Here is a 57,671-nt window from a genome sequence, read left to right as displayed (position 1 = left end):
GTGTACAGCCGTGAGCGCGGCTCGGCCGCCGCGCCGACCGCGGGATTGCATTTTACGCCCGAATTGCTCGAAAAGATAGAGGGTATGGGCGTGGAGATCGCCAAGGTGCTGTTGCACGTGGGCTTGGGTACGTTCCGTCCCGTCAAAGAGGACGATATACTCGAACACAAAATGCACAACGAATACTACAACGTGCCCCAAGTGGCGGCGGACGTCATCAATCGTGCCAAGGCCGAGGGGCGGCGCGTGATTTGCGTGGGTACTACGAGCGTGCGGACGTTGGAGAGCGCGGCGGACGAGACCGGCAACGTGAAGGCGGGCGCGGGCAATACCGAGATATTCATCTATCCCGGCTACCAATGGAAAGTGGTGGACGGGTTGATCACCAACTTCCACCTGCCCGAAAGCACCCTCATCATGCTGGTGAGCGCGTTGCTCGGCAGAGAGGAGACCTTGCGTGTGTACGACGTCGCGGTGAAAGAGAAATATCGGTTTTTCTCCTTCGGCGACGCGTGCTTGTTCCTGTAGGGAGCAAATAGGCGGCGGTGCCACCGTGAATTGCAACTTCGTTGCGTTGCGGTGGGAAACGGGCGAGAAAGAAAAAAGTTCGGATATGTTTAGGTTGGTTTAAGGAAATCAACGTATGATGAGATAGGATTAGGTTAGGACCGTATGGAAAGCAAGTTCAAGTATGAAATAATACACGTCGATAAGCAGACGGGGGCGAGAGTGGGCCGATTGACCACCCCGCACAGCGTGATAGATACGCCCGTCTTTATGCCCGTGGGTACGGCGGCGACCGTGAAGGCGCTAAGTCCCGAGGAATTGGAAGAGTTGGGCGCGCAGATCATTTTGTCCAATACGTACCACCTCTTTTTGCGCCCCGGCACCGAGATATTGCGCAAAGTGGGCGGCGTGCATAAGTTTATGAATTGGAAGCGAAGCCTGTTGACCGACAGCGGCGGCTTTCAGGTATTCAGCCTGTCCAAAACGCGCAAGATAAGAGAGGAGGGCGTGGAGTTCGCGTCCATCATCGACGGCAGCAAACAGTTCATCAGCCCCGAAGTGAGCATCGACATTCAAAACGCCATCGGATCGGATATTATGATGGCTTTCGACGAGTGTACGCCCCCGGGGGTGAAATACGAGTATGCGCGAGAGGCGATGGACAGGACCTTGCGTTGGCTGGAGCGGTGCTACAAAGTGAGCGAACATAACCCCGACCAAATGCTCTTCCCCATCATCCAAGGCAATATGTTCGCCGACCTACGGGTGGAGAGCGCCGTTCGTACGGCCGAATTCGCGCGGTGCGGTATCGCCATCGGCGGGTTGTCCGTGGGCGAGCCCAAGCCCGTGATGTACGAAATGTTGGAAATCATGCGCCCCTATTATCCCGACAATATGCCCCGCTATTTGATGGGCGTGGGGAGCGTGGACTGCATAGTGGAAGGCGTGGTGCGCGGTATCGATATGTTCGACTGCGTGTTGCCTACGCGTATCGCCCGAAACGGCACGGCGATGACCATGAAGGGCAATCTGACCATCCGCAACGCGCGCTACAAGGACGACCTGCGCCCCGTGGAAGAGGGGTGCGATTGCTACTGCTGCCGTAATTATACGAGGGCGTACGTGCGCCACCTCATCAATACGGACGAAATATTCGGCGGGCGGCTGCTGTCTATCCACAATATCCATTGCCTGATGCGGCTGACCGAAAAGATACGCGAGGCCATCATGCAAGACAGTTTGCTCGACTTCCGCAACGACTTCTTCGCCGTGTGGCGGGAGAAGGCCGAGGAAGATAGGTAAAGCAGGCGAGAAAGGCCGTTTTTCGCCCGAATCGGCGAAGAAAAGCGGGTATTGTGCGAAAAATATGTTGTATTTGCACCCGAAATGGTGTACAATAGAAACAATCAAGATAAGGAGATAGAAAATGAAATTGTTAAGTTTGGCATGGATGTTGGCCGACGGCGCCGCCGCCACGGGTACGGGTACCGGCACGGGCAACAATAAAATGAGCATCGTCTTCATCGTCGTATTGGGCGTGGCCATCGTGGCAATGGTCTTTCTGACCATCTTGCCCAACAAGAGAAGACAAAAAGATTATCAAAGAATGCAGGACGAATTGCGCGAGGGTACGCGCATCATGACCATCGGTCGTATGGTCGGCACCGTGAAAAAGGTCAACGCCGACGGCAAAACCCTCGAAGTGGACGTGGGTACGCCCGAGCAACCCGTCGTGATCACCATTAGCCGTGAGGCCGTGGGTATCAATCTGGACGCCCAAGAGGCCGCGCAACAGGCGAGAGAAGTGAAACACGTGGACGTTGACGCGCCGCAAACTCCCAAGAACGAAAAGGTGGAAGGCACCGAGTCCTTGGGCGAAGAGAAGAGCGAAATGCCCGAAGAAAAGCCCGCTGTGACGGACGACGACGCAATCTGAGAAACGAAAACAAATCGCCCCTTTCCCGATGGAGAGGGGCGTTTTTTTGCCTGCGGCGGAGAAATCCAAGGCTGTGCCTTGGGAGAAATCCGTGCGTTCGCACGGGTGAAATCCGCCTATGGCGGGATATGGGCGCGGCGTGGGTTCGTGCCTCGGCTTAGGGGATATTTCCGCTTCGCTATGCTTCGGCCGATACGACGTGCTAAATAAGTGCCCCTACCGAGAGGGAATTGTAGGGTGCGTTACAGCGAAGCCGCAAAAACTTTGCGATAGCGAGCGTGGGGCGAACGATAACGTGCTACGCGCGGGAGCGTTGCCTATGGCAACGAGTGGGGCGCTTGGCGTGGGAAAGCGTGCGAAGGTTGACGGCGAGAACGCCCGAGAAAACGCCCGAAGCGAGTCCCAAGAGAAAGTCGAAGACGGTGACGTCCGTAAAGAGCGGTCGTCCCGCCAAAAGAGAGAAGACCGAGAAGCCCAAAACAGTGAAGAGAAGTCCCGTGACGGCGCCCAAGACGAGACCGAAACGCCCCGAACGGAAGCCTACGACGGCGCCTACGGCGAGGGATAGCACTTTGACCACTTGGTTGAGGGCGGTGGCGACCGACTGGGTGACGCCCGTGTATTTGACGACGACGGCGATGAGCAGCACGGCGACCAGGTTGGTGAGAAGCGCGACGGCAAGCGCCCTGACGACGTCTAAGATAGCATTGGCGATAGTTTTCTTTTCCATAATAATATCCTCCGATTGGTCTAAAATATGTCGGTGCTCGGTCAAATATGAAAAAATGGGCGCATCGAAGGGAAAAGCGCAGAAAAAAGTGTGAGATATAAATTTTATTTATATCGTTTTGATTGACTTGGGGGGACTCTTTATATATAATTATTTAGTACACAATAAAATAGGAGGCTATTTTAGTGAATAAAACGAAAGCAATAGTGGTGTTATCCATCATTAGCGTGCTGATTGTACTTGGCATAGTGTTCGGTTTTATGTCCCTCGACAACGGTCAGTTGGGCATTTACGACTATGTGGCTTATCCCAAAAACATTTCGTTGGGCCTGGATCTGAAGGGCGGCGTCTACGCCGTGTTCGAGCCCCGTTCGACCGACGTTGAAAATTTGGAAGGCAGAATGCAAGGCACCGCCGACAGCTTGGAGGATATGCTCTTCGACAAGGGCTTCACCGAGGCAGTGGTAACATTAGAGAACAACAACACCCGTATCCGTGTGGAAGTGCCCGACGTGGACGATCCCGAGACCATTTTCACCTTGATAGGGCAACCCGCCTCTTTGGCGTTCAGCTCGGCAGGTAGCGGCGAGGAACTCACCGAAGAAAACACCTACGTGACCGGTGAATACGTGGAAAACGCATACGTCAGTTACGACAGCGACAGCGGCTACGTGGTCGCCCTCGAATTCAACAACGTGGGTGCAACCCTGTTTGCGAAAGCCACCGAGGAGCGTCTCAACAAGGCCTTGAACATCTGGATCAACGGCGAATGGAAATTGGGCCCCACCGTCAACTCGGTGATCGCCAACGGCAGAGCCATCATCACCGGTAACTACACCTACGAAGAGGCCAATAACCTGGCCATCAGCATCCAAGCGGGCGCCTTCGACGTGGAGTTGACCATGGTGGAGTCGAACACGATCTCTCCCTCGCTCGGTACCAACAGCGTGAAGACGAGCGTCATCGCCGGTCTCATCGGCTTGGCCTTGGTCATCGTGTTCATGGTGGTGTTCTACCGCTTGCTGGGCGTGGCGGCGAGCATTGCCTTGTTGTTCTACTCGACCTTCTATATCTTCTTTATGAGCATCTTCCCCTGGGTGCAACTCACCTTGGCCGGTATCGCGGGCGTTATCCTGTCTATCGGTATGGCCGTGGACGGCAACATCGTCGTCTTCTCGCGTATCCGCGATGAGTTCCGCCTAGGACAGGCCGTGAGTATGGGCGTGCATCCCGCCATCCAACAGGGCTTCAAGCGTGCGACGCCCGCCATTATCGACGGCAACGTGACCACCATTTTGGGTTGTATCGTCATGTTGTTCGTGGGCGGCAGTTCCATCAAGAGTTTCGCCATCACGTTGATGATCGGTATCATTATCTCCATGTTTACGGTGCTGTTGATATCGCGCGTGTTGGTGTATAGCATCTACGCCTTGGCGGGCAATAAGCCCAAGTGGTACAGCTTGCCCGTGGCCGATGGCGCAGGCGAAGCAACCGAAAGTGCCCAAGTCGCGGAGGAAACCGCAACCCAAGCGGAAACCAACGAAGGAGGTGCCGACGATGAGTAAGAAGAAATTTAATTTGATGAATATCGGTTCTAACCTCAAAGTCGCGGGTAAGTGGAATATTTACCTCTTGGTGCCCGCCGTCATCGTGTTGGCCGCTATCATTGCTTTCAGTATTTTTGCGGCGGTCAATCACACCGCGCAACAAGGTATGAACCTCGGTCTGGACTTCACCGGCGGTACGGCGTTGACCGTGAAAGTCGGGCGTGACCTCACCGACCAAGAGTTCCAAGACGTCAGCAAGGCTTTCGTGAAAATCATCGAGGACAAAGGCTTCTCGGCCTCCGAACCCCAAAAGACGGGCGTCAATGAGGAAACCGCCGTGTACATCAAGTACTTCAACGCCGCCGAGGACGACGACAAGTTGGGCGACCTCAATAACGAAATCGTCAACGAAGTGGCCGTCAAAGCAACCGAGATGGGCTACGACGTGAATAACAGCAGCGAGGATATCAGTTGGCAAGCCATTTCGGCCGGCAGCGCCAAGCGCTTGGTGCGTCAAGCCATCATCGCCATCGTGATCACATGGGCGTTGGTCCTTCTGTACGTCATCATCCGTTTCGAGTTGTGGAGCGGTATCGCGGCCCTCATCGCCTTGATGTTCGACGTCATCGTGATGACCAGCTTGACCATCCTCTTCCACGTGCCCGTGAACAGCACCTTCGTCGCCGCCTTGATCACCATCGTTGCGTATTCGATCAACAATACCATCATCGTGTTCGACCGCGTGCGTGACCACGTGAAGAATAAGGGTACCACCATCACCGCCGAGAATATCGGCTTCGAGGTGGATAGCGCCGTGCAAGAGACCACGGGTAGAAGTATCGCCACCACCATCACGACTATGTTGACCGTCATCGTGCTGTGCATCATCGGCGTGGACGCCGTGCGCGAGTTCTGCCTGCCCGTAATCTTCGGCTTGCTGTCGGGCGTCTTCACGAGCTTGTTCATCGCGCCGAGCTTGTACGTGGCAATGCGTATGTCTTGGTTCCGTCGCAAGGCCAAGAACGCCGGCTACGAGAACGTGGCGGCGGTGAAAACGAATGCGAGTGCGCCCGCTAAACCCGCCAAGAAGAAAAAGAAAGTGGCGGCGAACGTGACGCATAAGTACAAGAGAAAGTAAACACAAAGAAAGCGGCTGCGGCCGCTTTTTTTGTGGAGAGAGCAAGGTACGGACTTGGGGAAAATCCGCTCTGCCGAACGGGCGAAATCCGCTTGAACCGCGAGCGGGTGAAACGGGTGATAAAATGGACAAGTGGCGGTTGACAGAAAGCCGAGCGAGAATTATAATATACATATAATAGTTATTTGTAGTTCGCTATGCGTGCGCGATAATAATAGGTGCGTGCGCGTGTGCGTTGGAACGATAGGAGCAGTATGGAAATAAAAGAATTGTCGAAATTGTTGGGCGTGCATCCCGAAATCGTGAAGTTGCTGGAAGACCGCGGTGTGACGACGGTCGACGAGGCGAAAAAGTTTTTGTATCCCGCCTTGGAAGATATGCACCCCGCCGCGGGTATATTGCATATCGACGAAGCGGTTGCGCGCATCAACGAGGCTATCGAAGCGGGCGAACGAATATTGATATTCGGCGACTACGACTGCGACGGTATCTGCGCGACCACCATTTTGACCTTGTTTTTGCGGGGAAAAGGCGCGGACGTCGTGTACTATATTCCCAGACGGCAGGACGGCTACGGATTGTCCGAAACAGCCGTTGAAAAAGTGATAGAAACCTATAATCCCGACCTCATCGTGACCGTGGACTGCGGTATTACCTCGGTGGAGGAAGTGGCCTACGTCTTCGACCTCGGCGTAGATATCGTGGTGACCGACCACCATGAGCCGCTGGCGGAACTGCCCGATTGCGTGGCGGTCAATCCCAAGTTGGGAGAGGACGAGGCCTTGCGCAACCTGTGCGGCGCGGGCGTGGCGATGAAATTGGTGGAGGCGATGTCGGATAAGGCGACCGCCGACGAGTATCTGGATTTGGCGGCCTTGGCGACCGTGGCCGACGTGATGCCCCTCTTGGGTGAAAATCGCGTGATCGTGTACTACGGATTGAAAGCGTTGAACGCTTGCAAACGCAAGGGGTTGGCCGCTTTGATAAAGTCGTGCGAGTTGGACGGGGAAGTGACCGCGGGCGATATCGGCTACCGCATCGCGCCCCGTATCAACGCGTTGGGGCGGCTGAACGACGACGCCGACGTGGTGGAACTCTTTTTGACCGAGGACGACTTTGTGGTGCGCGAATTGGTGGAGAAAATCAACGCCGCCAATACCGCAAGACAGGCCCTGACCAAACAGATGGCCGCCGCCGCCAAGGAGAAATTGAAAGATTACGATTTGATGGAACGCCGCGTGATCGTGCTGTGGGACGACAAGTGGGAGTCGGGAGTGCTGGGCTTGGTGGCTGCAAGGTTGGTGCAGGAATTCGGCCGCCCCGTCGTGCTGTTGTCCAACGTGGGCGACGCCTTTAAGGGGAGCGCGCGGAGTATCGAAGGCGTGAATATCGTGCAGGCGCTCACCGCCGTGGAAAACAGAATGGTGCAATTCGGCGGACACGCGGGCGCGGCGGGTATGAGCGTGAAACGCGAAAACCTCAACGCCTTTGCGGACGACTTGAACGACTACTTGCGAAAGACCTACCCCGACGACGCGTTCGTACCCCAACGAAAGGCGGATATACGCTACGACAAACAAAGTATGCAGGCGGCCTTTTTTGCCGATTTGCAACGGTTGGAACCCTTTGGCGAGGGAAACCCGACGCCCAAGTTCGTGGTGCCGAGCGAGGGTTGCTCGTTGGCGCGGATAGGCGAGACCGAACACGTGAAGAGCAAACTATCCCCCGAGGTCGAGTTGATTGCCTTCGGCGGATTGCATTTGCTGACCGCTTTGCGCTCGGGCGCAAGTTTCGACTACTATTGCGATTGGGGGTACCGCACGTATCAAAATCGCCGCTATATTCAGTTGTCTGTGTCGGACGTCGTGACCGCGGGGTGCGAGAAACTGCGCGACAGCGCGCCCGCCTTCGGCAACTATTTGAAGACCATATTGTATCCGCCCCAAGAAGTGGGCGTGCGTATGTCCGACGTGAAGAAAGAAATCGCCGACCTCAAAGGGGCATTCGGCGTGCTGTTCGTGGCGTTCGGGGCAAAGAGCGCGCAAAACTTCATGAAAGAGTTGCTCTTGGCCGGCAAGCGCGACCTCTTGAAACGGCTGGCGGTGGGTAAGACCGAGGATAATCCCCTCAATACCTTGCTGGTCGCGCCGACGGACACGGCGGGGTGGCGGTACTACAGCAGTATCGTATTCCTCGACGCGCCCTTGTCCAAGGGGTATTTGGCTTACGTGGGTAGCAAAGCGCCCAACCCAGAGTTGGTGCTGTTGCGGCAATACGGCTTCCTCGACGAAATCGCGAAGTTGCACCTGACGGAGACGGACGTGCAAGCCACCCTTCGTGGAATGCGTAGATTGGACCTGTATAAGTGCAAAACCTTGGACGACTTGTGCTACGAGATGCAACTGAAGGGCTGCTACGTGGCCGACGTGTACGCGCATTTCTATATACTGTACGAGTTGGGCGTGATACAGGTGGGGCAGGGCTTCCGCCTGCAGATCCGCGAAACGGCATTCGACCTCGCGGCGTCACGCGTGTATAATACGCTGAACAAATTGAGAGGAACCCTATGAAAATAGTGATACAACGAGTAAAATACGCCACCTGCCGCGTGGACGGCGAAGTGGTGGGGAAGATAGAAAACGGCCTCTTGGTGTACGTGGGATTCGGCCCCGAAGACGGCACCAAAGAGGTGGATTGGTCGGTTGACCGCGCGTATAAAATGCGTATCTTCGAGGACGACGCGGGCAAGATGAATAAGTCCGTATTGGACGTGGCGGGAGACGTATTGTGGGTGCCCAATTTCACCTTGTATTGCGACGCGAGTTCGCGCCGCCCCTCTTTCTCGGGCGCGATGGCGTTCGGCGACGCCAAAAGCCTGTTTGATTACCTCAAACAAAGCGTGTTGAAATATACGGGAAAACCCGTGCAATGTGGGGTTTTTGGCGCGGATATGCAGATAGAGAGCATCGCGGACGGGCCGATCAACGTCGTTGTCGAAACGACAAAGTGAGTGAAGTTTTCGCCGATGCGAAAGTGAAGTTTGCGTTGCAAGTGAAGTTCAAGGCGTAGCCTTGAGTGAAGTTTGCGCTTGGCGCAAGTTGTGGTGAATAGCCTGTTGGTGAAAGTGAAAGGTGGGTGCCTCTCACAATGGGATTCCTCGATAAACTCGGAATGACGTTTATTTAATTGCGATGGGATTCTTTGGCCGAGGCTACGTTATGCGTACTGTTTGGAATAGGCAATTGGTGCAAGTGAAAGAAAAAATCACGCTATTGATAGCGTGCAATGACGATAGAAGACGACGATGAGTGAAGTGAAAGTATATGCGATATCGGGGATAGATTATACGGCGGGAGAGCAGACGGGCTACGTGTTGGCAAAGGACGGGGACGCGCTTCTGGTGGACGCGTCGGCCGACGTGAAAGACTTGACCGAAGTGTTGAAAACGGCGGGGGCAACCTTGCGGGCGATATTGGTGACGCATAGCCATTTCGACCATACCGCCAACGCCGCGCGACTGAAAGCCGCTTTTCCCCATGCCAAAGTGTACGCTTCGCCCTACACCGAAGGGATGTTGGCGGACGGAAGTTGGTGCGCGGGATTTGTGGACTATCCCACGCCCGCCTGGACGGTGGACGTGAAGGTGGAGGAAAAGACCTACGAAATAGGCGCGTTCCGCGTGCGGGCAATCTACACGCCGGGGCATACCCGTGACGGTGTGTGCTACCTCGTGGACGACGCGTATCTGGCGGCGGGCGATACCGTGATGAATGATTTGATCTGCGGCAACAGCAACCTGCCGACGGGAAATGAGAAAGAATTGTACCAAAGCGGGCAAAAATTGTGGCGGGAATCACCGCCCGAGGCCTTTATTTTGGGCGGACACGTCGCAAGATTCGACGGAGAAGATTGGACGGAATATACCCCCAAGAGTACGGTGGGCAGAGCCTCCCATCGCAATATGATCAATCGCGTATGAAATGTCGCTTGGCGTGTGAAGACGAAAAACTGTATAACGACCTGATGGACCTCGTGCGGGCCTATTATCCCTACGTCGAATGGGACGAAGCGGGCGAGGTGTTGGCGGTGTCGGCCGAGGAGACCGACCGCTATGCGGTCGAAGTGCGCTTCGGCGGGCGCGTGTGGAAGGACGAGCAATCCTGTTGGGAAGACGGCAACCCCCTGTTGCGCCTGCGGCACTATAAGTGGTTCGTCAAGAAAACCGTGTATAACGCGCTGCGGGAAACAACGGGAGTGGCCCTGCCGTACGGCAGTTTGACGGGGATCCGCCCTACCAAGTTGTATTATGAGATGCGGGACGAGGGGTTGGACTCGCACGCTATGCTTCTTGACTACTTCGGCGTGAGCGAGCGGAAAGTACGGCTCATCGAGGATATCGTAGAGGCGCAAAAGGGTATCTATAACGTGGATACCGACGCTTTCGACCACTTCGCCAATATCCCCGTGTGTCCTACGCGGTGCGCCTATTGCAGCTTTATCGCCGAGACCTACCAAAAGGTGAAAAAGCAAATGGACGACTACGCGCGTAATTTGGCGCGGGGCGTGCGCTCCTTTTTTGACCTCGGTGTGCGGCGGCGCGCTATCTACGTGGGCGGCGGTACGCCGACCTCGATACCCGACTATCAGCTGGAAGAGATACTGACTGCCTTCGACGCCAAAGGCGAGGAGTTTACGGTGGAGGCGGGTCGTCCCGAAACCATCCGCAAAGAAAACGTGGCCGTGATGAAGGCGGCGGGCGTGACGAGAGCGTCCGTCAATCCGCAGACGTTCAAAGAGGAAACCCTGCGGAAAATAGGGCGCGCTCATACGGTTCGGGATATCTACCGTGCGTATGATCTTGTCAAAGACAAGTTCGATGTCAATATGGACCTCATCGCCATGTTGCCCGACGAAACGCTGGACGACTTCGCGGCGACGTTGGAAAAGACAATTGAACTCGAGCCTGAAAATATCACCGTGCATAGTTTGTCCGTGAAACGCGGCAGCAATTTGATGCTCGCGGGTTACGACAGCGCGCAGAATAACGCCCTCGCTATGGAGATGAGCGACTATGCCTACACGCGGTTGAAAGAGGCGGGCTACGCGCCCTATTATATGTATCGGCAAAAGAACACGCAGGGCCGATTGGAAAACGTGGGCTATACGAAACGAGGAAAAGCCTGCGTGTATAACGTGGATATTATGGAAGAAACGCATTCGGTGCACGCGTCGGGCGCGGGCGCCATCAGCAAGCGCGTGTTCGCCGAGATGGGGCGGATAGAGCGGCTGTCCGAGATAAAGGAGATAAAGGGCTTCAACGAGCGGATAGAGGAAGTGTTGGAGAAAAAGAAAAGTTTTTTTGCATAAGAAAAAAGGCAAAACGCTTGACACATAAGAAAAAGTGATATAATATATCTAAGGTATAAATACCTTGCGCCGAGTTTGCCGATTCGCTTACGGCTTACATAGCGCATGGCGAATCAATAGGAGGATATAAAAATGGCAGAAGAAGTCATCAATGCAAGCGAAGAAATCAAAGAAGAAGTCGAAGTCAAAGAAGAAACGGCGGCCGAACCCGTCGTGTCCGAAAAGACCAAGATCATCCAACAATTTGCCTTGAAAGAAGGCGATACGGGAAGCCCCGAAGTGCAAGTAGCTTTGCTGACCGACCGTATCAATAAGTTGAGCGCCCACCTTGCCACGCATAAGAAAGACAACCACAGCCGTCGCGGCTTGTTGCAAATGATCGGCAAGAGAAAGAAATTGTTGGCGTATTTGAAGGCAAAAGATATCGAGAGATACAAGGCGTTGATCGCGGCCTTGGGCTTGAGAAAGTAAGGAAACGTGGGGTGCATTTTTGCACCCCCTTTTCCAAAGTGAAGAAAAACGAAGAAAACAAAAAAGAAAATATATATGCGCACAACGGATTGTGCAAACGGAGGTATTATGGAAAAGAATATCATCAAATCGTACCCCATAACGGGCGGCGAGTGCCGTATCGAGCAGATCGGCAACGCCGAAAGACGGATTTACAGCACCACGATCGGCGGTCGCCAAGTGGACGTGGAAATCGGCGCGTATTGCGGACAAGCCAACGGCAGTTGTTTGGTGCGTTGCGGCGATACGGCGGTGAACGTCAACGCCACGATGTCGGAAGCCCCGAGAGCGGGTATGGACTTCTTCCCTTTGGGTGTGGATTTCGAAGAGAAAATGTACGCCGTGGGTAAAATTCCCGGCGGGTATAAAAAGAGAGAAGGTCGCCCCAGCGACAAGGCCATCTTGGTGAGCCGCTTGATCGACCGTCCCATCAGACCCTTGTTCCCCAAAGGTCTCTTTAACGACGTGGCCGTGGTGGCTACCGCGATGTCGGTCGACCCCGATATTCCGCCCGAGGCGTACGCCATGTTGGGCTCGAGTATCGCGTTGTCCATAAGCGATATTCCATGGGCAGGTCCCACCGGTTCGGTCGTGGTGGGCATGGTGGACGGCAAGTACGTCATCAACCCCAACGCCGAAGAGCGTGAAAAATCGAGATTGCACCTCTCCTTGGCGGGCACCAAAGACGCCATCATGATGGTGGAAGCCGGCTCGAAAGAGATCACCGAGGAAGAAATGCTGGGCGCTATCCTCTTCGGTCACGAAGAGATCAAAAAGATCGTCGCCTGGATTTCGGCCATCCAAGCCGACTGCGGCAAAGAGAAGAACACCGAAATCGAAATTTACCACGTGGGCGAGGACGTGACCGAGGCCGTAAGAGCCTACGCGTCCGAAAAGATGGACTACGCCTTGGAAGCCTTCGATCGCAACGAGCGTCAAGAGCGCGAAAAAGCCCTCGATAAGGACGTCTTCGAGCACTTCGCGGAGATATTCCCCGACAGAGCCCGCGAAATCGGCGACGCGATGTACGCGATGAAGAAAGAGAAAGTGCGTCGTAAGATCTTGGATAAGGGCGTCCGTCCCGACGGTCGTGCCCTCACCGAGATCCGTCCCATCTGGTGCGAAGTGGGCGTTATGCCCAGAGTGCACGGCACGGGCGTCTTTACGCGCGGTCAAACGCAGGCCTTGACGACCTGTACCTTGGGTACCATCAGCGACGTGCAAAAGCTCGAAGGGTTGGACGACGACGTCTTCAAACGCTATATGCACCACTACAATATGCCCCCCTACAGCACGGGCGAAGCCAAACCTTTGCGCAGCCCCGGCCGTCGTGAGATCGGTCACGGCGCCTTGGCCGAGCGCGCGTTGGAACCCGTGTTGCCCAGCGAAGTGGATTTCCCCTACGCCATCCGCACGGTGAGCGAGATCTTGTCCTCTAACGGCAGTACCTCGCAAGCGTCGGTGTGCGGCTCCACTTTGGCCTTGATGGACGCGGGCGTGCCCATCAAAGCACCCGTGGCCGGTATCGCTATGGGTCTTATCAAGGACACCGAGTCGGATAAAGTGGTCGTGTTGACCGATATCCAAGGTCTCGAGGACTTCCTCGGCGATATGGACTTCAAGGTGGCGGGTACCTCGGAAGGTATCACGGCTATCCAAATGGATATCAAAATCAAGGGTATCGACGAGCAGATTCTGCGCACGGCCCTGAAACAAGCCCGCGACGGCAGATTGTTCATCTTGAAGAAGATGACCGACGTGTTGCCCGCGCCGAGACCCGAATTGAGCAAGTATGCGCCTAAGATCATCAGTTTCAGCATCGCGACCGATAAGATCAAGGACGTCATCGGTTCGGGCGGCAAGACCATCAACAAGATCATCGAGGAGACGGGCGTCAAGATCGACATCGCCGAGGACGGCACCGTGTTCATCGCCGGTATGGACAGCGAGAGTTCGGAGAAGGCCAAGAAGATCATTATGACCATCGTCAAAGACCCCGAGGTCGGCGAAGAGTACGAGACCACCGTTGCGCGTATCATCCCCATCGGCGCGTTCTGCGAATTGTGCCCCGGCAAGGACGGCATGATCCATATCAGCAAGCTCTCCAAAGAGCGCGTGGAGAAAGTGGAAGACGTGGTGAATATCGGCGACCGCGTGTTGGTGAAGGTCATCAAGATCAGCCAAAAGGGCATCGACTTGAGACTCGTCAAGAAACTGTAAGAAAACAAGATAAAAAATGCGGGCTGTCCAAAAGACAGTCCGCGTTTTTTTTTTTTTTTTATGAAATCCAAGGCGTTGCCTTGGGCGAAATCTTGCCTATGGCAAGGAGAAATCCGCTCGAACCGCGAGCGGGTGAAATCCGACGTTCGTCGGGGATGTAGTGAAAATAGTTGCCTTTGGCAACGGAGATATATCGCTATGCGGCGGGATAGGTCGGTAGAGCCGATGCGCTCGCGGGAAGCCGCCGATGAAAACGTATGCTGTTATTTCGTTTGGGAGGCGCCGCTCGTGAGGTCGGGAACGGAGAGAAAGCGATAGCCGTGCGAAAGGTAGGTTTCGATGACACGGGGGAGTGCGGCGACCGTGGCGGCGGTGGGGTGCATGAGAATGACGTCGCCCGCGGTCATGTCGCGGGTGGCGCGCATATAGATGAGTTCGGGATCTTGGTCGCGCCAATCTATGGTGTCCTTGGACCACATGACGACCGTGTAACCGAGGTCGGCGGCGGCCTTGAGCGTGGCTTCGTTGTAGGCGCCCGAAGGGGGCGCGAAAAGGATGGTGCGAACGCCCGCAGCCGCGAAGATGGCCTCTTCGGCGCGGTTGATCTCTTTGACGTTGGCGGCGTAATCGAGCGTGCCGTGGTCGAGGTGAGAATAGCCGTGCGAGCCGATAGAAAGCCCGTTTTGCACGAGAAAACGACAAGTTTCTGGGTGTTTCTTCGCCCAGCAGCCGCCTATGAAAAACGTGGCGGGAATAGCATACTGCCGAAGGATATCCGCGATGGCGAGAACGTACTCTTCGCCGAGATAAACGTTGAAGGTCAAAGCGACCGTGTCGGGCTCGCTCCCACGGCGAACGGGGGCAAACGCAGGCTCGGTATTGCCCGCGAACGTGACGGTGAGCGCCAAAGCGACGAGTACTATGAGAATGACGAGGTTGGATAGGGTGAAAAGGGTGCGGTGTTTCATTGTATAGTATAGTGGGAATGAAAGGGGAATATGCGTGGGGCACGGCGAAGCGTGAGTGAAGTTTTCGCTATGCGAAAGTGAAGTTGCTTCGCAGTGAAGTTCAAGGCGTTGCCTTGAGTGAAGTTCGCCTATGGCGAGTTGCGGAAAGAAAGAGGCCTGAAGCGAGGGGGTCGGGTATATTTGTGGGAAGAGTTGGAAATAACTCCTTTACAATTTATATAAATTGTAGTATAATTTATAATGGTAGAATAGTGACTATGAATAAGATATTGGTTGTAAACGACGGATTGAGAATAGCGTATGCGTATAACCCCAACGTGAGAAGCGTGTGTTGGGGCGTTTTCGTGGGCGTGGGCAGTATGGACGAGAGCGAAAAAAACTCGGGCATTAGCCACCTCATCGAGCATATGTGCTTCAAGGGGACAAAAACGCGTTCGGCCTACGATATCGTACGCGAAAGCGAGAATTTGGGCGCGAATATCAACGCCTTTACTTCCAAGGAGCAGACCGCTTTTTACGTGCAATGCGTGGACGATTCGGTGGAAAAATGCGTGGAAATATTGGCCGATATCGTGCAGAATATGACCTTTGACCAAGAGGAACTCGAGAAGGAAAAACAAGTCGTCATAGAGGAGATCGCCATGAGCGAGGACGCGCCCGACGATTTGGCGGGAGACCTCGCCGCCGAGGCGTTTTGGGGTGAGAACAGCCTGTCGAGACCCATCCTCGGCACGAAAGAGAACGTGGAAGGCTTTACGCAAGAAGACCTTTTCGCGCACGTCAGACGCTACTATACCAAGGAAAATATCGTCCTGTCGGTCGTGGGCAACGTGGAAGAGCGCGAGGTCGTACGCTTGGCCGAGACCTATTTCCACTTCGCCGCGGGCGCGGTGGAAAAAACCGACGCCGTCTATCCGCGCAAGGCCGTGCAACGCTTCCGCAAAAAGGACGTGGAACAATGCAACGTGGTGCTGGTGTACGACGGGCTGAAACGCTACGACGAAGACACCTATGCTTTGAACGTCTTTGACGCCGTGTTGGGCGGGGGTATGAGCAGTATCTTGTTCCAAAAGGTGCGCGAGGAACTCGGTTTGGCGTACTCGGTGTACAGTTATCCTGCCTCTTATCGCACGATGGGCGCGTATTGCATCTATATCGGCACGACGCCCGCCAAGGCCGATATCGCCTTGCGGACCATTGCGAAAATCGTGGAGGACCTGAAGGCGAAGGGCATCGACCGCGAACAGATGGAACGCGGCAGAACGCAGACGTTGAGCAATTACGTCTTCGGTATGGAAAACGGTATGTCCGTGATGCGCGTGCAGGCCCGCCGATTGATGTATAAAGGCGAGGCGTTCGATGTGGACGAGGAGATAAACAAGATAAAAGAAGTCGACTTGGACAAAATAAACGCGTTGATAAAGCGCGTATTCGCGGCCGCGCCCGCCGTGGGTGTGGTGGCGCCCGAATACGTGGATTGTAAGGGGGTATTCGATGGCAACCAATAACTACGACCGTATGCTGCTGGGTGAAAAACGACAGTCGTCGGGTATAAAGGACAAGGCCAAACAGCAACGAAAAGCCAAGAAAGAAAAGCGAATCAATATCGTGCGTATCGTGGCGCTGGTGCTGGCGGTGCTGTGGGGGTTGATGACCTTAGGCGCCGTGGGCACGAAGGCGCAGGCGTTCTTTTTGGGCACGTTCGGCTGGCTGGGCGTGGCGTACGCGCTGACCGTCGTGGTGCTGATGGCCGTGGGCCTGGCGGGCGGCAAGAAAAAGCGCAAGTTGAGCAAAAATAAAAAATGGATAATAGCGGGTGCGTGCGTGATGGCGTTCGTCGTGGCGCTGTTTTCGCACCTGTGGTCTTCGTACGCCGTCTTTGACGCGGTTTCGGTCGAGAAAGGAACGGTGAGTTACGGCGACTATCTCGGCGCGGTGTACAAAAACGGGAGTTCGACCTCGGGCGGCGCGCTGTTGTCTTTGCTGGCCTATCCCTTCCTGAACGCGGTGGGGTTGCGCCTGAGCGGCATTATATTGGCCGTGATATTCTTCGGCGTGCTGTTTTCGATGATATATCCGTTTTGGCTGACGACCAAAGAGCAACGCGTCATTACGGACGCGGCGGGCGCCGAGGACGAGCAGGCGGAAACCGAGCCTAAACTCTTTGTGGAAACCGTGGACGGCACCGATAAAGGAAACAAGGCGCGCGGGAAGAAGAGAAGACAAACCTTTGACTACTCCTATCCCAACGGCAACGACAATATGGAAAATACCGAGCCCGAAGAGTTGGATTTGATAGACGAGCGCGAGGCCGCCGAAATGGGCGCGCCCGAAAGTATGGACGAAAGACGGAAAAATGCGTTCGACCTCTTGCTGGGAATGAAAAACGAGAGCAGTCGGGTGCGCAAGGAAGAAGAAGGATACGATCCGACGAAAGACGTCGAGCACCCCCTGCAATTCGGCGAAAGACAAAATACGCACGTCGATTGGGGCAAGCCCGTGAACAGTGTGCCCAGAGAGAGAATGAGCGAAGAGGAGCGCAAACAGAACTCGTACGACATTTTGTTCGGCGAGGCGCCCGCGCCCCAATCCTTCGCCGCCTATACGCCCACCGCGCAAACGCAACCCAAGCCGCAACCCAAACCGCAACCCAAGCCGCAACCCAAGCCGCAAGGCATAGCGGCGGGCGAGACCATCGAAACGGTGGTGCCCTCGGCGTGGGAGAAGTATCAAGCCGCGCAAGCTCAAAGAAAAGAAGAGGAAGAAGCGCCGCGCGAGGAAAATTTCTTCGTGCCGCGTGAAGAAAGCGCGCCGCAACGCGAGGAGAACCCCTATCAACCGAGAGAACCGCAATGGGGGGAGAATCGTCGGCCGCAAAGCGAAGGATCGTATCAACCGAGAGAAGAGATGAGACACCCCCAAGCGGACACGCCGCGCCCCGTGCGCGAGGAGAAACGCCGCGCGCCCCGCGAGGAAACGCCCAACGGGCAAGCCGTGTACAAGATACCCGACAACGGCGCGTACGTCAATCGGCATAACCCCGTGACGAGAGAAGAGCAGCCCGCGCCCTACGAGCGCAACGAAGCGCCCCAAGCGCCCGTCCAACCGCAAAGAAGAGAATACGGAGAGGATCGTGCCCCGTGGCGGGAAGAGCCTACGCCCGCGCCCACGTATCGCGAGGAGTCTAAGCCCACGCCGACGTACGGGGAAGAGGAGAGGCAAACGCCCACATACGTCGCGCCCAAGCAAGCGCCCGTCTACCGCGAAGAACCCAAACAAGCACCCGCGTATAGGACGGACGCGGACAGTATGGGTATGCTGTACGGCAATGCGCCCCTGCGCCCCGAAGACGCGGACCGCGTGAAACCGAAAGAATACCCGACCTTTGAAGAGGAGCCCGAGAGCGATCTGGACGCCGCGCTGCACTACGTCGCGGACGACTATGAGGAAGAGGATTATGAAGAGGACGCCGTCCAAGCGGCGCCCGTGGACAAGATCGGCTACGTGGAACGCGAGGAGACCGAGGCACCCAAGTCCGAATTCAGCGGTTTCGTGGAGCGCAAGATCGTGGAAACGCCCGAACCCGTCGAGGAGACGGTCGAGCCCACGCCCGCCCCCGTGCAATATAAGTCGCGTGAGCCGAGAGAACCGCGCCAACGTCCCACGCCCGACGAGAGAACGCAACGGGAAGCGCACGCCTTGGCACCCGATACGAAAGAGGTGAAAAAGGTGCGGCCGTATTCGGCACCGCCTCTGTACCTACTGAAGGATTACCCGCCCCCCGAGGATACCGAAGACTACGAGGAGATGAGCAAAAGCCTCGAAGAAGCCTTTGCCTCGTACGGCATGGAGGTGCACGTCATCGGGCATACCCGCGGGCCTACGTATACCCAATTCGCCGTACGTTTGGGCGAGGGTATCCAATTTAAGCGCGTGAGCAACCTCGGGCAGGATATCGTGCGTAAAATGTGCCTGTCCGAAGAGATAAACATCGTGCCCAAAGTGCCCAATATGGACGCTATCGGCGTGGAAATCATCAACAAGACGCGGTCGCGCGTGGGGTTGAAACCCCTGTTGACTTCGAGTAAGTTCCGTCAAGATAAGAAGCTCTATTTCGTGCTGGGCGTGGACGTGATGGGCAAGCCCTATTACTGCGACATATTGTCCGGTCCGCATATGCTCATCGCGGGTAGTTCGGGCAGCGGTAAGAGCGTGTGCTTGAATACCTTGATCTGCTCGATATTGTTCAACTACAAGCCCGATTACGTCAAGTTTATCCTCATCGATCCCAAGGGCGGCGTGGAAATGGGCGTGTATAACGACCTGCCGCACAATCTGTTGGGCAAGGCGGCCGTGACGCCCGCCAATACCATCAAGGCGTTGGACTGGGGTATCGAGGAAATGGAACGCCGCTACGCCCTTATGCGCGATCTCAACGTGCGCAGTTGGGGCGACTACAACGACAAGTTGCTGGCGGGCAACCTGCCCAGACAGCCCTATATCCTCATCATCATCGACGAGTTGGCCGACTTGATGGCATCCAGCAAGAAGAACGCCGCCGACCTCGAAGTGCGCATCGCCCGATTGACCGCCAAGGCGCGTGCCGCGGGTATTCACGTAATCGTGGCTACGCAACGGCCTTCGGTGGACGTCATTACGGGTACCATCAAGAACAATATCCCCACGCGTGTGGCCTTTAAGACCGCGAGCCAAATCGACAGCAAGACCATATTGGAAAAGGGCTGCGCCGAGAAGTTGTATGGCAAGGGCGATATGTACTTTATGAGCAACGAGTTCAACGAGTTGAAGCGTTTGCAAGGTCCATTCCTGACCGACGACGAAGTGAATATTATCTGTGATAATATCCGCGAAAACAACGACTGCTTGGTGGACGAAACCGTGGCAAACAGCATCTTCAAAGAGGACGCGCTCCAAGAGGAAACGGGGAAGATCGGCGGGAGCGACGACTACGGAGAGGACAACGGCGCCGAGGGCGAAATGAGCGAAGAGGATTTGTTCGAGAAAGCAACCCGCGCCGCCGCCGAGCAGGGTATATTGAGTATAAGCCGCCTGCAACGTATGTTCCGCCTGGGATTCAACCGTGCGGCCTTGCTGGTGGACGAAATGGAAGCGCGCGGCTTCGTGGAGAAGGCCATACCCGGCTCATCCAAACCGCGTAAAGTATTGATAACGCCCGAAGACTGCGACGAGATATTCGGGTATAGGGACGACGATGAGTGATAGAGTGAAAGTGGGCGTAGTGAGCCTGGGATGCGATAAGAACCGCGTGGACAGCGAGAATATGCTGGGATTCCTCTCGGAGGAGTTCGAGATAGTTTCGTCCTACGAAGAGGCCGATGTGGTGATCGTCAATACCTGCTCCTTTCTGCAAAGCGCGGTGAAGGAGAGTATCGACGTGATTATGGAGGCCGCGACGCACCCCGTGAAGATCATCGTGACGGGATGTTTGCCTATGCGCTATCCCGAAATCGCCGAGAATGATATGATGCCCGAGGTGTCCGCTTTTTTGGACAATCAGCACTATACAACCATCGTGCAAACCGTCTATAATGTTCTCGAAGGCAAGAAAGAGGTGCGCAAAAATACCGAGGTAAAACCCGTGGCCGCCTCGCCCGACCGTATCTTGACAACACCGAGGCATTACGCCTACCTAAAAGTGGCCGAAGGGTGCAATAACCGCTGCGCGTTCTGCGCGATACCCAAAATACGCGGGCCGTACGTATCGACGCCCGCCGAAGAATTGGTCGAAGAGGCCAAGCGCCTGGTGGACGACGGCGTGCGCGAACTCATCCTCGTGGCGCAGGACGTGACGAGGTATCGCGACGGGGACGTGGATCTAATCGGACTGATAGACAGGTTGGAAAAGACGGGCGTGGAGACCATTCGCCTGACCTACTGCTACCCCGAACAGGTGACGGAAGCGTTGCTTGACCGCATAGAGCGGGACGAACACTTGGCCAAGTACATAGACGTGCCTATGCAACACGCGTCGGATGACGTGCTGCACGCGATGCGGAGAAGAAGCAAAGCGGAAGACTTGCGTAAGATGATGGACTATATCCGCCGAAATACGCATATCCGCGTGCGTTCGACCTTTATGGTCGGCTTCCCGGGGGAGACCGAGGAAGACGTGGACGAACTGGTCGACTTCCTCGTGACCTACCGCATAGAATACGCGGGGTTCTTCTCCTTCTCGCGGGAAGAGGGCACGCCCGCCTACGCCATGCCGCAGATACCCGCCAAAGTGAAAAAGGCGCGGCTCAAACGGGTGGAGAGCGTGCAGTCCGCCATCATGCGCGAGATAGCGGAAGGCTACGTGGGCAAAGAGGTAACGGTGACGATGGACGCCGTGGACTACGACCGCAACCGCTTCGTGGGACACCCCAAGTGGGCGCACCCCGAGATGGACAATAAAGTGTATTTCGGCGCGGACTTCCCCGTGGAAATGGGGTGTGACTACGTCGTGAGGATAGAAAAAGCGTCCAGATTGGACCTGGTGGGGACGGCGAAAGCGCCCATCGAATAAGGAGGCAATATGCATTGGACGGGAAAAGTGGATCCCATCGCCTTTTACATAGGCAATAAAGGCGTGGCCTGGTACGGTATTTTCATTACCTTCGGTATGCTGTTGGCACTGTGGGTGTCTATACGGCGAATGAGACGGTTGAAGGCTACGACAGACCAGATGATGACCTTGTTTTTGATCGTGATACCCGTGGCGGTGATCGTGGCGAGACTGGGGTACGTGGTGGCGAATTACAGCCATTACTTCGTGAAACCCTACGACTGGGACGCGTTCGTCAATACCATAGCGATATGGGAGGGCGGATTGACCATTCTGTGGGGCGTGCCGGGCGGCGCGTTGGCGGGCCTCATCTGGTGCAAGATATACAAGAAGGACTTTATCCGTTCGACGGATATCATCCTGCCCGTGGCCCTGTTGGCGCAAGCCATCGGGCGTTGGGGCAACTTCATGAACCAGGAGTTGTACGGTCAGCTGGTGACGAATACGGCGCATCAATGGTTCCCCTTGTCCGTCTTCATCGCGGCGGATATGAGTTGGCACCAAGCCACCTTCTTCTACGAGTTTGTACTGAATCTCGTGGGCTTCGGGGTGCTGTCCCTCTTGTACAAGCGCGTGGACGTCAAAGGCTTCGGCACGCTGGGGTACGCCGCTTGGTACACGCTTACCCGCGCCGTGATGGAGTTCTTCCGCGTGGAGAGCAATACGTTTGAGGACAAATTGGGCTTCAACCTCGTGCAGGTGATATGCTTCGTGTTGGCGGCGGCGTGCGTGGCGGCCATCGTGGTGATGTGCTTGGTGAAGAGGTTGAAATGCGGGGAGCGCGTGTGGTATAAGGACGGCTACCCCGTGGAAAAAGCGCAAGAACCCGACGACTTGCCCCAAGAGGCGTAGGCGGGTGAAAATAGGAAATAACCGACGTATAATCGGTGGAATAAGGAGGAAACCATGAATTGTGTAAGAATATTGGTGCAAGATCTCGACGAGTGGGAAGTGAAATTGGCGCACTTGAAAGACGCCTTTCCGACCTTGGTGACCAACGTGGGCGGGCGCTACGACAAAACCCTTTGGTGGGAAATGGAGTCGCTGTCCGAGGATAGCGAAGCGGCCGCGAAGGTGAAGATCGAGGAATTGTGGGGGGACGGTATATACGCCCACGAGGACAAGCCCTTGGGCGTGCTGGTGGCCGAGAAATTGCGCGAAAAAGGCAAGCATATCTCGGTGGCCGAGAGTCTGACGGGCGGCGCGTTGTCCGCCGAATTGGTGCGCTATCCCGGCGCGACCGACGTCTTCTACGAGGGCGTGGTGGCCTACTCGAACGGCGCGAAAGCGGGACGCTTGGGCGTGGATACGGCGCTTATCGTGGAGAAGGGCGCGGTGTCGAGCGAAGTGGCCGCCGCTATGGCCAAGGGGCTATTGGAAAACGATACGTGCGATATCGCCGTGAGCACGACGGGTATCGCGGGGCCAAAGGGTGACGGCGTGTGCACGACCGTGGGCCTGACCTACATAGGCGTGGCGACCAAGGAAAAAGTGCAGACCTATATGCATATCTTCTCGGGCGACCGTGAGGGCGTGAGAAGACAGGCGGCCGCGTGGGCATTATTGCACGCGTTGCGTAACATTTGAAAATAAGCGAGGAGATATACGAAAATGACCGAAAAAGAAAAAGCATTGGAACAGGCTATACAACAAATCGAAAAGACCTTCGGCAAAGGCGCCATCATGAAATTGGGCGACGACTACGTGGGCGAAGTGGAAGTGATCTCGACGGGCAGCATCGCCCTCAACAACGCATTGGGTATAGGCGGCTTCCCCCGCGGACGTATCAGCGAGGTGTACGGCCCCGAGTCGAGCGGTAAGACTACCATTTGTCTGCACGCCATCGCCGAGGCGCAAAAAGCGGGCGGCATTGCGGCGTTCGTGGACGCGGAACACGCCATCGACCCCAACTACGCGGCGGCGTTGGGCGTGAAATTGCAAGACCTCTATATCGTGCAACCCGACGACGGCGAGCAGGCCATCGACATCGTGGAGGCCTTGGTGAGAAGCGGCAGCATCGATATCATCGTGGTGGACAGCGTGGCCGCGTTGACGCCGAGAGCCGAGATCGAAGGGGATATGGCCACCAACCCCGTGGGTATGCAGGCGCGTATGATGAGTAGGGCCCTGCGTAAGCTGACCGCCATCATCGACAAGACCAAGACCTGCCTTATCTTCATCAACCAATTGCGCGAGAAAGTGGGCGTAATGTTCGGTAACCCCGAGACCACCCCCGGCGGCAAGGCGTTGAAGTTCTACTGCTCGGTGCGCTTGGACATTCGCAAGAAGGATCCCATCAAGGACGGCGCGAACGTCATCGGCAACCGCACGACCGTGAAAGTGGTCAAGAATAAGTTTGCGCCCCCGCTCAAAGTGGCCGAATTCGACCTCATCTACGGCAAGGGCGTGTCGAACGAGGGCAGCATCGTCGACCTCGCCATCGAGCACGGCATCCTGAAGAAGAGCGGCAGCTGGATCAGCTACAACGACGAGAAACTCGGCCAAGGCCGCGACCGCGTGGTCAACCTCTTACGCGAGGACGCCGAACTGCGCGAAGAACTGACCGACAAGGTGCTGCAAGCCATGAAAGGCGTGGTCGGAGAAGGCACGGAAGAATAGCCGCCAAAGGCAGCGTGAAATCCGTATGCACCGCATACGGGAGAAATCTTGCCTACCGTAAGGAGAAATCCAAGACAATGCCTTGGGAGAAATCCGACGTCCGTTGGGATTCGGACACGCTGAAGCGTGCGTGGAGTTTCGCCTATGGCGAAGCGAATGTATGAAAAAGCCCCCTACGTTGGGGGCTTTTTGTGTGTATGAAGTGTGTGCCCCTATTGGGGGGATCCCTCGATAAAATCGGAATGACGTTCTTGCTCGAAACGGCTATTGCCTTTTTGCGTACCGTCTCTACGATACGAGATTAGACGGTGCGGTTATTGTTCTTCCTTGCAAAGAAGCGTCATCTTGAGGTCGTAGAGGCGTTGGGACAAATCGACCTTGTAGATATGGGGTTTGGTGATGCGTTTGTATTGCTCCCACATATTGTCCATACAGGTCTTGTGGTAGGCGGTGATCTCTTTGAGGATGGGCAGATCGTAGACCAACTCGCCGTCTTTGAAAACGTCTACCATCAACTCCTTGACGTGGTAGTTGACCACGGTCTTTTGCTTCCAGGTTTCGGTGGGGTCGAAAATGGTGTAGGGCGCGCCGTCGGGATTGGGCTCGTCCTTGAGCATGATGAGGTCGGCGATGGCCTTGCCCGTGTCGTTGTCGTAGAAGCGCACGACCTTTTTGAGCCCGGGGTTGGTGATCTTCTCCAACGTATTGCTGATCTTGATTTTGGGCGCTAACACGCCGTCCGCACCCTCAATGGCCGCCATCTTGTACACGCCGCCCAAAGCGGGCATGGTGAAACTGGTGATGAGCTTGGTGCCGATGCCGTAGCTGTCGATGCGCGCGCCCTGTGCGTTGAGGGAGAGAAGGACGTATTCGTCAATGTCGCCCGAGGCGCAGATCTTGGCCTTGGGAAAGCCCGCTTCGTCCAGCATACGACGCGCCTCTTTGGAGAGGTAGGCAATATCGCCCGAGTCGATGCGAATGCCCAAAGGCTCGTGCCCCGCGGCGCGCAGTTCCTTGAATACGGTGATGGCGTGGGGAATGCCCGAGGAAAGGACGTCGTAGGTGTCCACCAAAAGAAGACAGGCGTCGGGGAAAAGGCGGGCGTAGGCGCGGAAGGCCTCGAGTTCGGAGTCGAAACTCATCACCCAACTGTGCGCGTGCGTGCCCGAGACGGGAACGTCGAACATTTGCCCCGCCAAGACGTTGCTGGTGCCGACGCAACCCGCGATCATAGCGGCGCGTGCGCCGTAGATACCCGCGTCGGGACCTTGGGCGCGACGGAGACCGAACTCCATCACGGCACCTTGGGCGGCGCCCACTATCTTGCTGGCCTTAGTGGCGATGAGCGTCTGGTGGTTGATGATGGTGAGCAAGGTGGTCTCCATCAGTTGCGCCTCGAATACGGGCGCTTTGACCGTGAGAATGGGCTCGTAGGGGTAGACGATGGTGCCCTCGGGCATGGCGTACACGTCGCCCGAGAAGCGGAAGCGGCGAAGCTCCTCCAAGAAGCCCTCGTCAAAGAGGTTGAGCGAGCGAAGGTAGGCTATGTCCGCCTCGTCGAAGTGAATGTTGCGGACGTACTCCACGGCTTGCTCCAACCCGCACACGACCGCGTAGGACAACTCGGTGGTGCCGCGGAAAAAGAGGTCGAACACGGCTTCCCTACGGTGCATACCGCACTTGTAGTAGCCGTAGATCATCGTGAGCTCGTATAGATCGGTGAGTAAACTGAGATTGCGCATAAGTTTCTCCTTGTTATAATAAAGGGCGTATATACGCCCTTGGGTCAGCATCGTATGCCCGTGAAGGTGGCGCCGTCGGGGCGAATGTCGATGGCGAACACGTTGTCCTCGCCGTAGAGGGACACCAACGCTGCGTAGGCCGCGTCGAAGTCCTCTTTGGCGAAAATGCCAAGTACCGTGCCCGCGAAACCGCCCCCGTGTACGCGGCAGGCCTCGGCGCCCAACGCGCGAAGGTACTCGACCGCGAAGTTGATGGGCTGGCGATCGTCGCCCGGTACGCAGGTGTTTTGAAGATAGCAGGCGGAACTTAGGCCCGAACTGCCCACGGCGTCGTAGAAGTCGGGCTCGGACAGCGAGTCGATGGCGTCCACGGCCGCTTCCACGCGGAGTTCCTCCTCAAAGAAGTGAATGGCGCGAAGTACGGCGCGACCCGATAGCCCCGCCTCGCGGGCGCGGGCGAACAGGTCGGCGGTGTAGGGTACGTCGCGGAGATATTGTGCGCCGTACAAAGCGGCGACAGACTGCATCTCGTCCTTGATGGCGGTGTAGCAATCGGTGAGGCGGGTGTGATCGCCGCCCGAATTGACCAACACGATGCGCGAGGAGAAGGGGTAGTCCACCTTGCGTACCTCGGGGCGCTCGGGATCGGCGAAGTCGATATAACTGACGCCGCCCAAGGCGATGGCGCATTGGTCCAGAAGGCCGCAGGGCTTGCCGAAGAATTCACTCTCCGCCCATTGGGAAGCCTTGGCCTTTTCGACGGCGTCGATTTTGCCCTCGTTGAACAGCACGTTGATGACCTCTGCGACCAGACACTCGAACGAGGCGGACGAGGAGACGCCCGAACCGCGGGCCACGTTGCTGGTCATGGTGGCGGAAAAACCGTCCACCGAGTAGCCCTTGCGGCGGAAATAGGTGATCACGCCCTTGACCAACGCCAAAGAGGTGCCTTGCTCGGCGGGATTGTAGTCTACGTTGTCGAGCCTGACATCGATGAGGGGATAGTTGCCCGATTTGATGAGGATGCGGCCGTCTTTGCGCGGGGTGACCGCGGCCAACGTGTCCAGATTGATGGAAGCACACAAGACCTTGCCGTGCTGGTGGTCGGTGTGGTTGCCCAATAGCTCGATGCGGCCGGGGGAAGAGAAAAAGGCGTAATTACGGCAGTCGAAGGTGGCTTCGTGCAATTTGCCCAAGCCGACGAAGCGGTCGGCAACTTTGGATAAGTCCACAGAAGGGCCGTAGAGCCTGCGCGCTATTTCGCAAAAATCCGCCGATTTTGTCATCATTAAATCTAAATTTGTACTTGCCATAAGCATACCTTCTATTGTATAATGTAATTGCGCAAGGTTGCGCACCAAATTATTATACATTATTTTGTAACAAATATCAAGATTATTTTGAAAGTCCTTGCGCCTTTGTGTTTTTATTTGGGGCGAAGGAGTGAAGAATAATTGGGTGGAGTTCGCTTTTTTGCGTAATTTCGCACCGAACGCGGCGAAATGCGTGATATAAAGAATAATTGTAAAGGAGTGGACGGGTGAATAAACAAACGAATACGACTATGGCAATGGTGTACGTGGAGCATTTGATTGCGTATGGACGCAAGTATTTGTCTTTGCCGGCACCGAACGAGTTTTGGGCGCGGAATAATTTGATGTACGAATTGCACCTCACCGAGCGGACGGACGCGTTGGAGAATTGCGAGAAGGAATTGGCGGATATTTTGAATCCGTTGGTGCAATACGCCGTGGAATACGGTATTATCGACGAGGCGGACAGGGAACGCTTCGGCGTGCGCCTGACGTCCTTGGTGATGCCGACCCCCGCGGAAGTGATGGAGCGCTTCGACGCCATCAGTTACAGCGAGAGCACGCGCTATGCCTGCGATTGGTTCTACGACCTGTGCCAAAAGAGCGGCTATATCCCCATGAAAGCCATCGCCGCCAACCCCAAATGGCGCTTCACGGCGAGTATGGGCGATATACAGGTGACCATCAATACCGCCAAGCCCGAAAAGGATCCCAAAGAGGTGGCCGCCGCTAAGGCCGCCCCCCAAACGGGATATCCCAAGTGTATGCTTTGCGCCGAGAATATCGGCTTTTACGGCAAGCCCGGCTGGGCGGCGAGAAGTACCTTGCGCGCCGTGCCCATCGTCTTTGACGATGGGGAACAATGGTATATGCAGTATTCGCCGTACAGCTACTTTACGCACCATTGCATTTTCTTCAACAGCAAGCACGTGCCGATGGGGCTAAGCGAAAAGACCTTTTTGCACCTGACCGAGATAATCCGCATCTTTCCCTCGTTTTTCGTGGGAGCGAACGCGCCTCTGCCCATCGTGGGCGGCTCGATATTGGCGCACGACCACTTCCAGGGCGGTGCGAAAGTGCATCCCATGTTCAGCCGTTATTTGCGGGCGAGATATACCAATATGGCCTATCCCAACGTCAAATTCGGCATCGTGGATTGGTACAACTCGGTGGTGCGTATGCGCTGCCGCGACCGCGTTCAACTCGTAAAAGCCGCCAACTATTTGTACACGATGTGGCTCGGATATACCGACGAGTCGGTGGGGATCTACGCCGGTACGAACGGCGTGCAGCACAACAGCGTGACTCCCGTCTTCCGCATGGAGAGGGGCGAATACTATTGTGAAATGATATTGCGCAACAACCGCACGGACGAGGCGCATCCCTTTGGTATCTTCCACCCCACGGAAGATATGCACCATATCAAGAAAGAGGCCATCGGCATCATCGAGGCGTTGGGTACGTTCATCCTGCCCGGCAGGTTGGAAAAAGAGATGGATCAAGTGGCGGATATCCTCTGTGGTTCGACAACTTTTGACGAGAAAGCGCTGTCGGATGGCGAAAATCCCATGAGCAAACACAAGAATATGATCGTGGGACTGCTGAAAGCCAACGGATTCGTGGCCGACAAAGAAAAGGCAAGCGAAATCGTGCGCGGATATATCAACGCTACGTGCGAGCGCATACTGAATTGCACGGCCGTCTTCAAAAACGACGAAGAGGGGCAGGCGCATTTCGACAAGTTTATGAAGAGCCTCGGCTTTGCCGAGTTCGTATTCAAAGAGGCGGAGCAGAGCGCGCAAGGCGGCGGTGAAGCGAAAGAGGAGACCGCCGAGGCGGTGCAACCCGCTATTGAGAATGCAGCAGAAGGCGATTCGTCGGCGGAAGCCGCCATAGAGGACGCGCCGCAAGTACCCGTCAAACGCGGACGCGGAAGACCGAGAAAGAACCCCGATGGGGAAGAACCGACCGTCAAGCGCGGGCCGGGACGTCCGAGGAAAAAGGAATAAAAAAGAAAGGGTTGTTGATGACAACCCTTTTTTGTAGCGAATTTATCGTCGAATGACGGTAGCCGCTTTTACTATTGCGACGTTTCGAAAGATGCGAAATGACCGAAGAGCGTTGAATTTTACGGACTATTCTTTCTTTTGTAATCTGGCGAGAAGATCCTCGACGTGGACGGGGGCGCCGGGAGAGGACGCGGTGCGTTTGGTCTCGGCCTGATAGTCCGCCCAAAGGGGATCCGAGAGAAGAAAGAGATTTTGGGATAGGTTTTCTTTGAGTCGGTGCGCGTAGTCGTAGGAGTAGGCGTCCAATTTGTCCGCAAAGTCGGGCAGGGTGCGGTGGAGATACTCGGTGGCGTAATCCACCCATTTTTCTTTGAATTGTGAAAGGCGTTCGGCTTCGAGCCGCGCGTATTCGTCCGCCGTGTGCTCGGCACGTTCGGCAATCGTTTGCACATCGATGAGCAGGCGCGTAACCTTGGCTTCGTTGCGGCGTAAACCCTCTACCTCGCGGCGAAGGGCGTCGTTTTCTTCGACGAGAAGGGCGGCGCGTTGCTTGGCCGTGTCGAGTTGGTCGCGGTGCTCCTCGCTTTTGACGGAAATATATTGATCGACTGCTTTGGGATCGTAGCCTTTTTTGACGGTCTGGAATTTCATATAGGTATTGTAGCACGGCGCGAAATGGGGAAAAATGGGAAAGATGGAGAGAAAAAGGGGAAATGGGGCGAGCGGCACGTCAAAGCGTGCTTGAAGTTTCGCCTGCGGCGAAGTGAAGTTTGCTATGCAAGCGAAGTTCAAGACAAAACCTTGCGTGAAGTTTGCGCTTTGGCGCAAGGTGCGGAAAGATTGAGAATCGCAGGGGAACGTGATATTGGGCCGTGCCCACGCGAGATTATTCCACGGGGATTTGCGTGGTATCGCTATGCGGTGCGAGGCGGTTGTGCGTAGGCGGAGTAAGGCAACATGATGTACGGATAATGGGACGAAAGCGGCGAAAATAATTGAATTTTTTAATAAAAAAATCGCTAAAAAGGCTTGACAAATTTTTGAAAATGGTGTACAATAAAAAGGACAACTAAATATGGACGAATAGCGGTATTCGGGCTATAATGATCTCATCAAACGAGCCGAGAGCGCGGAGAAAAACAAATCCGCCGAAGGCGAAGGAGAAGGATATGTTTGGTCTGAATATTGCTTGTATCATAGTGGGCGTCGCAGGCGTGTTGTCTATCGTCGCAAGTGCGGCGAGGGAGCTCGTAAGGGCATCTCGTGCGAAACGGGAAGCGAGAAGGCGGTACATTAAGGACTGATGAAAAACAAAAATCAAAAAATCAAATTGCTGCGCACTTGGGAAATTCTGCGGCAGGAGACGGACGAAGAGAACACGATGAGCACCGTGGAGTTGATGGAACGACTGGCGGACGAGGATATCGTGTGCGAAAGAAAGTCGGTATACGACGATATCCGCATCCTGCAAGAACTCGATTATCCCGTGAAGGTGAAGAGAACCAAAGTCAACGAATACTACGTGGACGACAATAGTTTTTCTATGGCCGAGTTGCGGTTGTTGATGGATACGGTGCAGGCCGCTAAGTTTTTGAGCACGGCGAAGAGCAAGGAGTTGACGATGAAAATCGCCGCGCTGGGCGGAAACGCCAAGGGCGAAAGACTCCGCGGCAGTACGCAATTTGTGCAAGGAAAACGAAAGGACGACTTTGTGACGGACAATATCGAAGCCTTGCAAAAGTGCTTGGAGAGAAGGCGCAAAGTGCGCTTCCGCTACTTTGACCTCGACGTAAACAAAGAACGCGCGTATCGCAAGCGTTCGGACGGCTCGGAGTGGTACGTCGTGACGCCCAAGGCATTGGTGTGCCAAGACGATAATTACTATATGCTGGCCGTGATGGCGGACCGCGATCATTACGTGACCTACCGCGTGGACAGAATGTGCGATATCGCGCTCGAAAAAGAAAAGGCGGACATCCCGCTGTGGGCGAAAGAATTGCCCGTGGCGAAGTACCTTAAAAGTACTTTCGGTATGTACGCGGGCGAGACCAAGCGCGTGACTTTTTTGTGCAAGAACGAGCCCAAGGTCATCAATATGGTGCTGGATAAGTTCGGGTACGATCTGCGCCTGGTGGATAGGCGGGACGGCACGTTCTATTTTGCGTGCGACGTGCAAGTGTCGCCCGTGTTTTTCTCGTGGCTACTGACGACGGGGGATAATGTGCGCCTGTACGCGCCGCAAAGCGTATGCGACGAATATATAGCCGTCCTCGAAAAGGAATTGACCGCGCAAAAGGCCACGGAGGATAAACGATAGAGAAAAGGAAGGAAGGTGTACTATGGCTCAAGAATATAATCAGAACTCAATCGAATTGCTAAAAGGTTTGGACGCCGTACGTAAACGCCCCGGTATGTATATCGGCGGCACGGGCGAGCCCGGTTTGCACCAGGTGTTGTGGGAGATATTCGACAACTCGGTGGACGAAATTACCAACGGCTACGGCGACCAAGTGACGATGATACTGTACGCCGACGGCTCGGTGTCCGTGGAGGACAACGGCAGAGGTATCCCCGTGGGTATGCACCCCGAATTGGGCGTGTCCACCGTGGAAGTGGTCTTCTGCGAATTGCACGCGGGCGGCAAGTTCAACAACAAGAACTACAAGTTCTCGGGCGGCTTGCACGGCGTGGGTGCTTCGGCGGTCAACGCGCTGTCAAGATGGCTGGAAGTGCAGGTCTACCGCGACGGCTACGTCTACGAGCAGCGCTTCCACTCAGTGGAGGACGAGCACGGCGAAATACAGTCGGGCGTGCCCGTTGGCCCTCTCAAAAAAGGGGAGAAGACCAAGAAACAAGGTACCTTCGTGCGGTTTATGCCCGACGACAGGGTCTTCGAGACCATCAAGTTCAATACCGATATCATCGTGAAACACTTGCAGGACACCGCCTTTATGAACAGGGGGGCGCGGTTCACCTTGATCGACAAGCGCAAGTTGGACGACAATATGCAGCCCTACACCGTGTCGCTGTGCTACGAGGGCGGTATTATCGACCTCGTGAAATATATCAACAACAGCAAGAGCAAGATATTCGACGACGTGATTTATCTGTCGGACGACAGCCTGGACGACCGCAAGCTCGAAGTGGCCATCCAATATACGGACAGCTATAACGAGACCATCGCGTCGTACGTCAACAATATTCCCACCACGGACGGCGGTACGCACGAGACCGGTCTCAAGTCGGCCTTGACGCGCGTCCTGAACGACTACGCGAGAAGCCGCAACTTTCTGAAAGACAAGGACGCCAACTTCTTGGGCGAGGATTTCCGCGAAGGCTTGACCTGCGTGCTCTTGCTCAAAATGGCCAACGTGCAATTCGAGAGTCAGACCAAGAGCAAGTTGGGTAGTACGGACGCCAAGTTGTACGTGGAAAGCGTGGTGGTGGAAAAATTGAGCGCCTACTTGGCGGATAAGAAAAATTGGTCGGTGGGCGACGCCATCATCGACAAGGCTATGTCGGCGCAACGGGCGCGTGTGGCCAGCAAAAAAGCCAAGGATATAGCGCGGCAGAAAAGCAACGCGTCGGCCAGCAACCTCATCGGTAAATTGGCGCCCTGCACGGGACGGAAACCCGAATTGAACGAAGTGTTCATAGTAGAAGGCGACTCGGCAGGCGGCACGGCGAAACAATGCCGCAACCGTCAGACACAAGCCATACTGCCCCTGCGCGGCAAGATCATCAACGCGGAAAAACAGCGCATAGAGAAACTCTTGGAAAACGAGGAGATCTGCACGATGATCTCGGCGTTCGGCGCGGGCTTCGGCGACGAATTCAACGTGGAAAATTTGAAATACCATAAGGTCATCATCCTGGCGGACGCCGACCAAGACGGCGGGCATATCCGCTGCCTGTTGATTACCTTCTTCTACCGCTATATGCGGGAATTGATCACGCAAGGGCACGTCTACTGCGGTATGCCGCCCCTCTATCGTTTGAGCAAGAAAGGCGTGGTGAAATACGTGTACAGCGACCGCGAATTGGACGCCGCCGTGAAGGAAATGGGCGGTAAACCCGAAATGCAACGCTACAAAGGCTTGGGCGAAATGAGCAAGGAGCAACTGTGGGAGACCACAATGGACCCCGACAGGCGCAGTTTGATGCGCGTGACTTTGGAGGACGGCGCGGAGGCGGAACGCATGGTGTCTACCTTGATGGGGGATAATATCGACGCGCGTAAAGCGTATATCAGCGAACACGCCGACTTCAACAAAGTGGACGACTTCATCAGAAAGGACTAAGGAGGGACGGTTATGAATGAAGAACAAATGGAAATGAGCGAAGTGACTAAAATATTCGATAAACCCCTCGAAGAAGTCATGCACGAGAGCATGATGCCCTTTGCCGAATACGTCATATTGGATAGGGCCTTGCCGCGCGTAGAGGACGGCTTGAAACCCGTGCAACGGCGTATCTTGTACAGCATGAACGAATTGGGCCTGACGCCCGATAAACCCTATAAGAAATGCGCGCGTATCGTCGGTGAATGCTTGGGTAAGTATCACCCCCACGGCGATACGTCCGTGTACGACGCCTTGGTGCGTTTGGCGCAGGACTTCAATATGAGCGGTATCCTGGTAGAAGGACAGGGCAACTTCGGCTCGGTGGACGGGGACGGCGCGGCCGCCATGCGTTATACCGAAGCGAGATTGTCGCCACTGTCTCTCGAACTTCTGCGCGACCTCGACAAGATGCCTGCGGAAATGTTCTCGCCCAACTTCGACGACACTTTGAAGGAGCCGCAGATGCTGCCCGGCCGCTTCCCCAACCTCCTTGTGAACGGCGCGAACGGCATCGCCGTGGGCTTGGCGACGAATATTCCCACGCATAACCTCGGGGAAGTCATCGACGGCACGGTGTATTATATCGGCTGTCTGACCGCAAGGAAGAAGCCCGACCTCGCGGAAATGCTGAAGTATATCAAAGCGCCCGATTTTCCCACCGGCGGCGAACTCATCGCGGAAAATTTGGAGGAGATCTACAAGACGGGCAGAGGTAAACTGTTGATCCGCGCGGTGTTCCACGTGGAGAAAGAGGGCGATAAGAAAAATATCGTCTTCACCGAATTCCCGTACCAAGTCAACAAACAGAGTTTGTTGCGCAAGATTTCGGAGAACCGCGACGCCAAGAAACCCGGCTATGAATGGATAGCCGATATATTGGACGAGAGCGACCGCGAAGGTACGAGAGCCGTGATAAAGTTGAAACGCGACGCGGACGTGAAGCAGATGGTGGCGATGCTCTTCAAGCAGACCGACCTGTGCAAGTCCTTCGGCGTGAATATGGTGGCCATCGCGGGCGGTAAACCCAAGCAGTTGGGATTGATGGAGATCATATCCTATTACGTGGACTATCAAAAGACCGTGATCAAACGCCGTACCGCCTACGATTTGGCGGCGGCCAAGGAGCGCGAGGAGATCGTGCGCGGCCTATTGGTGGCCATCAATAATATCGACGAAGTGGTGCGTATCATCAAGAAAGCCGCGTCGTCGACCGAAGCCAAGAAGACCTTACAGGTGCGGTTTAGTTTGACCGAAAAACAGGCGACCGCCATTCTCGATATGAAATTGCGCAGATTGTGCGCCCTCGAAGTGAAGGACTTGCAGGACGAATTGGCCGAATTGGTGAAGCAGATCGCGTATCTCAGCGAAATACTGAAATCGGACAAGCGGCAACTCGAAGTGGTGGCCGACGAATTGACCGCCATCAAGCGCAAGTACAAGACGCCCAGAAGAACGCGTATCGTCAACTCGGCGGATATCGTCATCCAAGAGAACGTCGACCCCGAGAAAATCGTGTTGAACGGCCAAGTGATATTGCACGAGAACGGCACGATGAAATTCGTGACCGCGCGGAGTTTCTCTACGTGCAGCAAGGAGTTGACGGCGGTGGACGGCGTGGTGCGGCAGTTGGTGCCCTGTACCAACGATATGACGCTGTTTGCCTTTACGGATAAGGGCAACTTCGCAAGACTTACAGTGCGCGACCTCAAAGAACGCAAACTCAAAGAAAAGGGATTCGCCTTGCAAAAACTGTTCGCAAAAGCGCAGGCGGACGAGACCGTGGTGAGCGTGGTGGTGGTCAAAGAAGAGGACGTGGAGAATACCAATATCATCGCGTATACCTCGGACGGTATGGTGCGCGTGACCGCCCTCGGCGAGTATATGACGAGGGACGACTACGGCGCGGCCATCAAGTTGAAGGACGACACCGTGAAAGTGCTGGCGACCGAGATCTACGACGAGGGTAAAGACGTGGTGTTGGCCACCGAAAAAGGCTTCGTCATACGCACGGCGGCGACGGGCTTTATGGTGAAGGGCAGATTGACCTTGGGCGCGGGCGCCATTCGGTTGGACGATAGCGACAAGGTGATCGCGGCCGGCTTGATGAGCGACGGCGATACCGTGCTGTGCGTGTCCAAGAACGGCAAGGCGAAGGTCGTCTTCCTGTCCGAAGTGCCCAAGACGGACAAGATGCGCAAGGGTACCTCGGTCATGTGCGATCTGCTGACCTTCGGGCGCATAGAAAAGAGCGACAGCGTGTGCGCCTTCTTCGGCGAGGACGACTTCGATTCGGTGCGTATGACCGACATTATGATGGCGGATATCTACGATAGAGGTTGCAATTTGATAAGCCGCTTGGGCGTGAAGATAACGGGCGCAGCCGTGCACCATATCGCCGTAGAATAGACGGCAATCCATTAGAAATATAATTCCCATATTATATGTACCTTCCTTAAAATCCCCGCGCTTCGGCGTGGGGGTTTTGGGTATTCGCGGGTATTGATAAGGCAAAATAGTTTGCGGAGAAGGTGCGCAACGCGGGCGACGAGCGGACAGGGCGCGCTATATCGGCAGAGCCGACGCGGTATAAAGCACAAAGAAAATCGTGAGATATTGCTATGCAACGCGGTTTGCACGCCGATAGCGTGCGTTACTTAGTAGGGTAAGAATATTATTATTTTCCTTTTTATATATAAATATGCCAATACGCCGAATGGTTGTATTAAGATTTTTTATTAAGCCGAAAAGTTGTAAATGCGTGAAAACGTATTGACAAAATACAACTTGCGGTTGTATAATGCAACTATGGGGGAGAGATAGTGCGTAAATGCGCTACGAGCATTCGGGAAACGCGTAGCGGAGAAACGAGTGCCCGCCGAAGAAAGGGTATGCCTATTCGATATGGCACGGCGAAACGCCGCGTCGGTCGGGAAACGAGCGGAACCGAGGCGGCGAAGGCGAAGACGAAACGGCGCGGAAAACGCGTCGGGAATATCCGAAAAAAACGAAATAGGGGAAATCAATATTAAGGGCGGCGGGGCCTATGGTCTTTGGCCGTAAATCGGAGGTATATATGGATTATTTGACGATGGACGAAAACGTATGTCCCGTGTGCGGAAAGGTGTTTTTGACCGTGATCGGCCGCGATTGGGGGTGGACGTATAAGGGTAGTAAATACTGCACCTACCATTGTATGCGCCACGTGGAAGTGCGCTACCGCGTGCGGAAGGGGTGGGAAGATACCCCTTACGGACGGCGCACGGAAGAATTGGGGAAGCAAGCCAAAAGGGCGTATAAGTCGCTGATGCGTATGCGCGCTTTGCGCAAAGCCTATCTCGAAATGGGTCAGACGACGGACGGCGAGGACAAGGCGTTGAAAACCTTGGTGAAGCGAATAGGCGAATTGGGCGACGCGGCCCTAAGCGAGTGGGCCCCGCGTATGGACAAACTCGACGAGGGCAAGCGAAAATTGGCCGTGGCCTTGTTCGTAGACGGCAAGAGCGTGGAGGAAGTCGCGCGTGACCTCGATATAGACACCGATTTGATGTGGGTCAAAATCAACCTCGTGTGCGAGGCGTTGGCGGGGGAGAAAGATGTCGAGTAGTGAGTTGTTGGAAGAAGTGCTGACCGCAAAACTGAAACATCTGCTGGTGATGGAAAACAATATGCTGTCCCTTTTGCCCAAAATCAAAAAGGGCGATACCGCCGCAAAAGCGCAGTACGAGTGGTATTTGGCCGCCGCCAAGCAGACGGGGATCAAAGAATTGGCCGCCTTGGGCAAGACATTGATGGCGCAAGAGGAGGTGAGCGAGAGTTTTGACGGATTCGACGACGGTTGAGGAATTGATCGCCCTGAGGAAAAGCCGATGGCGCGGGGATATACGCGAGGACAACAGGCTGGTGGCCTACGTGGCGAAACGCATTACCGATAGTAAGGAAATGCGGGCGCGTGTACGCGATAAGCCTTATTTGCTGATAGAAGCCGTGATGCAAGTGGTGGACAAGAAGCAAAAGGTGGTGCCCTTCTTTCTGAACGCCGTGCAAAAGGATTTTGTCGCCGCGTTCGAGCGGTACGGCACCGAAAAGCCCTACTTCGTGCTGAAAGGGCGGCAGCAGGGCTTCACGACCTTGATAACCGCGATGCAGTTGACGTATTGTCTGGCGAGAAAACATTTCGCGGGGTTTACCTTGGCGGATACGTTGGACAATATGAACGCCATTTTCGCGGACAAAGCGAAGGCTATGTACGATAGATTGCCAAAGCTTATCAAGCCCAAAACCAAGTATAACAGCAGGCGGGAATTGGTGTTCGAACGGCTGGGTTCGTCGTGGCGCGTTGGCGCGGCGGGGGATAACCTCGGTAGATCCAGAACCCTCAACTTTGTGCATTACAGCGAGGCGGCCTTTTATCGGTGCCGCTTAGACAGTTTGCAGAGAAGTATCGGCGAGGCGTTGACGGCGGACAGCGTGCAGATATACGAGACCACCGCCAACGGGTGGAACGCCGCCAAGGAATTGTGGGACAAAGGGGCGTGCGTCAATCTGTTCTATCCTTGGTGGGAGACGCCCGAATACACCCTCGACCGCGTAGGGGCAAGTCCGACGGACGGGTGGCTCGAAAAGCGGTTGCAATGGCTCGAAGAGAAGGGCGTGACGGAAAAGGCGCGGAATTGGTACCGTGAAAAGTACCGCGCGTATCTCGACAAAAGCGGCATAATGCAGGAGTATCCCTGTACCCCCGAGGAGGCCTTTATCTCCTCGGCCGAATGCTATTTCGACCGCGAATCCGTGCTGGCGGCGTTGAACGCCCACGCAGAAAAGGAGGTGAGGCGCGGCTACTTCGATTGTCGCCTATTCCATAACGACGTGGGGGAGGAATTCGTGACCAACGTCAAATGGATAGACGACGAAAACGGGTGCGTAAGATTGCACGAAACGCCCCAAACGCGCGAGGTGAACGGCGTGCGGGAACGTGCGCCCTACGCCTTGGGCGGCGACACGGCGGGCGAAGGCTCGGACTACTACGCCGCCAAGGTGGTGAACGCCTTGACTGGCGAAACGGCGGCAACTTTGCACGTGCAGCATACGGACGACGACCTCTACGCAAGGCAGGTGTACTGCCTCGGGTCGTACTATCATACGGCGATGATCGGCATAGAGGTCAACTTCAGCCTGGCTCCCACGCGGCTACTGCAAAAATGGGGGTATCCCAACCTGTACCTGCGGGAGAGACCGGACGCGTTGACGGGCGCTCGTACCTTGCGGGCGGGGTGGGTGACCAACGCGCAAACGCGCCCCGTGATGCTGTCCGCCCTCAAAGCGTTGTGGCGGGATAACCCGACCATAGAAAAGGATAGGGAAACGCTATTGGAAATGCTGTTCTTCGTGCGGAACGCCCAAGGCCGCCCCGAGGCGTCGCCCTCTAAGCACGACGACCTCGTGATAAGCCTGGCCATCGCCCATCAAGTGGCCGAAAGAACGGGGCGCGAGTGGACGGAAGACGCAGGCGAGGGAGAGGATTGGATAAGTCTGCATTTTCATTGCGACTGATTCTTGCAAACGCACGCGATACGTGGTATAATGACGTCGTGGGAAATCCGTGACGATGCGTAGGCAAACGCGGCGCCATAGCGGAATCCGCAAGAGGTGTGTTATGCTGCAAATCGAAAAGGGAATCAAGCTGTTGGCGCAACAAAAATTCGCCGAAGCGTATCAATGTTTTCACGAAGGTGCGCCGGAAGACGCGGACTGTCAATGCCAAGAGGCGTTGCTGGTGCTGAACGGGCGCGGCGTGATGCGGAACGTGGCGGAAGGCGTGCGCTTGTTGCGGGAAAGCGCCGAACGAGGCGCGGTGGACGCGTATTTCCACCTGTCCAACCTGCACTATTTGGGCGTGGGCGTGGCGAAAGACGAGCAAGAAGGTATGCGCCTTTTGCGCCTGGCGGTAGATAGGGGCAGCGTGCCCGCGATGATGCGCCTCGGCAATATGATGATGGAGGGAAAAGTGGACGGCGCGACGCCGATGGAAGGCCTTTCTGTCATCGAGCAAGCCGCGGCAACGGGCTTCCCGGACGCATTGAATCAGTTGGGCGTGATGTACGTGACGGGCCGATTGGTCGAACGAAACGGATCGAAAGCGCGGCAACTCTTCGAAGAGGCCGCGGAGAAGGGATTGCCCGAGGCGTATTTTAACCTCAGTATGACCTATATGGACGGTTCGGCGGGCGAGAAAAATCCCGCCAAGAGTACGGAGTATCTGCAAAAATCCGCCGAAAAAGGTTACGTCAAAGCCTTCCAACCCTTGGGCGTGCGATACCTAAAAGGTATCGGCGTGCGCCCCGACACCAAGGCGGCGAGGGAATGGATATATAAGAGCGCGGCTTCGGGCGACAGCGAAGGCGAGAATACCTACGGCAATCTGCTGTTGCAGGGCGTGGGCGGACAGCCCGACCCCGCTTCGGCAAGGCTGTGGTTTGAGCGTGCGGCAAAAAGCGGACACGTCGGCGCAATGAATAATCTGGGCGTGTGTATGCTGGACGGTCGTGGCGGCCCGAAAAACGTCGCGCGTTCGGTCGAATTGTTCCAAGCGGCGAGAGATAAAGGCAACCCGGACGGAAGCTTTAATCTGGGGCTTTGCAAGGCAACGGGCAACGGCACCGAAAAGGACGAGGCGGAAGCGTTCAAATTGTTTGAAGAGGCTATGCAACGCGGGCACTTTTCGGCACCTGCGTACGTCGGCTTTGCGTTGGTGCGCGGCGCAGGCGTGGTGCAAAATCCGCAAGAGGGATTGCGTATCCTGCGCGAAGCGGCCGCAAAAGGCGAGCGCACCGCCGTGTATCACTTGGCGGTGTGTTTGTTGAACGGCTGGGGTACCGTGCAAAACGAAAAAGAAGGCACGGTGCTATTGGCGCGCGCCGCAGCGTTGGGGTACGAACCCGCCAAGGCGGAGTTGAACAAGCGCAACGCGGGAGGCACTATCCCCAACGCGAATACCGCCGAGGGGGAGAGTTTGCAGGCCGAGGGCGACGACGCGGGCGCGGTGAACGCCTACAAAAAAGCGGCGGCCGAAGGGGATTCGCAAGCGATGGTCAATCTGGGGCTGTGCTACCTCGAAGGAAAAGGTACGGCGAAAGACGTGAAAATGGCGGCGTTGTGGTTCGAGCGAGCGCAATCGAAAGGAAATTTGGTCGCGGACTACAACCTCGCTTGCCTTTTGTGGAGAGGCGAAGGCACCGAGAAAAATCAAAAACGCGCGTTGAGCCTGTGGCAACAATGCGCTCTTTTGGGGCACGCCCCGTCGCAATATCGGTTGGCATTGGCCATGAAAGAGGGCGGCGACGAAGAAAAGGAAGACCCCAAAGCGTGTATTCAATGGGCGACCAAGGCCGCCCAAACGGGGTATAAAGAGGCCTGTCTTTTCTTGGCGCAATGTTACCGTGAGGGGTACGGCGTGGACGCAAACGAGGTCAAAGCCTCGTATTGGGAAAACTTCGCGGACGAAGAGTAGGCGCACGGCAGAGCCGTGGGTGAAACAAGGCGTTGCTCGGGTAAAATACGACGTCCGTCGGGTTGCGGAGAATAGAACGAACGAATGGCTCTTTCGGGAAGGAAGAGCCATTTCTGTTTGGGTAGAACGAATCGCGGTGAAAGCGAGGATCGTAAGAGGGTGCCGAGGCGCCCTTTTTTGAATAGGAGGAACAGGTATGGAAGAGAGTGAAAAGAGCGCCGTTTGCGCGGAAAACGGGGGTACGGGTGCGGATAATTGCAGCCAAGAGCGGCAGCAAGGCGCACCCGAATGCGGAGAGGAAATCAATGGTAAAGAGGACGAGAGGGCGAGCGTCGAATGCGCGAAAGAGGAAGACGCGAAAGGCTCGGTAGCCGAAGAGGAAGAAGCCGCCCCGACGGGCGACGCCGACGCTTCGCAGGGAAAAATGCCCGAAGCGGGTACGGACGAATGGTACCGCGCCGACGGCGAGGCCTTCGATAAGGCCTATCCCGACCTCGACAAAGAGGCGTTGTTTGCGGACGAAGACTTCCTGTCCTACGCCGAGGGGAAAGTGGGGAAGACGCCTTTGGCGGATATCTATCGCGGATATATGCGCCTCAATAAAAGTCTTATCGGCAAGGAGCGCCGCGACGCGGCGAGGGCCAACGCGACGGGTAGCCTGAAAGGCGCATCCGCCGTAGGAGAGGGCGAATACTATTCGCTCGCGGAAATGCAGTCGATGAGCGCAAAATTCATCGAAGAACATTGGGACAAAGTGCAAAAGTCCCTGAAAAGATTGAAATAGAAGGAGGAAATAAATGAGTTATTCCAATTTTATACCGGCAGTATGGGAAGCGGGTATCAACCGCGACCTCGAACGTAAGTGCGTGTTTGCGGAGGATTGCTACCGTAAGTACGAGGGCGACGTGAAACGCATGGGCGAGTCCGTGACCATTACGGGTATCGCCAAACCCACCATACGCAGTCTGTCCCGCGACCAGGCGAGCGGTGAGATCGCTTCGCCCGAGACCGTGGCGAGCACGTCTATCGTGATGCCCATCAATCATATTGCCTACTATAACTACGAAATCGGCGATATCGACAAGGCGCAGGCTTTGGACGGCGTGGTGGAAGCGTTGCAGGAAGAGACCACCGAAGGGTTGGCCAACGAAGTGGACCGCTACATCGCCTCGATGGCTTTGTCCGCCGAGGCCAACGTCCTCGGTAGCACCACCTGCGTGACGGGTGCGGCAAGCACGGGCGAAAAGAACGTGCTCGATATTCTGGACGAGATGCAGTTGACCTTGCTACAGAACGACGTGTCCGACCAGACGGAAATCGTGGTAACCGTCGGTCCTAAATTCTTCACGAAGTTCCGCAAGGAGTACCGTACCGCCGACACCGACAACAGTCAGATACTGAAGTCGGGTAGGGTGTACTACTACAACGGTATGAAGATCAAGGTATCGAATAACGTGGCCAAGCACGACTTGACCGTGAACGGTACGACCGCCGAATACGAGACCGTGATGGCGCGTACCAAGAGAGCCATCGCGTTCGTCAAGCCTTTGACGCATACCGAGGCTTATAGACCCGAAAAGAAATTCGTGGACGCCGTGAAGGGATTTATCCTCTTCGACGCGCGTATCGTGCGCCCCAAGGAGTTGGTGGTGTACAACGTCAAATATTAAGGAGGTGTAGGATATGTTTGCAGTAGTAAAGAACGTCGAACTCAAAAAGGTCAATTCGTGGAAAACCGTCCTGGGCGACGAGGACATCACCGTGGGCGTGTCGGCGGCGGGCAGCAGTAAAGGGTACGGCGCGATCGTGGATATGCCGGATAAGGACAGCCGCTATCTCTTGATGGTGATCAATTCTTCCGACGTGCATCCTTCGGAGGTGCGCGTGAAGGCGGGCAACGGCTTGAATGCGAGTTCGTTCGAGCCGAAGTTTACGCTGGGGCCTGCGTCTAGCGCCGTTATCCAGATCGAAAGCGGCTGTTGCAAGTACGTGAAGGACGAAGGCGAGATGAAGAGCGAGTCTCCCTCGACCTCTATCGTGAACAAAGTGTTCGTGACGAGTAGCACCGCGAACGTGAAAGTGCGCGTGTTCCATCTGGTGATGTAGTATGAACGTCGGTACGGTACGCCGTGAGACCCTCAGAATGATGGGGGTGACGAATGGGGAAATATTGGAAAACCTCGATCTCGTCGAATTGTACCAAAATCCGCAATACGCCTGCTATTTGACGGGGCTGGAAGCAAGCGTCAACCGAGCTTTGGCGCGGATGCGGGCGTTGGGGGCGCTGAGGCCGTCAAGTACGACCTTGGCGGCGCCCGTGGTGACGGGTACGGTGGCAACCTACGATTTGACTGCCGTTGAGCGCTTGGACGAAGTTTTGGAATTGTGGGAGAAGACGGAGGACGGTTATGCGGCGCATCCATACCGTAGGGAAGGGAACGACTTAGTCGTTCCCTTTTATTCGTCCGAAGCCGAGTATGTGCTGACGTACAGAGAAACCCTCGAGTTGCTCGAACCCATGTGCGCGGACGAGACCGAATTGGGCGTTCCGTCGGATCTGGCCGTATTGATACCGTACTTCGTGAAGAGCGAATTGACGGAGGAAGAGGACGCCGTCTTGGCCAAACGGGCGCGTGATTACTTCGAACAAGGCGTAAAAGCGTCCGTAACGAGCGAAGAAAACGATATGCCGCGATTGCGGTGTACCTATAGGTGGGAGGAACTATGACGGATAGGTGCGTGAGATGGATAAATATGCGCGGGCAAGCCGACGTGGCGGACGGACGCCACGCGGAAAAAGCCGAAAACGTCTACCTCGACCGCGGCGTGGTGCGGAAGCGCAACGGCTACCGCCAGACGGTGAAGTTCGACGGGGCGATTAACGGCGTGTTCGACGTGCGGATAGGAGGGCAGGCCTACGTTTTGGTGTATGCCGGCACGCGTTTTTTTCTGCGAGAGAAAGACAGGGAAGACTGCCGCGAGAACTACCGCGATATCACTTTGTCGGGTGCGGCCGACTATCGCGTGCGCCTCGCCGATTTGGAGGACAGACCGATAGCCGTGTACGAACACGAGGACAGAGCCTACGTGGTGGGGTGCGGGGATTATCTCGTGCTGAAACGCGTGGGCGACTCGGTGGAACTGCGGAGAGTGGAAGACGAAGAAGATACCTATGTGCCGACGACGGCGGTGGGGATACGAAGCGAAACGCGGTACGAATATCGCGAGGCGACGGTGGACGAGGATTCGGTAGGCGTGTTTTACGTGCGCGTCGGCGAGAATTACGAAGAAGTCGATCTGGACGGGGAGACCGTGACGCCCCAGACGGGCGTGACCTATTATCGCCGAATCGAATTGGCGCAAGAGGGGCGCAAGGCCGAACAGCCCAATATGCTGACGGGGTGGCGCAAGAATACCTTGTACGGAACGCCCGCGGGAACGGCTACCTATCGGTTGGACGCGCAGCACGCCGACCCCGACGGGCAGGTGGAAATAGAAGTGGACCGAGAGGAGAACGGGGCTGTGCGCCATTACAGTATCTTGAGTAGGCGCACGGGAACGATGGCGCGGGAGCCGGTGACGGGCGACGACTTGTCGGGCGTGCAACTGTCGCTGGTGCATACGAGTATATCGGGCGTGGAGTCGCTGCACTTTTTGCCGAGCAAGATCGGGTTTTATGAAATCAACGCGAGCGGCGGGTATCTGCGGTGGCAGAGTTCGTCGATCACGTCGAGCGGCTGGAATACGGCGGTGCTGGTGCTGAAAACGGCAAGTGCCTTTCAAGTGGTCGGCGTGGCCTCGCGCGAGAGTATTTTTGCCGATTATACGGTGACCTTCTACGAAAACAGTATCACGTTTCCGTCCGATTTCGGCGTGGTGAGCAGCATAGGCGATGTCTTTGCCCAAACCGAAGCGTTCGGCACGCTACCCGTGCTGACGTCCGAATTGCTGTGCGGGGCCGAAGTTTGGGGCGAAGTGGACTACCGAAACGCGACGATCACCTTTACCGAGGCAACGACGGCACCCACCGACCAAGACAATATCGTCGTGCGGTACAAGTATCGCGACGAACGCTATAACGCCGAAAAAATAGGCAAGGGAAGGGTGAGCGTCGTGTACGGCGTGGGCGGTAACCGCGACCGCTTGTTCGTGAGCGGAGAAGAGAAAAACGCCGCCGTGGATTACCACAGCGAAAGCGGCGAATGGACGTATTTTGCCCCCGACGGGTACTGCAAATTGAGTACGAGCGGCACCGTGGCAACCTACCTCGCGACGCACGACGGCTTGTTGACCGTGGTGAAAAACGGGAGCGGACCCAACGCGTTTTGGCGCGTGGGCGAGTGGGTGACCGAGCAGACGGAAATAGACGGGGACGTCTATCGGACGAAACGCGCCGTGTTTGCGTTGACGCGAACGGCGACTTTGCCCAAGCCGTCCGCAGACGGTACGGCGGGCTATCTCGACTCGGACGTGCTGTATCTCGCCGAGAACGGACTGTATCGCGTGATGACCAACGCGTTGACGGACGACAAGAAGGCGATGCGCTTGTCCGCGCCCATCGAGGGCGTCCTGTTCGGCGAGGAAAGCCGCGCGACGGTACACGACCTGCGCTATTACGCGAGTAACGGGCGCGAGGTGTTCGTGGGCGACAGCCGCTACCGATTGGCTATGGACAGCGACAGCAATTACGAGTGGACCAAGTACGCCATCGAAGGCGTGCGCGTATGGTACACATCGGGCGACGCCCTATCCTTCGGCACGGTGGACGGCCGATTGTGCACGTTCGGCGAGGACTACGAGGACGTGACTTTCGAGGACACCGAGGAGGGACAGTTGACCGTGGACGCGTCGGACGGAAGCGTGACCTTTGACGAGGCGCTCGCGGTGGAGGAAGGCGACGAGTTTTACCTGAATCAATCGGTGTATGCGGTGCTGGCGACGCCTCTCGACGTGGGCGACGGGTGCGTCTATGTGGATAGCGAAGCCATTTTGCACGTGTACGAGGACGAAGAAGTGCGTTTGGCGATAGGCGGCACGTTGGGCGACAGCGTGTACGTGAAGGACGTTGATTGGGGAAAGTGCCGCTTTGCCTTGGCGGACGAAAACGGGCAAGCGGTGGCGATAGCGCAAGGCGTGACGCACGTGGTATGCGATTTGAAGGGGCGCAAGGTGACCGCGACCGCCCCCGAGGATTGCGCGTGCGGGCTGAAAATGGCGGACGGAAGCGCGGTGACGGTGTACGGGGGCGCGTTGCCCTCGGTGCTGACGGCGAGGATCGTAAAGCGTAAACCCGTGTGTGCGGTCTACGCGTCTTGCGCGAACGCTTTGGATACGCCCGATATTACCAAAGTGTTGAAGTCGGTTACGGTGGAAGTGGAGAGCCGAAAAGACGGAAAAGCCACTTTGGCCGTGCGAACGTCGCTGACACAGAACGAACGCGAGATTTTCGGCATCAACGAGTTGCGATACGACTGGTTGGACTTCGCCGGATTTACGTTCGACGGCGATTTTCCGCGAGCGTATACCGTGCGCTGTAAGGCACGCTTTCGCAACCTGACGTGGAAAATCGAATCTAATAAAGCGGGGGATATGGCCATACGCGGCGTGTGCTTGCGGTACGGCTATCTGCAACCCGCAAAGGGGGTATCGGATTGATAGAAAAAACTTCTGAAAATACGAAAATGGCGATATTGCGTAAAACGCCTTTTGCGCACGGAACGCGGCCGTCGGATGACGGTATGCCCGCTGCGCAGGTGAAGAAAATGTTTTATACGGCCTTGGTAGACGAGGATAATTCGCTGCTGTCCGAAATGGAGCGTATGCGCGTGGAGGCGAATCACGATATAGACGCCAAGTTTGACAAAGAAATGGTGTGCGACCGCGTGGAAGAGAATATCGACCGCACACACGTTCCCTCGACCTTGGGGTTGACGAGATACGTCGACCGAGTGGGCAACGTGCTGAGGCTCTATTTTAGCAACCTATCGGTGGCGTCCGCCGATTGGGCGGCGCTGGCGACTGTGGTGGGGACGTATGGATATAAAGCGTTCATCCCTTTGACGGGGGTGACGGAGCGCATGATACCCGAATTGTGCTTCGCCCCCGACGACGCGGTAAAACCGCAACTGGCGACGTTTTGTCGCTGTGTGGCGGGCGGCGTGGAAATCTATGCGACAGAAGCAATAGAGGAGATCGTGACTGTGGAAAATCTCGTGTGCTCGGTGCCCACCTATTACACTGTGCTGATACGGGCGATAGGAGCGAACGTGACGGTGCGGGACGCTACGGGCAAAACGTATGCGGATGGCGATTTTGTGACCGTGGGTGCGACCTTGCATATCTCGGTGGTAGCGCAAAGTGGGTATACGTTGTCCGCTTTTGCGGTCAACGGCACGGCGTACGCCGCCTCGGCTACCGCAACGGTGGAATCGGTTGACGGCACGGTGCGGGTGGTCGCGGAGGCGACGGAGGTGGTCGAATGATAGGCAAAACCAACGTAAACGAGAGGAATACCGCCTATCGCACGGGCGAATTGGAAGTGCATACGGTGGATCCGCACGTTTACTCTCCGAGCGACTATGGGCTGGACTACTTCGACCGTGTGAACGTGACCTCGGAAAGTACGAATCCCATTATCGAAATGTGCAACGGACATTCCTTTGATTTTACGCCGGAGACGGTGGGTGAAGGGAGAATAACGGACGTGTTGGACTATTTGTTCTATCGAAACAGTATGCTGCGAAACGTCATTATCACGTCGTCGTTTACGCGCATAGGTACGTATGCGTTCGGCATGTCGGGTATGCGAACCTTGTACGTGGACGGGCGTAATATAACTTCGCTGGGCCAAAGCGCCTTTACCGGCAACAAACAGTTGACGACCGCATATTGCAATTTGCCCAGGCAGTCTGATACGTTGAGCCTTTTCCAAAACTCTACAAATCTGACGCAGATGGAATTGAGCGGTATTGTAAAAATGGGCGAATACTTTTTGTTTGGCGCACCAAAATTGCCCTATTTGGAAATACCGTCTACGACAGCGCAGATAAATGATTATGCGTTTGACTTGAATCGGACGGATATGTCGGTCGAAGTCGACTTTCATATGGTCTTTTTGCGCCACGCCGAGCCGAACGGTTCGGGTGGATATGAGGTGGCGCCGACGACGCTTAGGCCATATATGATCTCGAATCGCACCGTAGCCAAACTGAATATGCACGTCCCTTTGGATAGTTTGTTGGCCTATCGCGTGCAAGTAATCACCGCGCCTGCATCTGGGCTCAGGCAATATATGGACAGAGTGTTTGCCTATCGGGATTGCGCCGTGGGCGATACGCTTCCCGCAAGTCTTACGCAAACCGCTTCGGGGTATGAGGGTACGTATACCTTGACTTGGTACAAGGATTACGCGCATACGGTGCGCGCGTCCGCCACGGTCAGCGAGGCGGGCCGATACTACGCCACGCTTTCGAACGTGAGCGAAACGGCAATATAGGAGGGATAGATGAAGAAAATCGTATGGTTGACAGTATTGGCGGCGCTCGTGGTGAGCGCCGCTTTGGCGCCGATGGCCGTGGCCTCGGCGGAGACGGCGGAAACGGAAAAGGCAGTGGATAACGCCCTACGTATGGAGGAAAACGAGACCTTCGCCGACTATTTCGTGCGGGTGTGGCTGGATAAGACGGCGCAATACGCCTGCGTGCTGTTGGGCGCGGCGTCGGCCGTGGCCGTGACCGTTGCGAAAGTGAAAAAAGCGCACAAGGCGTTGACCGAAGACAGCGAAAGTATGCGCGAAAGCCAAAAGGAATTGGCGCGGACGCAGGCGGAATTGGCGGAAACGAGAGCGGTCTTTACCGAGGCGGCGGCCGATTTGGCCGAGGCTTTGGACAAGGTGCTGGCGGCGGAGGAGACCTTGCGCGAAACGTACGGCGAGGCGTACGGCAAGTTGGACGATATCGCGCGGGCCGTGACCGTGGGGTTTTGCAACGACAAGGACCTTATAAAAAGCGGATACGCGAAAGAAATCGCGCGCATATTGGGGGTGAACGATGAAAACGGAGAATCGTAACATGCGGCTTATCGGCGGCTATGTGCTGTACGCTATTTTGGCGTTCGCCCCCGTGGCGGTGGCGGTGGGGCTGGATTGGCAAGTATATACGGCCTCGGCGGCAAGGTGCTGTTCGTTGTCCGTGTTTGGCGCGGTGGCCGCTACGCTCGTGGCGTTGCAGGCTATGGGGCATACGCCCAAAAAGGTGAAACGCGTGGTGTGGTATGCCCTCGCCGCCGCTTCGCTGTGGCTGTTGCGGCCGTTGGTGGACAGTTTGGCTCTCTTGGTGACGTGTATGGCGGTGGGGGAGGGTTTGGCGACGCTCGTCGCCGCCCCGCTCATCGCGAAATGCAAGCAGAACAGAGAAAAAGACCTGATGACCGAGGCGGTCAAAGAGGCGATAGAGGGGGCGAGCGGTAGAGTATGAACGAAAAAATGCGCAACGAACTGCGCTCGAACGTCTTTTTCATCGTGGTGGGGCTCATCGCGTTGGTCTATATGTCCCGAAGTTTCGTCACCGTCGTGGAGACGGGAAAGAGCGTGTGGGAGATATTGGCGGACGGCGCTTTGGGCGCCGCGTTCGGCTTTTTGATAAGCAAATTGTTGAGTTTGCAGGGATTGGAGAAAGGCGAAAAGCAGGAAAGCGTGCAGTCTACCGTCAGACTGCACCAACAAGCGGTGGAAGCCGTGGTGCCCGTGATCGACCGACTCGACCGCTGGTGCGAGATGAAAAACGAGGAAAACCTCAAGGTCGGCAAGAGCCGCATTTTGGCGAGGCAGGGGATTCGATACGAAGAATATTGTAGGGGTATCTTTACGATAGTGGTAGACGGAAACCTCGTGCAAACGACCGTGAAAGGCCTGCCGTGGCGGAAGAAACAAGCGGTGCGCAAAGCGGATAGGCTGCGATTGACGCCGTTGACGGCGGGCGCGTTGACCGCGGACGGCAGTAAGCCCAACGACGTGTACGACTTCGGCCCCGACAAACACGCCTACGAAAGGCGGCGCGACCTCGGACAGATATTGTCCAAGGTAGGGTGCGGCCTTTTGTTCGGCTATTTCGGCGTGCGGATGCTGAACGAGTTCAGTTGGGAAAACCTCATTTGGACGGCGTTGCAGACGGCGGCTTTGCTGGCCATGGGCGCGACGGCGTACCTACGGGCCTATTTCTTCGTGGTCGATTACGACCGCCATCGCATTATCCGCAAGATCGACAACTTGCAAAAATTCAAAATATGGAGTGAGACGTATGAGAAAGAATCAAGCCAAATGGATGAAGTGGTACCTCGAGAAAACGGGGAAAGAATGGACGGATGACGGCGACGCGTCCCTCGCGGATTTGGAGGGCGCGGATAGGGAAACGGGCCGCATATTGTACGAGCGGTATTTGCGCGAGAAAAAGGACAGCGAGAAACTATCCTACGACGCCCGAACGGCGAAGGAGACCGCCGTGCACAAAAAACGGGAAATCGAATTGGCGAAAGACGCCGTTTTGCGGGCGAGGAAAGAAACCGCCGTGGCCAAGGGGCTGGCGGGCACGCAGTACGCGGACGAACTGGCGGAAGACGTGGAGGAGAGCGCCCGTAGAGCCAAGAAGAAGGCGGACGAGCGCACGCTGAAGACGAAGGAAAAACTGCTGACGGCCTACGGAAAGAAGCGGAACGAAGAGGACGAAGAAGCCGAGGAAAAACTACGGTCGGTGCAAAGCGCGTACGACAAATTGTGGCGCGAAAACCTGAACGCATTGAAGTCCGACTTGAGCGGACGCGACGAATACAGGAGTCCGTTCGACAAGACCGCGTATAGCGAGGAAGGCGTGGCCGAAATGAAGAAAAGTATCGAAAAACGCAAGACGTCGTTGGGTGATCGCTACCAAAGCGCCCTCGATTGGGTGGAATCTTTGCCCGTGTATCGCGGCGATACGACGGGCAAGATCGTGTCGGTCGGCGGCAAAGATACCGTGGTGAGCGCGAAGGATTGGCAATACCTCGACGCGGTGGCCTATCGAAAGGGCGCCGGCGCGAAAGTGACGAAGTTGGACGTGTTTTCGGTGACGTACGGCGGGGACACCTATATCGTCAAAGCCGATACGCAAGCGGACGCCGCGACCGAGCGAATGCTGACGGCGTTGGCCACGGCAAAAAAAGTGGACGTAAAAGTGGGTACCGTATTGTACTACGGCGGCAAGTTGTTCGTGAGCAACGGCGCGGGGCGCTGGCTGAACGTCGTCAATACCGACGTGGTGGCGACGAATAAGAGCCTGAAGTTGCTGCTCGGCAAAATCCAAACGGACATGAAAGAGTAGGAGGATAAAGAATGAGAAAAAAGAAACCGAATCTTAGCCTGTTGGCACAAGGCATAAACGGCATCGCCGAGATGTTCGTGGAATTGAGCGCCCGATTGGATAGGATGGAAAGCGAGTTGGCCGCGCTGCGGGCGCAGAACGCCGCAGCGTGCGCGAACGGCGCCGAGACGGAGGCCGAGAAGTTGATGCGTGAATACTGCTACGGGAGAGGTGACGAGGATGAATGAGGAACAAGTGACCGAATTGTGGCGAATGTATCGAAACGGCAGTGCCTATCAGCAATCGCTCGGCCTCGTGCAGACCGTGAAAACCAACGTCGCCTTCTACGAGGGCGATCAATGGGCGCCCGCGACCAAGGCTACCGCCAACCTGCCTCGCCCCGTGGTAAATATGGTCAAGTTCGTGTGCCGCAACAAGCGGGCGAGACTGACTTTGACGCCCATCAAATTGGTGTATCACTGCGAAAAAGCGCCCGAATTGGGGGATAGATTCACTAAGTTCGCCGCCTATCTCGACCAAGAGATGCGTATGCGCGAATTGGACAGCAAAGTCATCAAGGACGCCTTGATCAAGGGAAGCTATTGTTACCATTTGTATTGGGACGCCCACCCCCTTTTCGGTAACGAAGAGGGGAAATTGTGCTGTGAGGTGCTCGACCCTATGCACGTCTATTTCGCCAACCCAAACGAGCAGGACGAGCAGAAACAGGAGTGGATATTGATCGCTTCGCGCGTGCCGCTCGCTGCGGTGAAGCGCATGGCGGACGCGGGCGTGGACAAGACGCTTTTGGCGGCGGACGGCGCCGAGTGGGGCGAAAGCGAGCAAAAGGACAGCGACCTCGTGACCGTGCTGACGCGCTATTTCCGTCAAGAGGAGCAGGTGTACTGCGAACGGGCGACCAAATACACCATGCTGACGGCGGCGCGACCGCTGTCACCCTCGGTAGGCGGCAAAGACGTGGGTGCGTTGGGAAGCGTGCGGGCGAGCCTTTATCCCGTGGTGTTCGGCAGTTACGAGGAAAGGGAAAACAGTATCTACGGGCTGAGCGAAGCGGAGAGCATCGTGCCCAACCAGCGTATCATCAATCAAATATTGGGATTGGAAGCGTTGGCCATTCAAAACAGCGCCTGGGGTAAGTATATCGTCACCAAAGACGCGCTCAAAGGGCAACGCATCTCCAACGAGCCGGGCGAGGTGCTGGTGGATTACTCGGCGACGGGCAACGGCATTCGCAAGCTCGAACACACGTCCTTGTCCTCTTTGCCCGTGCATTATGTGGACAGCCTGACCAACCTGACGAGAAGCGTGTCGGGAAGCAGCGAAATTATGACGGGCGAGCAACTGAGCAACCTGTCGGGTACGGCCATCGCCCAACTGCAATCGCAGGCCAACAAGCCCATCGAAGAGATGCGCGAGCGTTTCTGGCGGGCGAAAGAGCGGCTGGGTATGGTGGTGGTGCAATGCTGCAAACTCTACTACGACCGCAAAGTGTGGCGGGACGAGGACGGCGCGGAAAACGTCTTTGACGCGGACGAATACCTCGACTACCCGATGTCGGTGACCGTGGAGGCTTGCGTGGGTACGGGCGCGACCGCGGCGGCGGATATCAACCTCTTGGAGACCTTGTTCGCCAAGGGCGCCATCGACGCGTACACCTTTGTGAAGGCGTACCCCAACGAGGCGTTGTGCGACAAGGAAGGGATATTGGCGCTTTTGGAGAAGAGCGGTGTCGAATCAAGTGAATAAGAAAAAAAGTTTTTCGGGGTGCGGGAGACCGCACCCTTTTTTGTTATAAGTGTTCGACAGTTGTTCAAAGCACAACGACTATGCGTAAGAATACGCATAGTATTGCGTCCCCAAAACAAAAAAAGAGTGGCCTAAGCCACTCAATTTTTTGGCAGGGGAGACGCGACTCGAACACGCAACCGACGGTTTTGGAGACCGTTGCTCTACCATTGAGCCACTCCCCTGTGCACATTTGATTATAGGCGAAAGGAAAGGAATAGTCAAGGAATAATCGCAAATAATTTGTAAAAATGTGCGCACGCTATCCGAAAGCCAAAATAGAGTATTGAACTTTTGTGGATTTATGGTATAATGGTATTATCAATGCTAAATGGAGAGATAGTGGTATGAAATGTCCTGCTTGCGCGATACGGAATACGTTGGAAAGAGAGAAAAGCGTCACGCGGTTGTATCGAAAAGAGCCTTTTGACAACGGGTTGATGAAAACGCCGCCGATGGGGTGGAACAGTTGGAATTATTTTAAGCAGGATATCAACGAGAAAATGCTCCTCGAAATGGCTAAAGCCATCAAGGAAAGCGGCCTGTGGGACGCGGGATATACCTATTTGAATCTCGACGACTATTGGGAGGCCGACTGCCGCGACAAATTGGGCAGATTGGACGCGGATATGGTGCGCTTTCCCTTGGGCATGAAGCACTTCGTGGACGAGTGCAACGCCTTGGGGTTCAAGGTGGGCATATACAGTTCCAACGGCGTGCAGACGTGTCAGAGCCTGCCCGCGAGCCTCGGGCACGAGTACAGCGACGCGCGGCAATTCGCCAAGTGGGGCATCGAATACCTCAAATACGACTACTGCTATCATCGCGTTTACACGACGAAAGCGCCCTTCGTCTTCGGCGTATCCGTGTGCAAAAAGGGCACGGCGGACGAGGTGATGATAGACGCCGACAAGGCGGCCCTCACGGGCAGGGCGAAATGCGTGTACGGCTCGTGCAACTATAACCTCGGCTCGTTGACAGGCGTGGGCAAAAAAGCGCACTACGTCAAGGGCTTGGACGGCAACAAGGGCGAGGCCGTGTTCCTCTACCGCGCCAAAGAGGCGGGGGAGTACGTGGTGTCCGTCCATCCGCGGTTTCGCTACCGCGTGACGGGTATGCTGCATCGCGTGATGGCCGCCGTGGTGGTCAACGAGGGCGAACCCGTCATCATCGAATCGCCCAAAATGCACCGTCCGTGCGCGGAGGCGCCCTTCCGCTTCGTGGCGCGGCTCAAAGCGGGGGACAATACCATCAAGGTCTTTAATCCCATCGGTACCCGTGCGGATAGCGCTATACTCAACTATGCGTGTATGAGCAACGCCCTGCGGGACGCGGCGGAAGAAACGGGCGCGAAGAAGATCGCCTTCTCTGTGTGCGAGTGGGGGCGCAATCGCCCTTGGGAGTGGGGCGACAAGGTGGCCAACCTGTGGCGCACCACGGGCGATATACTGTGGTTTTGGTGGCGCATACGCCAGATTTACGACAAAAACGTGCGGTTGTACTCCTACGCGTCGCCGGGGCATTGGAACGACCCCGATATGCTGGAGGTGGGCAACGGCAAGTTGACCTTGGAGGAAAACAAGGCGCATTTCACCCTGTGGTGCATGATGGCGGCGCCCCTACTGCTGGGCAACGACATCGTGAATATGAAGCTCGAGCACTTGGCGATTTTGAAGAACGAAGACCTCATCGCGGTGGATCAGGACGCGCTCGGCAAACAATGCAAGCGCATCGTGAAAGGCGGGGTAGACGTGCTGGTGAAGCCCCTCGCGGACGGCGGAATCGCGGTATGTGCGTTCAACAAGAGTAAGCGGGCGCGGAAATATACCGTTGCGCTCGAAGCGTTGAAAAAAGAGGAATACGTCAAGGCTTGCGCGGCGGACCGCTACGACGCGAAAGACCTGTGGACGGGGGAAACGCGAACGGGCGTGAGCAATCTGTCGGTAAACCTCGCGCCGCACGGGGTGAGCGTGTGGAAGATATGCGCCAAGGCTCGGTGAAATCCGCGTTGATACGCGGGTGAAATCTTTCCTATGGCAAGGAGAAATCCGTGCGTTCGCACGGGAGAAATCCGACATACGTCGGGATGTGGTAGGGATTGATGCGTGAATCGGCCTGTGGTCGTGGATTGCCCCCGTAGTTCTTGGTGGGCGCAAGTGCAATGATATGCCGCTATGCGGTGCGATATGGTTGGTAGAGCCGACTGTGAGATACCCCGACGGGGAAAAGGTAGGACGAAATGATGAAAGAAGTGACGATTTATACGGACGGAGCGTGCTCGGGCAATCCCGGGAAGGGCGGCTGGTGCGCCATCCTCAACTATAAAGGCGTGGAAAAAGTGCTGTCGGGCGGCGAACGCGAAACCACCAACAACCGTATGGAGTTGACCGCGGTCATACGGGGGCTTGCGGCCCTCAAAGAGCCGTGCAAAGTGTCGGTGTACAGCGATAGCGCCTACGTCGTCAACGCCGTGGCAAACGATTGGCTGTCCGATTGGAAGCGTCGTAATTGGCACACCGCCTCGAGGTCGGAGGTCAAGAACGTGGAGTTGTGGGAAGAGTTGACGTCGCTACTCGCGGTGCATACCGTGAAACTCATCAAGGTGAAAGGCCATGCCGACAACGAGTTGAATAACCGCTGCGACGCGTTGGCGCGGGCGGCTATCGACCGATTGGAAGATTAAGAACGAGGAATGCGGGCATACTTCTCATGGGAGGTGCTCGATGAAAGATAAGTATTGGGATCTGTTCCGCAAAACGGGCTTGCCCGAAGCGTACCTATTGTATCGAAATCATGACGACCGAACTGAAAACGACGGGAATAGTGCTCCGCTCGACGGAGGTGGGGGAGAGTGACAAACTGGTCACTTTGCTGACGCCCGAATACGGCAAGTTGACCGTGCGCGCCAAGGGCTGCAGAAGCGCCAAAAGCAAACTGCGCTTCGCCACCTTGCCTATGTGCACGGGGGAGTATCTCCTGACCAAGTCCAAGGCGGGCTATATCGTCACGGGGTGCGATTGCATAGACGCCTTTCCCACGGTGGAAAACGACCTCGCCAAGTTTTACGTGGCGGCGGTGCTGCTGGACGGCGCGGACAAGTTGTCGGGGGAGAACGTGGCCGACGCGACCTTGTTTTTGACCTTGCTGAATACCCTCAAAAAGTGCGCGTATCACGAGGACGCCTTGTATACGGGCGCGTACTATCTCTTGGAATTGATGCGCCTCTCGGGGCACGCCATTCGGCTCTTCTGCCAATGCGGGGAGGCGGGCGACTATATCGACCTCGAGCAAGCGGCGTTTTGTTGCGAACAGCACAAGGGGGCGGCGTGTATGCCCCTGACCGCCTCGGCAAGGGAGAGCCTCGTGGCCCTCGCGGAAGGCAAAGAGGTGGGGCAGGCGGGCCTACGGGAATGCTACGTCATACTGGCGCGGTGTCTCTACTACGCCGTAGGCGTCAAGTTGATGAGCGTGCAGGAACTGTGCAAACAATGGAACGTGATAAGCGGCTGAGGACGCCCGAAGTGCGGGAGAAATCCGTATGCGGTGCATACGGGAGGAATCTAAGGCCTTACTGTGAGAAAAATCCGTGCCTAAACGTTTAAGCGCGGAAGAAAGCCGACGTTTGTCGGGATGCGGACGCGCCGAAGAGATGGCCGGTAGGCGCGCTTCGTGATAGCCGTATAGAGAAACGATGATATCTGGTTAGTCGTGTGTGTCGGGGCGTTTGGCGCGAATGGCGGCGGCTAATGCATAGTAGAGGTTGGATTGGGCTTGGTCGCCAAGGGCGGCGTAGAGACTACCGAGGTTGTAGCAGGTCATCGCGACGCGGCCCTCGTACGCGGCAGGATTCTCATCTGCGAGACGGAGGTAGATATCCAACGCTTCGAGGCAGAGTTTCTCAGCCTCTTGCGGTCTGCCGTTTTTGGCGTAGAGATTACCGAGATTGTTGCAGGTATTGGCGACACGGCCCTCGTACGCGGCAGGGTTCTCGTCTGCGAGACGGCGGCGGATATCCAACGCTTCGAGGTAGAGTTTCTCAGCCTCTTGCGGTCTGCCGTTGTTTTTGTAGAGAATACCGAGATTGTAGCAGGTACCGGCGACATCGGCCTCAAAGGCGGCAGGTTTCTCGTCTGCGAGACGGCGGCGGATATCCAATGCTTCGAGGTAGAGTTTCTCAGCCTCTTGCGGTCTGCCGTTTTTGGCGTAGAGACTACCGAGATCGTTGCAGGTACCGGCGACATCGGCCTCAAAGGCGGCGGAGTTGTCCCTGGCGAGACGGCGGCGGATATCCAACGCTTCGAGGTAGAGTTTCTCAGCCTCTTGCGGTCTGCCGTTTTTGTAGAGATTACCGAGATTGTTGCAGGTCATAGCGACATCGGCCTCGAATGCTGCGGGGTTCTCCTTGGCGAGACGGCGGCGGATATCCAACGCTTCGAGGTAAAGTTTCTCAGCCTCTTGCGGTCTGCCGTTTTTGTAGAGATTACCGAGATTG

47 protein-coding genes and 1 tRNA gene (1 of these 48 running past the window's edge) are annotated in these 57,671 nt (G+C 56.0%); 41 read left to right on the top strand and 7 right to left on the bottom strand.

Annotated features, from left to right (window positions below):
• The 3 genes from queA to yajC all read left to right on the top strand — a co-directional run.
• Nucleotides 1–528: the 3' portion of a tRNA preQ1(34) S-adenosylmethionine ribosyltransferase-isomerase QueA gene (gene queA / locus II896_04370; protein MBQ4443880.1), read on the top strand. Its footprint begins 495 nt before the window's first position; the window shows 528 of its 1,023 coding nt (coding positions 496–1,023); the start codon falls outside the window, past its left edge; its stop codon occupies nt 526–528.
• 144 nt (nt 529–672) lie between these two features.
• Nucleotides 673–1,809: a tRNA guanosine(34) transglycosylase Tgt gene (gene tgt / locus II896_04365; protein ID MBQ4443879.1), complete on the top strand. Its 1,137-nt coding sequence runs from the start codon at nt 673–675 to the stop codon at nt 1,807–1,809.
• 124 nt (nt 1,810–1,933) lie between these two features.
• Nucleotides 1,934–2,443, top strand: a complete 510-nt coding sequence (gene yajC, locus II896_04360; protein MBQ4443878.1) for a preprotein translocase subunit YajC — start codon at nt 1,934–1,936, stop codon at nt 2,441–2,443.
• Nucleotides 2,444–2,741: 298 nt separating this feature from the next.
• Here yajC and II896_04355 read toward each other — a convergent pair whose 3' ends face one another.
• The gene (locus II896_04355) at nt 2,742–3,173 is read right to left on the bottom strand and encodes a TIGR04086 family membrane protein (GenBank protein ID MBQ4443877.1); all 432 of its coding nucleotides are present in this window, start codon (nt 3,171–3,173) and stop codon (nt 2,742–2,744) included.
• A 185-nt stretch (nt 3,174–3,358) separates the two neighbouring features.
• On the opposite strand from II896_04355, the gene secD reads away from it, so the two are divergent.
• The 8 genes from secD (at nt 3,359) to II896_04315 (ending at nt 13,955) form a co-directional block, all read left to right on the top strand.
• Nucleotides 3,359–4,738 carry a protein translocase subunit SecD gene (secD, locus tag II896_04350; protein ID MBQ4443876.1) on the top strand — a complete coding sequence of 460 codons (1,380 nt, stop codon included), beginning with the start codon at nt 3,359–3,361 and terminating at the stop codon, nt 4,736–4,738.
• Nucleotides 4,731–5,858 (top strand): protein translocase subunit SecF, encoded by a 1,128-nt coding sequence (gene secF / locus II896_04345; protein ID MBQ4443875.1) that lies wholly within the window; start codon nt 4,731–4,733, stop codon nt 5,856–5,858. The genes secD and secF overlap by 8 nt, the downstream gene beginning before the upstream one ends.
• Before the next feature lie 254 nt (nt 5,859–6,112).
• Entirely contained in the window at nt 6,113–8,428 is a 2,316-nt protein-coding gene (gene recJ, locus II896_04340) for a single-stranded-DNA-specific exonuclease RecJ (GenBank protein ID MBQ4443874.1), read from the top strand.
• Nucleotides 8,425–8,868, top strand: a complete 444-nt coding sequence (dtd, locus tag II896_04335; protein MBQ4443873.1) for a D-tyrosyl-tRNA(Tyr) deacylase — start codon at nt 8,425–8,427, stop codon at nt 8,866–8,868. The genes recJ and dtd overlap by 4 nt, the downstream gene beginning before the upstream one ends.
• 294 nt (nt 8,869–9,162) lie before the next feature.
• A complete protein-coding gene (locus II896_04330; protein MBQ4443872.1) occupies nt 9,163–9,837 on the top strand; it encodes an MBL fold metallo-hydrolase in 675 nt (224 codons plus the stop codon).
• Nucleotides 9,834–11,225, top strand: a complete 1,392-nt coding sequence (gene hemZ, locus II896_04325) for a coproporphyrinogen dehydrogenase HemZ (protein MBQ4443871.1) — start codon at nt 9,834–9,836, stop codon at nt 11,223–11,225. The genes II896_04330 and hemZ overlap by 4 nt, the downstream gene beginning before the upstream one ends.
• A gap of 132 nt (nt 11,226–11,357) precedes the next feature.
• The gene (rpsO, locus tag II896_04320; GenBank protein ID MBQ4443870.1) at nt 11,358–11,696 is read left to right on the top strand and encodes a 30S ribosomal protein S15; all 339 of its coding nucleotides are present in this window, start codon (nt 11,358–11,360) and stop codon (nt 11,694–11,696) included.
• 108 nt (nt 11,697–11,804) lie between these two features.
• On the top strand, nt 11,805–13,955 hold the full coding sequence (locus II896_04315; protein MBQ4443869.1) for a polyribonucleotide nucleotidyltransferase: 2,151 nt from the start codon (nt 11,805–11,807) through the stop codon (nt 13,953–13,955).
• 263 nt (nt 13,956–14,218) lie between these two features.
• Here the strand turns inward: II896_04315 and II896_04310 are convergent, their stop codons facing one another.
• Nucleotides 14,219–14,923, bottom strand: coding sequence for a polysaccharide deacetylase family protein (locus II896_04310; protein ID MBQ4443868.1), 705 nt, complete (start codon nt 14,921–14,923; stop codon nt 14,219–14,221).
• Between the two features lie 257 nt (nt 14,924–15,180).
• Here II896_04310 and II896_04305 point away from each other — a divergent pair, with 257 nt between their 5' ends.
• From II896_04305 to recA, 6 genes are read left to right on the top strand one after another with little or no spacing between them, the layout of a single operon-like run.
• Nucleotides 15,181–16,431 carry an insulinase family protein gene (locus II896_04305; protein ID MBQ4443867.1) on the top strand — a complete coding sequence of 417 codons (1,251 nt, stop codon included), beginning with the start codon at nt 15,181–15,183 and terminating at the stop codon, nt 16,429–16,431.
• Entirely contained in the window at nt 16,418–20,164 is a 3,747-nt protein-coding gene (locus II896_04300) for a hypothetical protein (GenBank protein MBQ4443866.1), read from the top strand. The genes II896_04305 and II896_04300 overlap by 14 nt, the downstream gene beginning before the upstream one ends.
• Nucleotides 20,157–21,470, top strand: a complete 1,314-nt coding sequence (gene rimO, locus II896_04295) for a 30S ribosomal protein S12 methylthiotransferase RimO (protein ID MBQ4443865.1) — start codon at nt 20,157–20,159, stop codon at nt 21,468–21,470. Before II896_04300 ends, rimO begins: the two co-directional genes overlap by 8 nt.
• A gap of 9 nt (nt 21,471–21,479) precedes the next feature.
• On the top strand, nt 21,480–22,361 hold the full coding sequence (gene lgt, locus II896_04290) for a prolipoprotein diacylglyceryl transferase (GenBank protein MBQ4443864.1): 882 nt from the start codon (nt 21,480–21,482) through the stop codon (nt 22,359–22,361).
• A gap of 54 nt (nt 22,362–22,415) precedes the next feature.
• Nucleotides 22,416–23,096 carry a nicotinamide-nucleotide amidohydrolase family protein gene (locus II896_04285; GenBank protein ID MBQ4443863.1) on the top strand — a complete coding sequence of 227 codons (681 nt, stop codon included), beginning with the start codon at nt 22,416–22,418 and terminating at the stop codon, nt 23,094–23,096.
• Nucleotides 23,097–23,120: 24 nt separating this feature from the next.
• Entirely contained in the window at nt 23,121–24,128 is a 1,008-nt protein-coding gene (gene recA, locus II896_04280) for a recombinase RecA (GenBank protein MBQ4443862.1), read from the top strand.
• Nucleotides 24,129–24,442: 314 nt separating this feature from the next.
• Here recA and II896_04275 read toward each other — a convergent pair whose 3' ends face one another.
• Nucleotides 24,443–25,870: a nicotinate phosphoribosyltransferase gene (locus II896_04275; GenBank protein ID MBQ4443861.1), complete on the bottom strand. Its 1,428-nt coding sequence runs from the start codon at nt 25,868–25,870 to the stop codon at nt 24,443–24,445.
• A gap of 44 nt (nt 25,871–25,914) precedes the next feature.
• Nucleotides 25,915–27,102 carry a galactokinase gene (locus tag II896_04270; GenBank protein MBQ4443860.1) on the bottom strand — a complete coding sequence of 396 codons (1,188 nt, stop codon included), beginning with the start codon at nt 27,100–27,102 and terminating at the stop codon, nt 25,915–25,917.
• Between the two features lie 308 nt (nt 27,103–27,410).
• Between II896_04270 and II896_04265 the strand changes: the two genes are divergently transcribed.
• Nucleotides 27,411–29,192, top strand: a complete 1,782-nt coding sequence (locus tag II896_04265) for a UDP-glucose--hexose-1-phosphate uridylyltransferase (protein ID MBQ4443859.1) — start codon at nt 27,411–27,413, stop codon at nt 29,190–29,192.
• Nucleotides 29,193–29,318: 126 nt separating this feature from the next.
• Here the strand turns inward: II896_04265 and II896_04260 are convergent, their stop codons facing one another.
• A complete protein-coding gene (locus II896_04260; GenBank protein ID MBQ4443858.1) occupies nt 29,319–29,843 on the bottom strand; it encodes a hypothetical protein in 525 nt (174 codons plus the stop codon).
• A gap of 652 nt (nt 29,844–30,495) precedes the next feature.
• On the opposite strand from II896_04260, the gene II896_04255 reads away from it, so the two are divergent.
• From II896_04255 to II896_04160, 20 genes are all read left to right on the top strand, one after another.
• Nucleotides 30,496–31,509 (top strand): WYL domain-containing protein, encoded by a 1,014-nt coding sequence (locus tag II896_04255; GenBank protein ID MBQ4443857.1) that lies wholly within the window; start codon nt 30,496–30,498, stop codon nt 31,507–31,509.
• 22 nt (nt 31,510–31,531) lie between these two features.
• Entirely contained in the window at nt 31,532–33,493 is a 1,962-nt protein-coding gene (locus II896_04250) for a DNA gyrase subunit B (protein ID MBQ4443856.1), read from the top strand.
• 12 nt (nt 33,494–33,505) lie between these two features.
• Complete coding sequence (locus tag II896_04245; GenBank protein MBQ4443855.1) at nt 33,506–35,941, top strand: DNA topoisomerase 4 subunit A; 2,436 nt, start codon at nt 33,506–33,508, stop codon at nt 35,939–35,941.
• 667 nt (nt 35,942–36,608) lie between these two features.
• Nucleotides 36,609–37,139: a hypothetical protein gene (locus II896_04240; GenBank protein MBQ4443854.1), complete on the top strand. Its 531-nt coding sequence runs from the start codon at nt 36,609–36,611 to the stop codon at nt 37,137–37,139.
• Nucleotides 37,129–37,374 carry a hypothetical protein gene (locus tag II896_04235; GenBank protein ID MBQ4443853.1) on the top strand — a complete coding sequence of 82 codons (246 nt, stop codon included), beginning with the start codon at nt 37,129–37,131 and terminating at the stop codon, nt 37,372–37,374. Before II896_04240 ends, II896_04235 begins: the two co-directional genes overlap by 11 nt.
• On the top strand, nt 37,352–39,085 hold the full coding sequence (locus II896_04230; GenBank protein MBQ4443852.1) for a hypothetical protein: 1,734 nt from the start codon (nt 37,352–37,354) through the stop codon (nt 39,083–39,085). The genes II896_04235 and II896_04230 overlap by 23 nt, the downstream gene beginning before the upstream one ends.
• A gap of 103 nt (nt 39,086–39,188) precedes the next feature.
• Nucleotides 39,189–41,042, top strand: a complete 1,854-nt coding sequence (locus tag II896_04225) for a sel1 repeat family protein (protein MBQ4443851.1) — start codon at nt 39,189–39,191, stop codon at nt 41,040–41,042.
• Nucleotides 41,043–41,238: 196 nt separating this feature from the next.
• Entirely contained in the window at nt 41,239–41,826 is a 588-nt protein-coding gene (locus II896_04220) for a hypothetical protein (protein ID MBQ4443850.1), read from the top strand.
• A gap of 13 nt (nt 41,827–41,839) precedes the next feature.
• Entirely contained in the window at nt 41,840–42,712 is an 873-nt protein-coding gene (locus II896_04215; GenBank protein ID MBQ4443849.1) for a hypothetical protein, read from the top strand.
• Nucleotides 42,713–42,725: 13 nt separating this feature from the next.
• A complete protein-coding gene (locus II896_04210; GenBank protein MBQ4443848.1) occupies nt 42,726–43,148 on the top strand; it encodes a hypothetical protein in 423 nt (140 codons plus the stop codon).
• Between the two features lies 1 nt (nt 43,149).
• Nucleotides 43,150–43,770 carry a hypothetical protein gene (locus II896_04205; GenBank protein ID MBQ4443847.1) on the top strand — a complete coding sequence of 207 codons (621 nt, stop codon included), beginning with the start codon at nt 43,150–43,152 and terminating at the stop codon, nt 43,768–43,770.
• On the top strand, nt 43,767–46,697 hold the full coding sequence (locus II896_04200) for a hypothetical protein (GenBank protein MBQ4443846.1): 2,931 nt from the start codon (nt 43,767–43,769) through the stop codon (nt 46,695–46,697). The genes II896_04205 and II896_04200 overlap by 4 nt, the downstream gene beginning before the upstream one ends.
• Nucleotides 46,698–46,723: 26 nt before the next feature.
• The gene (locus II896_04195; GenBank protein MBQ4443845.1) at nt 46,724–47,524 is read left to right on the top strand and encodes a hypothetical protein; all 801 of its coding nucleotides are present in this window, start codon (nt 46,724–46,726) and stop codon (nt 47,522–47,524) included.
• Nucleotides 47,521–48,537: a leucine-rich repeat protein gene (locus II896_04190; protein MBQ4443844.1), complete on the top strand. Its 1,017-nt coding sequence runs from the start codon at nt 47,521–47,523 to the stop codon at nt 48,535–48,537. Before II896_04195 ends, II896_04190 begins: the two co-directional genes overlap by 4 nt.
• 9 nt (nt 48,538–48,546) lie before the next feature.
• On the top strand, nt 48,547–49,110 hold the full coding sequence (locus II896_04185; protein ID MBQ4443843.1) for a hypothetical protein: 564 nt from the start codon (nt 48,547–48,549) through the stop codon (nt 49,108–49,110).
• Nucleotides 49,091–49,516: a hypothetical protein gene (locus II896_04180; GenBank protein ID MBQ4443842.1), complete on the top strand. Its 426-nt coding sequence runs from the start codon at nt 49,091–49,093 to the stop codon at nt 49,514–49,516. Before II896_04185 ends, II896_04180 begins: the two co-directional genes overlap by 20 nt.
• Nucleotides 49,513–50,406 carry a hypothetical protein gene (locus II896_04175; GenBank protein MBQ4443841.1) on the top strand — a complete coding sequence of 298 codons (894 nt, stop codon included), beginning with the start codon at nt 49,513–49,515 and terminating at the stop codon, nt 50,404–50,406. The genes II896_04180 and II896_04175 overlap by 4 nt, the downstream gene beginning before the upstream one ends.
• Nucleotides 50,339–51,394, top strand: a complete 1,056-nt coding sequence (locus II896_04170; GenBank protein ID MBQ4443840.1) for a hypothetical protein — start codon at nt 50,339–50,341, stop codon at nt 51,392–51,394. The genes II896_04175 and II896_04170 overlap by 68 nt, the downstream gene beginning before the upstream one ends.
• Nucleotides 51,395–51,405: 11 nt before the next feature.
• Entirely contained in the window at nt 51,406–51,621 is a 216-nt protein-coding gene (locus II896_04165) for a hypothetical protein (GenBank protein ID MBQ4443839.1), read from the top strand.
• Entirely contained in the window at nt 51,614–53,140 is a 1,527-nt protein-coding gene (locus II896_04160; protein MBQ4443838.1) for a hypothetical protein, read from the top strand. Before II896_04165 ends, II896_04160 begins: the two co-directional genes overlap by 8 nt.
• Before the next feature lie 149 nt (nt 53,141–53,289).
• On the opposite strand, the gene II896_04155 is transcribed toward II896_04160, so the two are convergent.
• Nucleotides 53,290–53,364: transfer RNA gene (locus tag II896_04155), tRNA-Trp, on the bottom strand.
• Nucleotides 53,365–53,526: 162 nt separating this feature from the next.
• On the opposite strand from II896_04155, the gene II896_04150 reads away from it, so the two are divergent.
• From II896_04150 to recO, 3 genes are all read left to right on the top strand, one after another.
• Nucleotides 53,527–55,179, top strand: coding sequence for an alpha-galactosidase (locus II896_04150; GenBank protein ID MBQ4443837.1), 1,653 nt, complete (start codon nt 53,527–53,529; stop codon nt 55,177–55,179).
• A gap of 242 nt (nt 55,180–55,421) precedes the next feature.
• Nucleotides 55,422–55,862 carry a ribonuclease HI gene (gene rnhA / locus II896_04145; GenBank protein MBQ4443836.1) on the top strand — a complete coding sequence of 147 codons (441 nt, stop codon included), beginning with the start codon at nt 55,422–55,424 and terminating at the stop codon, nt 55,860–55,862.
• Between the two features lie 110 nt (nt 55,863–55,972).
• A complete protein-coding gene (gene recO / locus II896_04140) occupies nt 55,973–56,689 on the top strand; it encodes a DNA repair protein RecO (GenBank protein ID MBQ4443835.1) in 717 nt (238 codons plus the stop codon).
• A 192-nt stretch (nt 56,690–56,881) separates the two neighbouring features.
• On the opposite strand, the gene II896_04135 is transcribed toward recO, so the two are convergent.
• On the bottom strand, nt 56,882–57,671 hold a 790-nt coding region (locus II896_04135), incomplete at its 5' end, for a tetratricopeptide repeat protein (protein MBQ4443834.1).

This window comes from Clostridia bacterium (assembly GCA_017394805.1).
Lineage (GTDB): Bacteria > Bacillota > Clostridia > Christensenellales > CAG-1252 > RUG14300.
The sequence above is the reverse complement of the archived record's forward strand: the minus strand, read 5'-3'. Positions and strand labels throughout refer to the sequence as shown.

Excerpts from the sequence above, each read along its gene's own strand:
- tgt (MBQ4443879.1), top strand. The coding sequence starts at position 673 with ATGGAAAGCAAGTTCAAGTATGAAATAATACACGTCGATAAGCAGACG.
- yajC (MBQ4443878.1), top strand. The coding sequence starts at position 1,934 with ATGAAATTGTTAAGTTTGGCATGGATGTTGGCCGACGGCGCCGCCGCC.
- II896_04355 (MBQ4443877.1), bottom strand. The coding sequence starts at position 3,173 with ATGGAAAAGAAAACTATCGCCAATGCTATCTTAGACGTCGTCAGGGCG.
- secF (MBQ4443875.1), top strand. The coding sequence starts at position 4,731 with ATGAGTAAGAAGAAATTTAATTTGATGAATATCGGTTCTAACCTCAAA.
- recJ (MBQ4443874.1), top strand. The coding sequence starts at position 6,113 with ATGGAAATAAAAGAATTGTCGAAATTGTTGGGCGTGCATCCCGAAATC.
- dtd (MBQ4443873.1), top strand. The coding sequence starts at position 8,425 with ATGAAAATAGTGATACAACGAGTAAAATACGCCACCTGCCGCGTGGAC.
- II896_04330 (MBQ4443872.1), top strand. The coding sequence starts at position 9,163 with ATGAGTGAAGTGAAAGTATATGCGATATCGGGGATAGATTATACGGCG.
- hemZ (MBQ4443871.1), top strand. The coding sequence starts at position 9,834 with ATGAAATGTCGCTTGGCGTGTGAAGACGAAAAACTGTATAACGACCTG.
- rpsO (MBQ4443870.1), top strand. The coding sequence starts at position 11,358 with ATGGCAGAAGAAGTCATCAATGCAAGCGAAGAAATCAAAGAAGAAGTC.
- II896_04315 (MBQ4443869.1), top strand. The coding sequence starts at position 11,805 with ATGGAAAAGAATATCATCAAATCGTACCCCATAACGGGCGGCGAGTGC.
- II896_04310 (MBQ4443868.1), bottom strand. The coding sequence starts at position 14,923 with ATGAAACACCGCACCCTTTTCACCCTATCCAACCTCGTCATTCTCATA.
- II896_04305 (MBQ4443867.1), top strand. The coding sequence starts at position 15,181 with ATGAATAAGATATTGGTTGTAAACGACGGATTGAGAATAGCGTATGCG.
- II896_04300 (MBQ4443866.1), top strand. The coding sequence starts at position 16,418 with ATGGCAACCAATAACTACGACCGTATGCTGCTGGGTGAAAAACGACAG.
- rimO (MBQ4443865.1), top strand. The coding sequence starts at position 20,157 with ATGAGTGATAGAGTGAAAGTGGGCGTAGTGAGCCTGGGATGCGATAAG.
- lgt (MBQ4443864.1), top strand. The coding sequence starts at position 21,480 with ATGCATTGGACGGGAAAAGTGGATCCCATCGCCTTTTACATAGGCAAT.
- II896_04285 (MBQ4443863.1), top strand. The coding sequence starts at position 22,416 with ATGAATTGTGTAAGAATATTGGTGCAAGATCTCGACGAGTGGGAAGTG.
- recA (MBQ4443862.1), top strand. The coding sequence starts at position 23,121 with ATGACCGAAAAAGAAAAAGCATTGGAACAGGCTATACAACAAATCGAA.
- II896_04275 (MBQ4443861.1), bottom strand. The coding sequence starts at position 25,870 with ATGCGCAATCTCAGTTTACTCACCGATCTATACGAGCTCACGATGATC.
- II896_04260 (MBQ4443858.1), bottom strand. The coding sequence starts at position 29,843 with ATGAAATTCCAGACCGTCAAAAAAGGCTACGATCCCAAAGCAGTCGAT.
- II896_04255 (MBQ4443857.1), top strand. The coding sequence starts at position 30,496 with ATGAAAAACAAAAATCAAAAAATCAAATTGCTGCGCACTTGGGAAATT.
- II896_04250 (MBQ4443856.1), top strand. The coding sequence starts at position 31,532 with ATGGCTCAAGAATATAATCAGAACTCAATCGAATTGCTAAAAGGTTTG.
- II896_04245 (MBQ4443855.1), top strand. The coding sequence starts at position 33,506 with ATGAATGAAGAACAAATGGAAATGAGCGAAGTGACTAAAATATTCGAT.
- II896_04240 (MBQ4443854.1), top strand. The coding sequence starts at position 36,609 with ATGGATTATTTGACGATGGACGAAAACGTATGTCCCGTGTGCGGAAAG.
- II896_04235 (MBQ4443853.1), top strand. The coding sequence starts at position 37,129 with ATGTCGAGTAGTGAGTTGTTGGAAGAAGTGCTGACCGCAAAACTGAAA.
- II896_04225 (MBQ4443851.1), top strand. The coding sequence starts at position 39,189 with ATGCTGCAAATCGAAAAGGGAATCAAGCTGTTGGCGCAACAAAAATTC.
- II896_04220 (MBQ4443850.1), top strand. The coding sequence starts at position 41,239 with ATGGAAGAGAGTGAAAAGAGCGCCGTTTGCGCGGAAAACGGGGGTACG.
- II896_04215 (MBQ4443849.1), top strand. The coding sequence starts at position 41,840 with ATGAGTTATTCCAATTTTATACCGGCAGTATGGGAAGCGGGTATCAAC.
- II896_04210 (MBQ4443848.1), top strand. The coding sequence starts at position 42,726 with ATGTTTGCAGTAGTAAAGAACGTCGAACTCAAAAAGGTCAATTCGTGG.
- II896_04205 (MBQ4443847.1), top strand. The coding sequence starts at position 43,150 with ATGAACGTCGGTACGGTACGCCGTGAGACCCTCAGAATGATGGGGGTG.
- II896_04200 (MBQ4443846.1), top strand. The coding sequence starts at position 43,767 with ATGACGGATAGGTGCGTGAGATGGATAAATATGCGCGGGCAAGCCGAC.
- II896_04195 (MBQ4443845.1), top strand. The coding sequence starts at position 46,724 with ATGGCGATATTGCGTAAAACGCCTTTTGCGCACGGAACGCGGCCGTCG.
- II896_04190 (MBQ4443844.1), top strand. The coding sequence starts at position 47,521 with ATGATAGGCAAAACCAACGTAAACGAGAGGAATACCGCCTATCGCACG.
- II896_04185 (MBQ4443843.1), top strand. The coding sequence starts at position 48,547 with ATGAAGAAAATCGTATGGTTGACAGTATTGGCGGCGCTCGTGGTGAGC.
- II896_04180 (MBQ4443842.1), top strand. The coding sequence starts at position 49,091 with ATGAAAACGGAGAATCGTAACATGCGGCTTATCGGCGGCTATGTGCTG.
- II896_04175 (MBQ4443841.1), top strand. The coding sequence starts at position 49,513 with ATGAACGAAAAAATGCGCAACGAACTGCGCTCGAACGTCTTTTTCATC.
- II896_04170 (MBQ4443840.1), top strand. The coding sequence starts at position 50,339 with ATGAGAAAGAATCAAGCCAAATGGATGAAGTGGTACCTCGAGAAAACG.
- II896_04165 (MBQ4443839.1), top strand. The coding sequence starts at position 51,406 with ATGAGAAAAAAGAAACCGAATCTTAGCCTGTTGGCACAAGGCATAAAC.
- II896_04160 (MBQ4443838.1), top strand. The coding sequence starts at position 51,614 with ATGAATGAGGAACAAGTGACCGAATTGTGGCGAATGTATCGAAACGGC.
- II896_04150 (MBQ4443837.1), top strand. The coding sequence starts at position 53,527 with ATGAAATGTCCTGCTTGCGCGATACGGAATACGTTGGAAAGAGAGAAA.
- rnhA (MBQ4443836.1), top strand. The coding sequence starts at position 55,422 with ATGAAAGAAGTGACGATTTATACGGACGGAGCGTGCTCGGGCAATCCC.
- recO (MBQ4443835.1), top strand. The coding sequence starts at position 55,973 with ATGACGACCGAACTGAAAACGACGGGAATAGTGCTCCGCTCGACGGAG.